The following is a 56,053-nucleotide window of genomic DNA, read 5'->3' as shown; positions in this document are numbered from 1 at the left end:
TACGACTTCTTTACACGTTGTCAAACTCCTGAACTAGCAAGTGAAATTACAGTACAACCAATTCGTCGTTACGGAATGGATGCTGCAATTCTATTTTCAGACATTCTTGTCATTCCGCAAGCAATGAACATTGAAGTACAAATGAAGCCTGATTTTGGTCCTTATTTACCAAATCCTGTGCGTACTCAAAAAGATGTAGACAATGTAATCGTTCCCGATCCTGAAGTTTTAGATTATGTATACAAAGCCATCAAAGCAACGAAAGAGTTACTAAACGACGAAATTCCGTTGATTGGTTTTGCAGGTTCACCATGGACAATTCTTTGCTATTGTGTACAAGGTCAAGGAAGTAAAAACTTTGACAAAGCGAAGAAATTCTGCTTTACAAATCCAGTAGCAGCACATCAATTATTGCAAAAAATCACAGATACGACCATTGCGTACTTAAAAGAAAAAGTAAAAGCTGGAGTAAATGCGTTACAAGTATTCGATTCTTGGGGCGGCATGTTATCTCCAACGGATTATCAAGAATTTTCTTGGCAATACATCAACCAAATTATTGAAGCATTGAAAGACGATGCTCCAGTAATTGCCTACGGAAAAGGGTGTTGGTTCGCTTTCCAAGAAATGGCACAATCCAATGCTGCTGCTTTAGGAGTTGACTGGACATGTTCTGCAAGAAACGCACGCTACCTAACAGGTGGAAACATTACGCTTCAAGGAAACTTTGATCCTACTCGTTTATATTCGCCACCAGCGGAAATCAAAAAAATGGTGCATCAAATGATTAATGAATTCGGAAAAGACAAATACATTGTCAACTTAGGTCACGGAATTCTTCCAGACATTCCATTAGACAATGCAAAAGCCTTTATTGATGCTGTAAAAGAATATAAAGGATAATATATAATTTGGGCGTTTCCCCAAAAGTAGACTTCGACTCCGCTCAGTCTACTTTTGTGGTCGGGCTTTCGGCAGTCGCTCTCACAACTCTGAAATAAACGAGTTCACTGAGCGGAGTCGAAGTGAGGAGCTCCAACAAAGCCTCAATCCCTAACGCGAAGTTTCAAAGAAAATAAAGTACAAAAGATAATCCGTTGTTTGCGAAAGTGAACAACGGATTTTTTAATTTTCAAAAAATCATAATAAATCTGGTACTCCGAAAATTAACCATACAACTAATCTTATAAAATTTCGTTAGTATAGTTAACGATGAAAAAGTATATAATTCTCATATTAATAACGCTAATTTCAGTAAATGGATATTGTCAATATAGCAAAGTCACTTTTGAAACCGATTCAACAGAAGTAAAATTGGTCAAAAACTCCGAATATAGAATATGGGAAGAAACTTATAAGAACAAAGACTCTGTATTTTATAGTGTTCGGTATATAAAAGACACTACCAAAATCCATACAGAAGGCTGGTTTAATAAGAAAGAACAATATTTAGGAAAATGGTCTGAACATAAAATAGATGGAACTTGGCTCTACACAATTGACTACACAAATCATAGTTGGAAATATAACAAAGAAGAATTCAAGTATCAACCATTCAAAGATGCAATAAAAACCAAAGCAGATACAATACTGCAAGGTATATTTGGAAAAGAATTCTTTGACAATAATATTGCCTTCAACTTTGATGGACATTCATACATTGGAAAGTGGGAAACGTTCGATACAGGGACGTTTTGGATGCAAGATAAATATTTAGATGATTGGACTAAACCTGTACATCAAAAACCAAATTCATTTGTAATTGCGTATGCTATCAAATTATCAGAACATGAATTATACACCGACCTACTACACCTAGATTTGGATTCCGTTGGGAATTTGAAAGGAAAGTCGCTTGTTTTAGAAAAAATGAATACTTTTAAAAAGAAAAAATTCACTATCACCAAAGAAAAAGCGATTCAAATTTGTAGGCAAGACACATTAAAAGAATCTGACTCCGATTATAAAACATATTTAAAGTTTGGCTATAGAAAAAACACTCCATTTACAGGAAAATTCTATTATGAAGTTGTGCAACAATATGATGAACTGGTTGATAAAAATTGCAAAGACGATTGTAAAATAATCAAATTCTTTAATGTTTGGCGATTTGACCCTTGGACTTCCAAATTACTATTTAGAAAACACATGAAACGAATATTTAAATTGCATCGAGGATGCTTAACAAGTACTGGTTTTATTGAAGTAAAAGAGTAAAGTTGTATCTAAATTTTTATTTTACAATCAATTTTGCACTACATTTACAAGAATGCAAACACCATTTTCCATAGCACTTTTAGAACAAAAAGACACAACTCCGCTTTTCGAATTAATTCAGGCGAATGCCAAACGATTGCATCAATATTTTCCTATTACAACTAAAGAAATAAGTTCGTTAATTGCTGCTGAAAATTATATCAATAGAAAAATACGCGAAGTTGCCGCAAAGGAAAATTATACGTTTAAGGTTGTTGAAAAGACGACACAATTACTAATTGGTTTGGTAACCATAAAAAAGATTGATTGGCAAACAAAAGAATGCGAACTCGCCTATTTTATTGATGTCGCTTACGAAGGAAAAGGAATTACCTCAGCTGGAATGTCACTACTTATCGCCTATTGCAAAGAAGAATTGCAACTCGAAAAAGCCATTCTTAGAATTGGAGAAGACAACCCTGGAAGTCTTCGCATCGCAGAAAAACACAACTTTATATTAATTAAACGTGTCAAAGATGGACATAAAGATTTTCATGGAAATATCATGGACGTTTTGCATTTTGAACGTATTTTGTAATTTTTACACTTCATACAATCAGAAATCATAAAATAATGAAACTATCAGTAAGAGAATTTAAAGTATCGGACATTGAAAGTATAGTAGACTATTTTTTTTATGCTGAAAAGGATTTTCTTAAAGGAATGGGAGCTGAAAAGAACAAATTACCGAAACGGGAAAAGTGGATACAAAGTCTTCAAACGGAATTAGCGAAACCGTACAACGAAAAAGGGTATTATTATATCATTTGGTTATTGGACAATACGCCTATTGGACATTCAAATGTGAATCATATATCGTTTGGAGAATCTGCCACTATGCATTTACATTTGTGGAAAAGTGAAAAACGAAAAAGTGGATTGGGACTCAAGTTCTTAAAAATGACAATTCCTCTTTATTTTGAAAAATTCGAATTAAAAAAGTTGATATGTGAACCATATTCCGAGAATATTGCTCCAAATAAGACTATGAAAAAAATTGGTTTTAACTTTATTCGAACGTACGAAACAATTCCTGGTATGATTAATTTTCAACAAAAAGTCAATCGTTATGAACTGACAAGAGAACAATTGAATAACATATAAAATATACAAACTAACATTATTATAGATGCTGCATGCAAATTGATACCATTAAAAATATAAAATTTGATAAGAGAATCATCAACTATTTGTCGGTTATAAAACCTGCTGCTACATCTATACTATTATCACCAACAAAGACGAATCTTAAAGATATCATACGATACACTATGATGGATTTAGCATTCAAAGAAGTACTTTCAATAAAACACAAAAACATCAAGCTCAACCCAAATGATGCTTACTCAAGAAAACGTGCTATTGTTGAAACTGGGGGAAAATTTTCCAACTATCAAAAAAGTGATTATGAAAAACTCTTTTTGTCAATTATTGATACAGAAAGTTATTTTCAACTTCACTCCTATTTGTCTGTAATTTATAAAGAGACACCTTTAGATAATCGTATGAAAAGAAAGGTTCTCAAAGAAAATAAAATTTTAAACTTATACTCTATAGCATTTGCATTTGATTCTTTTGGTGTATTCAAATTAAACAGAAACGGTAAAAAAATCCGAAATGAAATACAACGTTATTTTGTAACAATTGAACAAAATTTGGAACAAATCATTGAAGATTCGCCAGAACAAGCATTACATTTAGTATCTTTTTTGAAAGGAAATTTTTTCTTGTTAAAAAATATTTCTGTCGAAGTATTAGAAAAATTAAACACACTAATTCGACTTCATAAAACGGAAATAAAAGACGAATACTTTAATTTGTTTGATATCTTTGAGTTTTCTGAGATATTTATTAACGACATTTCAGAAGAAATCATTGCCCTTTTAAAAGGTATTGAGAGAAAACACAATAGAGGAAAAGGAAGTACGGACAATGTGTACGATCCTATAGATGTTTTCTGATTAATTGTACATTTAAACCATGATAAAAGAAGTTTTCAACGGAATTCAAGACTACTTTACAGCATACAGATTGCTGAACGAACTCAACCTATGGAAATATTTTAAAATTCCTATTGTCATTAGTTTTCTATTAGGAATTACAGTGATTTTCTCTTCTTGGAGTTTTTCAGATGATGTAGGTAATTATATTTCTAGTATTTGGGGATTTTCCTGGGGAAAACAAACGGTAATTGCCATTAGTAATTTTATTGGTGGTTTAATTGTTTTTGCCTTTGGAGTTGTAATTTTTAAACATGCACTCATGATTATTGCTGCGCCATTTATGAGTCCGATTTCAGAAAAAATAGAGCATCATATATACGGAATTGTCAAAAGACCAAAATCTGGTTTAAAAGCAAAAGCATCTGCATTTTCGAGAAGTATTCAACTCAGTTTACGCAACTTTGTTGTAGAAATACTGTGGATTATTCCGTTTTTCATCTTTAGTTTCATTCCTGTTATTGGTTTTATTTTCTTAATTCTTATCTTCTTAGTACAAGCTTATTATGCAGGGTTTGGGAACATGGATTACACCTTAGAACGCTATTTTCCATACAAAAGAAGCCTTCAATATGTCCGAAATCATCGCGGAATTGCTATTGGTAACGGTATTGTATTCATGGTTATCTTACTCATTCCTATTGTTGGAATTTTAATTGTACTGCCATTATCTGCTGTAGCGGGAACTATTACTACTTTAAGAGAATTGCACACAAAAAAGTAAAAAGTCATTTTCTCCTTTTTTATAATGCAACAAGAATTTTTCTTTACGAATTCTTGAAATTTTGAAGGTTTCAAATTCATGAAACCATTCATTTAAAAAACTCATTTTCTATACTTTAGTGTAACGCATCGCCTATTGCTTTTAGTTACTTTTCACACTTAACTAAAACATAGATACTATGAAAAAAAGTAGAGCAAAATTAGCAATCAGTAAAAAAACGGTTGCTTCACTAGAGAACATCTTTGGCGGACGTGGTTCTGTAACTTCGTACAGTTGTCCAGGCGATCAATGTCCAACAGATGCAAAAACTTGTGCCGAAAACGGTCCGTGTGAAGTCAGTATTGGACATCAGTAAAACTCAACCTTAGAAGTCAACAAGATATTCTAAAGATTGTGCCAATTTAAAATTGGTATCTGTTTAAACTTCACCGGAAACGGATTTTACAAAAAAGAAGAAGTCAGCAATGGCTTCTTTTTTTACTTCAAACAAAGAATCAAATCATTAAAAACAAAACAATGAAAAAAAGCAAAACAAGATTAAGTCTAGGAAAAAACACAATCGTTTCTTTAGAAGAAAAAGTTCAAAAAATGATTATTGGTGGTTTTGAATCTCCACAAGCACCAACTGACAGCTGTCCTGGCGCTGCTTGTCCAAGTGAAAGAAATAGCTGCAACTTATCATGTAATGGGTATCCAAAATGTCACAACTAAGAACATGTTAAAAATGTAGTTTACGAAAAAGGAGTCAGCAATGACTTCTTTTTTGTTTTCAGCAATTTGTACTATTTCTAATATAAAAAGTACCTTTGTAATGCATAAAAGCAATCGATTATAAATCAAAAATAATGAAAGACCTTTTTCTAAACTATATTCATCAATTACAAGATACGATTACCTCAACAATAGAAGAAATTGATGGAGAAGCAACATTTCAAGAAGACTTATGGAAACGCCCAGAAGGTGGCGGCGGACGTACACGTGTAATTGAAAATGGAGCTATTTTTGAAAAAGGCGGTGTAAATATTTCAGCAGTTCATGGCGAGCTTCCAGAAGCATTGCGTAAAAACTTCAATGTAGAACAAGGTGATTTTTTTGCTTGCGGATTGAGTTTGGTATTACACCCAAAAAATCCATTCATTCCAACAGTTCATGCCAATTGGCGCTATTTTGAAATGTATGATGCAGATGGAAATATTGTCACACAATGGTTTGGCGGTGGACAAGATTTGACGCCTTATTATTTGTTTGAAGAAGATGCAACACATTTTCACAGCATTTGTAAAGAAGCCTGCGACAAACACCATCCAGAATTTTACCCAAAACACAAAAAAACTTGCGATAACTATTTTTGGAATGCACACCGAAATGAAGCACGTGGCGTTGGCGGATTGTTCTTTGACTATTTAAAAGAAACGGACGAATTCTCGATGCAAGATCGTTTTAACTTTGTGACGGAAGTCGGAAATAGTTTTCTAAATAGTTATGTACCAATTGTAGAGCGTCGCAAACATATTGAATACACACAAACACATAAAGATTGGCAAGAAGTACGCCGCGGACGTTATGTAGAATTCAACTTAGTACACGATCGCGGAACATTGTTTGGACTCAAAACCAACGGACGTATTGAAAGTATTTTAATGAGTTTGCCTCCAACAGTACAATGGAAATACAATCACCATCCAGAAGAAGGAAGCGAAGAAGCAAAGTTAATTGAGGTATTAAAAAATCCGAAAGCATGGATTTAAATACAGCCGCTATATATTTCGGAATTTCTGCAGTAATTGCAATGTTTTTATTTAACATATTTCATTGCGCCCTAGCAAATGTTTTTGGTGTTCGTATTGAAAAATTTAGCTTATTAACGACTTTTGGAAATACATATCTTATAAAATTTAAACGTAATCATACACAATATAATTTAGGTTGGATTCCAACGGGTAGCTATATAAAAATATCAGGAATGATTGATGAAAGGTTTGATACCAGCGAACCTTTAAAAATTGAAGATTACATGTTACTTTCTAAGCCACCTATAGTTCGTATTATTTGTACGTTTTGTGCACCAGCACTATTAGTAGTTCCATTTTTAATTAGTGCTTTTTTTATTGTTTCTGACGGTTCGATAAATGAAGGTTTTCAAATACTCATTGAAGTAATTAATAATATTTATCAATACATTTCTGGTACAATTGATAGTGTACAAACAGAAACCAATTGGAATACAATTACGAATACAGCCAACATATTCCCTATTATTTTATGCCTATTAACGCTTTTCATGGCAATTAGCTCTACCATCTCAGCAATCATTAGTAACATTGCTATACAAACTGTAAATGCATTAATGCTTCTAAATGTAGTTTTCCTGTTGTGTTACGTCTATATCTTATACAAATTAGGAGCACTGTATTTTTCAAAATATGATTTTACTGATGGATTGATTGATTTCTTAAAATTTTTAGTACCTGTTTATATATTCAGTTTAGCAATCATCCTTTTAATCAAAGTTTTGCCAAAGAATAAGTATATTTAACGAACTATGAAATCGTTTCTTTTAATTTGTATAAGCTTATGTATGGTATTCAGCATGAATGCACAAACTTCTGATGCTGCTGAAACAAAAGATACAATTGTTTCCAAAAACAAATACTTCGATACACTAAAGGGGAAAATTAGCGTTCGCGCCAACTTTAGCAGTGATGTAAAATCGTATAGGATACAAGACACTGAATCTTCATTAATTCTCACTCAAAATAATAGCTACAGGACATCGTTTACTTTTGATTATCGCTTTTTTGGAGTTACACTTGGATTCAGTCCAAAATTTTTACCCGGAAATGATGACGAAAATCTAAAAGGAGAAACAGAACTCAGCGGAATTGGATTTCAATTTTACTTCAACAAATGGTTGCAACGCGTGAGTTACGAACGCATTAAAGGTTTTTATGTGGAAAATACGGGCGATTTTGTAGAAGATTGGCGCGAAGGTATTGATCCATATTTACAACTTTCAGGATTGCGAACTACAACCTATGCAGGAAACACAGCGTATAAATTCAATGATAACTTCTCCTATCCTGCAATTAGTGGTTACATTCACTGGCAGCAAAAATCTGTTGGAAGTTTTATTCCTTCGTTAGATTATAATTACATCAACATAGAATTAAAAGATACAGGCGATTTTACCGAAATTAAATCGAATGAGTTCAATATAACGCTTACACCTTCCTATTTCTATACGTTTGTGTATAAAAAAAATTGGTTTCTATCTTTAGAAGCTTCCCCAGGAATTGGAATCAATTTTGCCAAAGAAACTGATGTTGATTTGGTTCAGAATACGAGTACAACTGAGAATAATAGTTTTCTATATTACACCTACGATTCTGCTGCAATTTTAGGGTACAACTCCAGTTCATTTTATGGTGGTGCGCGTTATAATGTAAAGAATCTATCTAATTTTGATAAATCAGAAGAAAACCTTTTACAAACAGATAACTTCTTTGAGTTCTTTATTGGATATCGTTTTGATGCACCAAAATTTATAAAAAAATCATTCGATTGGGTTGAAGAAAAAACTGGGTTATAACTATAACAACTGCTTCAAAAAATTCACTAATTTTAAACCATGGAACACTACCGAAAGTTAGAACGTATGTATTTGTCTGCAAATATGAATACGCAGATATATCAAACCACTGAAATGACTGTTGACGACGAAACTGCAACGATTTCAATGACAATCGATTCCAAGTATTTTCATGCGCTTGGCGCGATTCACGGTTCGGTATATTTCAAACTTTTGGACGATGCAGCTTTTTTCGCAGTAAACTCTATTGTAAAAGATGCGTTTGTTTTGACCACTTCTTTCAATATCAACATTACACGACCTATAAGCGAAGGAAAAATTACAGCGACAGGAAAGCTTAAATTCAAATCGCGTAGTCTTTTTGTTGCCGAAAGTAGTTTGGTTGATGAAAAAGGCAGAGAAATTGCCTTTGGAACTGGAAATTTTGCCAAAAGTAGAATTCCGTTAACGGAAGATATTGGGTACATATAAACAACAGTAACACTTTTTGAAAAAAATAATTTTCATACTCATCTTTAGCCTATTGGCAAATGTTGTCGTTTCACAAGAAATTCACAAAAAATATCAATACAAAAGTAAAAAAACCAGGAACTCAACTGGTTGGAACATTACAGATCTAGACAGCTTAGTACTTTACAAAAATGGTACTTTTCATCGTACTCGACTTTTTAAATTTGTCAAAACATTCTACTTAGAATTAAAAGGAGAATGGAAAGTTAAAAACGATACAATTTATTTAAATATTCGGCATAAGAAAGAAAACAAATCCGATACAAAATGGACAAAAATGAATTCGTATCTATATTATGTAACAAAAAAGCGAAAACTAAAACCAATAAACGGATTGGAGTTTCGCGCAACACATTACTTGAAACTTCTCAAAAATAAATAAATCAAGTTTTACTAATTCAATGACTTTTCTTAAAAACTATCGTATTTTTAAATACCTTTAAAGTTGAATACTGAAGAAGTTGATTTTGAACTCGTTTAAACTTTTTGAGTTTAAGCGAAAATTAGCAGTTTTAAGTACTGTTGAAAGCTTTTCTGAGTTTCATAGCAGCGTTACGGAACGAAAAAAAGATAAATACAGGGCAGAAAACAGCAATTTTTTAGCAAATAAAAAAGTTTAAATGAGCTCATTATCTAAAGAAAAATTAAACGAATGTTAGAAAGTTTATTAGAAGCCTTACAATTTTCCCCTAATAATATTCCGCTCAAACTACAAATTGCAAAACTATACATGCAACAAGGAAGTTTTGAAGAAGCAGAGCAGCAACTCATCCAAGTAATCAATTTGGATGGAAACCATTTAGAAGCCAAATACGAATTGGCAAGTTGTTTTTATAAGCAGCAAAAAATTACGGCTGCGGAAGTATTGCTCGAAGAAATTATTAAGGTACATGCAGAAAAGAAATATCTAGAGTTATTGTGTTACTGTCAAATTAATCAAGAAAATTACAGTGATGCGCAAGAAACCTATAAAGAATTAATTGAGATTGATCCAAGTTATCAGAATGAAGATTTTGACAATGTTTTAAAAGTAAATACGACTCGCGAGCCCGATTTTATCGACGAAGATGGTTTGTCATTTCTAAAAAAACCAACAACCAATTTTGCAAGTATTGGTGGTATGGACGATATTAAAAAGGAGATTGATTTAAAAATCATCAAGCCTTTAGAACATAGAGATTTATACAAAGCCTATGGCAAAAAAATTGGTGGTGGAATTCTATTATACGGTCCGCCAGGATGTGGAAAAACACATATTGCACGGGCAACGGCAGGAGAAATCAACGCGAATTTTATCAGTGTTGGAATCAATGATATTTTAGACATGTGGATTGGGAATTCGGAGAAAAACTTGCACGAAATCTTTGAAATTGCTCGAAAAAATACGCCTTGTGTCATTTTTATAGATGAAATTGATGCGCTTGGCGCGAATAGAAACGACGTCAATAAAACTTCGGGAAGAACCGTAATTAATCAATTTTTGGCAGAATTGGACGGAATTGACGCAGATAACGATGGAATTCTAGTACTTGGCGCTACAAACGCACCGTGGCATTTAGACCCTGCATTTCGTCGCCCAGGACGTTTTGATCGTATCATATTTGTCTCGCCACCAGATGTAGAAGCAAAAGCGGCTATTTATAACATTCATCTCAAAGAAAAACCAACGGAAACTATTGATTATATGGCGTTGGCAAGAGCTTCAAAAGAATTTTCGGGTGCCGATATTCAAGCAGCAATCGATGTTGCTATTGAACGCAAATTAGAAGCTTCTTTCAAAGATGGCATTCCAAAACCATTGAGTACAAAAGATATTTTAAAAGCTATAAAAAAGATAAAACCAAGTACCAAAGAATGGTTTGTATCTTCTAAAAATTATGCTTTGTATGCAAACGACAGCGGATTGTACGATGATATTTTAGCCTATTTAAACATAAAGAAATAATGCAGTCAAAAAACCATTTAAGAGGCGTACAACTGTTCGAATTAGGTCGTTTTCAAGAGGCAATCACCTATTTGAGTGATGCTGTTTCAGAAAGTGTGTACAATTATGCGAGCAAATACTATTTGGCACTGTGTTTCTTTAATGTAAGTGATTATGGAAAATCATCTCAAATGATTGATGAATTGCTCCAAGAAACACCAAACGAAGGCAATTTATTCTTTTTAAAAGCGCAAATTGCATCGCGTTTAGATAAACTACAAGATGCGATTAGTTTGGTGAATCAAAGTATTGAACTCGATCCGTATCAAGCAGATTATTTTGGTTTTAAAGGCGCGTTATTAATGGACAAAAAGAAGTTTGAAGAAGCCTTACATTTTGTCAACGAAGGTTTGCAACTCGATCCTAAAAATTCAGCCTGTTTAAATATTCGTGCGCGTTTATTAACCAAGCTCAATCGCAAAGAAGAAGCCAATCAAACTGTAGAGCATATTTTATATGACAATGCCGAAGACGATTATGCGCATGCCAATGTTGGCTGGGTTTCACTAGAAAGTGGCGATACTAAAAAAGCATTGCATCATTTCAAACAAGCTTTGCAACTCAATCCAAACATGCAATACGCACGCGAAGGCATGGCAACTGCTATAAAATCAAAGAACTTATTGTACAAATGGTATTTAAAATATGCCTTTTGGATGAGCAAACAATCGTCTCGAAATCAATGGTTTTTTATTATTGGACTCTATTTTGCATATCGATTAGGCGTGAAAGTGTTGGAAGCATCAGACTTAACCTTTTTAATCATTCCGTTAGTCATAGTGTATTTAGTTTTTGTCCTTGGCGGATGGATTATGGAATCCTTATCCAACACCATTTTACTAGGCGATTCGTATGGAAAATATCTGCTTACAGACAATGAAAAATACAGTGGTTACGCTTTTGGCGGATTGACCTTAGCAGGAATTTTGGGCGTTATTGCATTTTTTACATTTAACGATCCGTTGTATATGTTATGGGGATTTACCTGTTTCTGCGCCATATTACCATTACCAGGGTCTTTTTTACGAAGTTCTAAAAGAACACGCATGATCGGACTTTGCTACGGAATTGCCATGCTTTGTGTTGGATTTTTAGGAATGTTATTCACTAATGATATCATGCTCGTAGGCGGAATTGTCTTAGGAATGATGGTCGTATATACATGGTTGTTTAATTTTATTTCTTAAAGAATAGAACAATCAAATTTCTAACAATTAACTCTTTTACACCTGTTGTCACATTGCTGTCGCATCCATGTCATGTCAGTGTCTAGTTGGTTTCAAACAAAAGAAAAGGTAACATGTATCTTTGTTCAACAAATAGAATTAAAAGCAACATAATGAACACAATTAACGTAAGAGAGATTAAAAAAATGAGGTTGGAACGTCATTGGTCGCAAGAGCAACTTGCAGAAATGAGCGGATTAAGTATTCGAACAATTCAACGAATTGAAAATGGAGGAAATGCAGGTTTGGAATCATTAAAATCTTTGGCTGCCGTTTTTGAAATCAATATTATAGATTCTGACAAGAAAGAAGAAATAGAACAAATTAGAAAAGAAGAAGAATATATTCAAAACTTAAAAGGATTTTATAAACTTCTTGCTATTGCCGCTTTAAGTTTGGTGGTTCCTGTTTTTGTTGCAATTAATGATTCCAATTGGAGCTTTTTCTTATGGATGTTATTTTCTTGGGCAGTACTATTAGGTATTTATTCCTTAAACGTTTTTGACTTCTTTGGGGAAGCATGGAAAAAGAAAATGATTGCTAAGAAATTCAAAAAGAAATAGTTTTAAATAACAATCTTCTTCACCACCTTAGAAGTGGCTGTTTCAATACTTAAAAAATACACGCCATTGCTGGAAGAAGAAAAATTCAACTCGTGATCATTAACCGTATTTTCTATCTTTTTTGTTTGAATCAATTTGCCTGAAACATCAAATACACGAATATTTTTAATAGAAATACTATTTTCAGTGTGAACTGTTACCGTATTTGAAGTTGCATCTTGAAATACTTTTATTTGTTTATCAATAGCCGTAGCTTCTTCAATACTCATGGTCGTACTCGCCACAGCTTTAATTGCAAAAGAATATGTACGTGATATGTTATAAATAAAAGTATCTATTTCTATAACTGCTTCATATGTGCGTTCGTTATCTGGTGTAAAGGTAATTTCAAAAGAACTCTGACTAGAACCTCCGTAGGCAACCATCGTAGTACTATCAGGAGATAATGTTACTGAGAAATGAGCCGAATCGGCACCCACAATACGAATAACAGGAGTACCTGTTAATACCACATCATCCATTCCTTCATTTCCAATTAAATATGTTTTTGTAATTGAATTTGACAGTGTTGTCGTTCCAAAATCTGTATTGTCTGCGGCTTGCGGATCCATATCGCCTGAAAAAATTCGCACACCATTTCCACTCATCTCCAATGATCCTAATGGTGGTGGAATACGATCTGGATTTGTAGTTTCTTGACTAAATGCAAATGTGAAATTTATAAGTATACAAAAAATGAAGAGTGACTTTTTTAACATTGGTGGTTGGTTGGTTTTAATGTTTGGTAAGTAGCAAAAGTACTGCTTTTTGAACATAAAAAATAATACTTTTACACTCTTACTAAGATTTTTTTATCAATTGATTTTCTCAATACTTCTTAACTAAAACATAGCCATTCAGCGTCAGTGCATTTTCTAAAAACAATTTAATTTCAGCAAACAGGTTTCGTAGTTCTTCTGTTTTTCCATGTAGTTGTTGAATTTTATAGACACCTTCATCAAGCATATTTTCATAATCATATAATTTATACAGGTTTTCAAAAGAAACTGAATCAAAAAGATCTTTCTTCTTATGCAAAATAGCTACATCCCAATATAGTAAATCAAACCCTTGTCCAGATTGGCAAGTCGCATGTTTAATTCCATCGTAAAAAAAAGGAGTTGCATCTTTAAAATGCCTTACTGAATTTTCTCTTTTAGCAAATAAATAATCAAAGACTTGAAATGTTCTATTGGTATCAAGATAAAATTTAGCATCAAACGTACTTTCAGGATAATACTTCAGTACATCTTGTGCATCATTTTTAAATTCAATCCAATCTGGATGTCCAAAATCTGTAAAATTATTTTTTAGAGCATTTGAAAGTGAAAAAACGGCATCACAATATTCAGAATCTCGGTTTTGCGCAGCTTTTTTTAAAATATATTCTACTTCTTTTGGTACTGCTAACAAACACAAGTCAATTGCCATTATTGATACATTTTAAGAGTACTAAAACTATTTTTTAGTCTTATCCACTAAGATGAACAAACCAGCTTCAGCTTCTTTTCCATAAATAGCTACAGCTGCCTTTTCTTCAAAATATAAGAAATCCTTGTTTTCTAAATTGCAACTATTTTTCTCTCCACGTTGTGCATTTACAAAGTCCTTATAACTAACTCTTTCATTGTTTTGAATCACTACTGGATTTTTTTTAGTGTAATGACCAATTCCACCAAGAATATAAACCATTGCTTCTGCTTTTATGATATAATCAGAAGTAACTTCTTTTTTGGATAAAATATAATCTTCTGTACTATATAAACGTAGATTTCTTTTACCATCTTCAGTCGTAACTGGATCATACGAAACTCTAATCACATTATCATCATCAATCAGTTCTGCTGGAATTTCCATAGAAAATGTGCCGTCTTCTAAACTATGCGCCGTAAACATTTTTTGAACCGTTACTAACGTAATTTTAGCATTTGCTATTAGTATTCCGTTTTCTTCAGATTTGACTATTCCTTTAAAAGTGACAAAACTTGCTGGCGCCGTTGCTTTTGGTCTTGATATTTTCTCTTTACTGTTTAATTTTGAATTTGAATTTGTGGTTTTTACAAATTCAGTAGGTGCTTTTTCATTTTGTGCACACGAAGTCGTACTAACTGCCATTGTAGAAGCTAATACTATACTTGCAGCAATATTGGAATATGGTAACTTATATTTTTTCTGAATTTCCAAATCAATTAATGGCGTTTCTAATTGCTGTTTGGTCAATCGCGCACAAATTTCTCCTTTTGTATTTTTGATTTTTTCTGAAATTTCTAACTGAGATAACTGCGTGAAATCAATGACGTTTTTGGAACATGTATCACAGAAACTCCCTTTTTCATTCGGTTTCATGTTGTCCCATTGTTCGCTACATGCTTTGTTTAGTTTTAGAAATTTACTTTTCATGATCGGTTTGGTTTTAATGTTAGAAATAAAAGTTTTCACTTTTATAAACTTAAAAATGTGGTATTAATTGTAATGAATCACCTCAAAAACAATACCATCATTTCCAAATCACTTCTTCTTTGGTTGTATTTTTAAAAACATTGGTCACATGAAACAAACGTGCTTTTATCAACAATTTTCTTCCTGTAACCGTTCTTGTAAAGTGTAAATGTGCACCAGTTACATACCTTCTCCAATTCCCAAGAAAAATTTCAGCATCTTCTTTTTTACCTCCAAAAATTGCAGGTACAGCATAATAGTTTTGTAATTCCGTTACTTCTCTAAATAAGCTTGATTTTTCAAGCAAATAACGTGGGTTTTCAATTGGGTTTAAAATTTCTTCCATCGCTTTTACAAATAATGCACTTTCTACACGCGTAGCACCGTGAATATTACAAATTGATGCTCCATCAGGTAATTCTTCTGCTGTTATAGCAACCTCTGAAAGATCTGTTGAGAAATATCCTAATGCATCTAGCGAATGTAAAACTGCTTTCCCAATGTTGTCAATATATTTATATACAAATCGCGATTGCGAATAAATACTGATTTTCTTAAAAATCTTATACCCTAAAACCATTCCTAAAATTCCTATGAGACTATATAAAGAGTATAAGAAACCAGAAGAAAGTGTGGCCAAAACTTTGTGTATATAGATCTCCGATACAGCCACCAAAGCCACCATTGAAACTTCTGCAGAAATGTAACGTGTCATTTCACGATGATACATTTGTTTTCTTTTAGTTTCTAATTTCGGTTGCTCGGTAAAATACTGAATTTCGGTAGTTAATGAGTTTCCTTTTTCAATCGCAGTTTCCCAGTTACTTTTAATAACTTTTCTGTTTGCTGCACGTTCAAAAGTGCGCATATTTACATTTTGAATGATTTCTTCATCATAAGTCATTGGCAATGCCAAACGACCAATTCCAGTGGTTATGTAAAGTGGATCTGTGTTTGAAACACCTACAAAAGCATGAAAACGTCTTTGCAGTTTTGCAAAATCATCTCCACCATCATCTGTTGTTGGATCGATACAAGCTAAATGCCAAATGTTACTAATCTTGTTTGGATTTCCTTGTTGTGAACGAATTGCTCTTCCACGCATTTGATTGGAAGAAACATACGAACCTACAAACGAAGCTAATACCAAACTATTGATGGCTGGCGAATCCCAACCTTCACCCAATAATGATTTAGTACCAATCAATACATTGATATGTCCCAGTTCAAAAAGTTTTGTAATATCGGCTACTAAACCAGATTTTACTTTTGTATTAATCTTAATATTTACATACTTATCATCGCAATGTAACGATGAATATGAATAGCTTTTATCAGGATGAAATCTATCTAAAATTGGCAAGCAATCTTTTGGAATAATTACCATAGTTCCTGAAAGTACTCCGATAGCATCCACGCGCTTTAAAGAAGTTCGTAAGTGTTGAAAAATTGGCAATACACCTAACTGATTTACCGCATCAATATCTGTAAATTTTAAAAACTCTTTCCGAATATAATCGGTTAAAATCACCGCGCGCAATTCTGTATCTAAATTTCGATATTCTTGTTGAATGATCTCTACGATACTTTGTAATTTACTCGGACTGTTTGCCAAAGTTTTGTACAATTGTTCATCACCAAAAATACGCACACGTTTCTTTTGAAGCATTCCATTACGTCTCAAACGGTTTTCTAATTTTTGCAGATATGCTTCATGTTGAACTAATTGTTCTCGATCGGCAAACAATATATTTTGCAATAGAATTTCTACCCAATCGTAATTCAATTTTGGCAAACTTACCTTTTGATTCTTTTTAAAACCTAAGACTTCAAATATATACGGGTTTATTTCGCTGTCAATAGATTTTAAAAAGATTAAAATACTCGAAAGGTACCTTGGTTCTTTGTAAATTTCTTCCAGATTTTCATCCGTACTCGATAAAAAACGATGCGTTTCTAGTAAAAAAAGAAACTGTTCATCATCTTCCAATTTTTCTACAAAATCAGCTACTTTCTCACGATATTCCACAATCGATTCTACTTGTTCTTCCGTTGGTGAAGAAAAGTGAATATAATCTTGATGCGGACATAAATCGCCTTCTTTTACCAAATCGGGCACAGCAATTTCTTCATCAATTGGACCGCATAATTCAAAATAACGTGACAATTCTTGATCTGTACTATCAATTGGCGGTGTGGCTGTCAACGCAATTGTTGTCAACTTTCGATCTTCTTTCAAGGCGAACAAACATTTCCACCATTCATTTTTTAAATGATGTGCTTCATCCAGCACAATAGCTTCAATTCCGTAGTTTTCAAAATGTGCTAAAAATTCCGCTTTCGTTTCAAACGATTTGTAAAACGCATGCAATGATTGATAGGTTGTAAAGGTAAGTAAAGCTGGTTTTTTTAAATCAAAAGAAAATTCCGCAAAAGCGTTATCATCCGTAAAAAAAGACAACAAACGATCTTTCCATTGATTCCGAATCGTCAACGTTGGTGCAAATACAATCGTTTTCTTTTGCACTCTGCGTAGCATTTCCAAACCAAGAATCGTTTTTCCAGAACCTGGCGGCGCAACCACATGCAAATGATTGTCATTTAAATGCGTATTAAAATGATCTAGGAACTTCTCTTGATAATTTCGCCAAGTCAACTGAAATCGTAATAATTCAAATGGCGTGTTTGATATGACTTTCGGTGTTTTATTCATTATATTTGCAGGGAATTCATTCTCTAAAATAGAAAAGATATTTTAGATGTTATCATTTATCTTTAAATAAGCATATATGTTTCCACTTCGACGCAATAGACGTTTACGCACCAATGCTGCCATTCGCGGTTTGGTACGAGAAAATATAATTACTCCCAACGATTTTTTAGTGCCACTTTTTGTGGTAGAAGGCAAAGGTGTTAAGGAAGAGATTCCTTCGATGCCAAATTATTACCGCCATAGTTTAGATACGTTGGTTGGCGAATTGAAACTGCTTTGGAGTTTAGGCTTGAAATCCGTTTTACTGTTTGTAAAAGTTCCTGATAATTTGAAAGATAATAAAGGAACTGAAGCGTTAAATCCGGATGGTTTGATGCAACGTGCCATAAAAGTGATAAAAGACACTTGTCCGCACATGATTGTGATGACTGATGTTGCACTAGATCCGTATTCGTCATTTGGGCATGATGGAATTGTGGAAGAAGGAAAAATTGTAAACGATGATACCATTGAAGTATTGGCAGAAATGAGCATTTCGCATGCAGAAGCTGGAGCCGATTTTGTAGCGCCAAGCGATATGATGGACGGACGAATTTTAAGCATTCGTGAAGCGTTGGAAGATGAAAATTTTACCGATGTCGGAATTATGAGTTATAGTGCAAAATACGCGTCTGCTTTTTACGGACCTTTCCGTGATGCACTCGATTCTGCTCCTGGGTTTGGCGATAAGAAAACCTATCAAATGGATCCTGCAAATCGTTATGAAGCCATGCGTGAAACTGAAATGGATATTGACGAAGGCGCTGATATTGTGATGGTAAAACCTGGAATGGCGTATTTAGATATTGTTCGCGAAGTAAAAAATGAATTTGATGTGCCTGTTGCGGTGTATCAAGTAAGTGGCGAATATGCAATGATTAAAGCTGCGGCTGAAAAAGGTTGGTTAGATCACGATCAAGTAATGATGGAATCAATGATGGCATTTAAACGCGCTGGCGCAGATATGATTGCGAGTTATTTTGCCAAAGACGTCATTAAATTATTATCTTAATCTATAGATGAAAGCTGCGATTTCCATATTTGTATTTTTAATTTCTGCGGGAATCGCTGTGTTGTATCTTGTGAATGTGAAAGAACTAGAGAAAACGAATGCTTCGCAACAAACTTTTGGTGTTTGTGGTGGACCTGTTTATTCTGATTCATATTTTCATGAAGAAATCACTGAAGAAATAAAAAAAGGGAAAGCTTTATTTAACGCTAATTGTGCTGCTTGTCATAAACTTGATCAACGTTCTACAGGTCCAGGGTTGCGTGGTGTTTCTATTCGTTATGAAGAAGAAAAGGAAATGTCAATTGATTCTTTCTTTTACATGAGAAGATTCCATAGAGAGAAAAACACTAGGAACTCTTGTTTTATTTCACCAGAAATTACCGGTGAAGACATTAAAAATATCCTAATTTATACTAACTAGAAATTTATGAAAAAATATATTTTACTACTTACTTTGTTTGCGTCCATCATCGCGAAAGCACAAGACACGCCAATTTCCGCTTTTTTAGAAAAATGGGAAAACTCTAAAGACTATCTCGTAGAAATGGCAGAATTAATGCCAGAAGATAAGTATACTTATAAACCTACGGAGCGTCAAAAGACTTTTCAAGAGCAATTGCTACATATCAAACAAAATATGGATTGGTTGAGTTCTACGTATTTTTCAAAGGAAAAGAAAGAGGCTAAAAAAGCAACCTACACAACAAAAACAGAAGTTATTGCAGCCATTACAGAAGCTTTTGATAATACAGCTGCTATCATCAAAAAAGCATCTCCAGAAGAATTAAAAGAAATTGTAGAATTTTTTGCAGGCCCAAAAACCAAATTACAGATTTTGAATTTATTACAAGATCACGTTACGCATCACAGAGGTCAACTCATTGTGTATTTAAACTTAAATGATATAAAACCACCGAGATTTCGTGGTTGGTAGTAACTTCTAGACGCAAAACGAGTCAGATATCGAAGAAAACTATCGAAAAAACAGAAACTTAGCAGATTCAGAGACATATCTCAAAACATTGAGTAAAATATTAGCTAAATTCGCTACATACAATTCTTGAAATACCATGACACTATTAATAATTTACGGAGTAATTTCTATCTTTTTTTCATTCTTATGTTCAATTCTAGAAGCTGTTTTATTGAGCGTTACACCAACGTTTATAAACATTCAGAAAAAAGATGGAAAAGCCTATGCTGACAATTTGAAAGCCTTAAAACAAGATGTTGACAAACCTTTGATCGCCATTCTTACGTTAAATACCATTGCGCATACCGTTGGTGCAATTATGGTAGGTACAGAAGCTAAAAAACTTTATGGTGACGAAGATAGTTACGGCGTGTTTATTATCTCTGTAATTATGACTATTTTGATCTTAGTCGCTTCAGAAATTATTCCAAAAACAATTGGTGCTCAATATTGGAAACAATTGGCAAGTTTTACTACAAGAACGCTAGATATTATGGTTCTTATCTTAAAGTACACAGGGATTTTATGGGTTTTACAGTTGTTTACCAAAATTATTGGAAGCAAAGGTCATGGCGAAAGTGTATTGAGTCGTGAAGATTTTAGCGCAATGACTGAGATTGCTACTGATAAAGGCGTTTTTCAAGAGTCGGAAAGCAAAGTGATTCGTAATTTACTTGGTTTTAAAGATATTTTGGTAAAAGATGTTATGACACCTCGATCGGTCTTAAAGATTGATGTTGGTACAAAAACTATTCAACAGTTTTTTGATGAAAATCCTGATTTGAAATTTTCACGAATTCCGATTCATGGAGAAAATACAGATGATATTACAGGATATATTTTAAAAGATAAGCTGATGGAAGCCATTATTCATGGAAAAGGTGCCGAACCTTTATCTTCTATCAAAAGAGAATTGTTGGTTACCGATCGTAATTTGCCAATTCCGGAGTTATTTGAAAAACTTATTGAGCATCGTGAGCATATTGCCTTAGTGGTAGATGAATACGGTTCTGTAAGCGGATTAGTGAGTCAGGAAGATGTTATTGAAACACTGCTTGGCTTAGAAATTATGGATGAAAGTGATAATGTTGCCGATTTGCAACAACTTGCTCGTAAGAGCTGGGAAAAAAGAGCAAAGAAGTTAGGATTGATAGAAAAAAATAACCCAGAAGAATAAATCTACTGGGCATTTTTGTCATTGGTAAATTTTACACAAATCACCAACTACTAACAACTTTCTTTTTTGTGTGTTATTACTTTATAAATCTACGATTTTTTTTTTACATTATTGTAAATATATTAATTATTCACGCATAGCAAATCTATGAAAAAAATGCGCTTTAACTTTATTTTCATGCGTTTTATCGATGAATCATGCGTTTTAGTACGATGAACACACATACCGCACATATTCAAACTCCTTTAGGGATTGCCAGAGTCGTTTCTGACGATGTAGGTATTCTTGAAATTTCTGTTTTAGATGAAAAGTTTGATTTCGTAAATTCAGAAAACGTTCCTGCAGTTCTTACAGATTGTATTATTCAATTAGAAGAATATTTTGAAGGAAAACGTACAGAGTTCAATCTCACTTTAGCGCCAAAAGGAACTGATTTTCAACAAAGAGTATGGAGCGAACTGAATAAAATTCCACACGGAAAAACCCATTCGTATTTAGAGCTTTCAAAAAAGTTAGGCGATGTAAAAGCAATTCGCGCTGTAGCTTCTGCAAATGGTAAAAATCCGTTATGGATTGTAACGCCTTGTCATAGAGTTATAGGAAGTGATGGTTCGCTCACAGGATATGCTGGCGGATTGTGGCGCAAAAAATGGTTGTTAGCACACGAAAGTCCTGTAAAGCAGCAATCGTTATTTTAATCGATAATTACATCTTTCAGAAAAAGCTATCGCTTAAATATGTCTAAAAATAGCAGAATAAGTGCTATCTTTTGTGGTATGCTGATTACGATTTATAAAAGCTCTTGAATTTTAAAAACTTACCATTATGAAACCATCAATTACATTCGTATTACTGCTTCTTTTTTTAGTATGTTCTTGCAATAAGGAACATAAAAATTCACTGAATGCTACGGAATCTACGCAACAAGAAACGCTAAAAACGGAAATCATTGATCTTTCGCATTCCTATTCTGACGAAACTGTTTATTGGGTTACGGCAAAAGAGTTTGATTTAGATACTGTTTTTAAAGGACAAACTGATAAAGGATATTTCTATTCTGCCAATAACTTTAGCACAGCAGAACACGGTGGAACACATATTGATGCGCCTATTCATTTTGCAGAAAAAGGGCAATCTGTTGATGAAATACCTCTTGAAAAACTTATTGGATCAGCCATAAAAATTGATGTTTCTGTAAATGCACTTCAAAATGCGGATTACTTAATTACGGTTGATGATTTGAAAGCTTGGGAACAAAAAGAAAACACAAAAATACCAGATGGAAGTATTGTTTTGTTACAAACTGGTTTTTCCAAATACTATCCGAACAAGGTAAAATATATGGGAACTGACGAACGAGGAGAAATCGCCGTCGAAAAACTTCATTTCCCTGGATTGTCTGGAGAAGCTGCCAAATGGTTGGTAGAAAAACGAAATATCAATGCTATAGGGATTGATACACCAAGTATTGATTACGGACAATCTCAATACTTTAAAAGTCACGTAATTTTATTAACGAAAAACATTCCTGCTTTTGAAAACCTTACCAATTTAGATAAATTACCGAGTCGTGGATTTGAAATTATTGCATTGCCCATGAAAATTAAAGGAGGAAGTGGCGCACCTTTAAGAATTGTAGCGATGGTTAAAAAAACTCAGTAAGTATCAAATTATTAAAATTCGTAAATTATGTACAAAACAGCGACCAACTTCTTAAAGAAATTCATGTCTACTGCGGCAATTTTTAAATATGGTTTTAATTTGTCGCCTATGTATCGTCGCACTACAGCTCGCGTTATTGAGATTAGTGATGACATGAAGTATGCAAAAATAAAAGTTCCGCTAAGCTATAAAAACAAGAATTATGTCGGTGCTATTTTTGGCGGAAGTATGTTTGCAGCTACCGATCCGATTTACATGATTCAACTCATGCAAATTTTGGGAGAAGATTTTGTGGTTTGGGACAAAGCAGCAACCATAAATTATAAACGTCCTGCGAAAGAGCATTTATTTTGTGATTTTATCTTTACAGCAGATGAAATTGAAACAATTAAAAAGCAAGTTGCGGAAACCCATGAAATGACAATCGAAAAAACAACACATCTTAAAAGTGCTTCCGATCAAGTTTTTGCAGAAGTCATTAAAACCCTTTATATTGCTGAAAAGTCTTTTTATAAAGAAAAGCTTAAAAAACGAAAACTGGCAAAATCTTCTTAGTACACAATTTTTCCTCACGAACGTACTAAATAAAGACGTATGTTACAGAAAATAAATTTAGAAAATGTATTGTTTCTAGACATAGAAACGGTTCCTGAATATCCTAATTTTAATGATTTGGATGCTGAAGAGAAAACTCTTTGGGAACAGAAAACAACGTATCAACGCAAAGACGAATTTACCGCAGAAGAATTCTATGATCGCGCAGGAATTTGGGCAGAGTTTGGTAAAATTATCTGTATTTCGGTTGGTTATTTTGCTAATAAAGGTGATATCAGGCAGTTTCGCACGACTTCATTTCACGGAGAAGAAGAGCAATTGCTATTAGAATTTAAAGGATTGTTAGAATCGCATTTTAATAGACCTCATCATTTGCTTTGTGCACACAATGGTAAAGAGTTTGACTTTCCTTATATAGCGCGCCGTATGATTATTAATAATGTTACGTTGCCTTTTAAACTGAATTTATTTGGTAAGAAACCTTGGGAAATTGCGCATTTAGATACGATGGAATTGTGGAAGTTTGGCGATTATAAACATTATACTTCTTTACGCTTGATGACGAAAATATTGGGAATTCCTTCACCGAAAGATGATATTGACGGCAGTCAAGTTCGCAATGTTTTTTATGAAGAAGGCGATATTGATCGGATTATCGTGTATTGTGAAAAAGATGTCATCGCTGTCGCGCAGATTTTACTCAGATTGCGAAATGAACCGTTGTTAACTGATGATGAGATGTTGCATGTTTAGTGTTAGATCGCTATCGCTCTTAGACTTGCTTTGCTCTTAGATTTTTAGACTCGCTTTGCTTTTAGATCGGCTTCGCCTCTTAGATCGCTTCGCTCTTGGTATTTTGATAAATAGACTTTTGTATGAAACTTCTTTTTCAAATTAACCAATTGACAAATTGACAAATTAATTTTTATCTATATTAGTCTTTCTAAAATCCATTTCTCATGAAACTAAAAACTTCTATCATCTGTTTGATACTTGTAGTTGTTGCTGCTTGTTCTGTACAACAATCATTGTATAAGAACGAAACTACGATCAAAGAATTACGTCAAAATGCAAGCGCTACAGTTACCAATTGGGAAAGCATTTTAGCGTCTGTCAATTTGTATGATGAGGAATATAAAACTGGGATTCCTGAAAGTGGAATTCGCGGAAGATATGCTTTGTATAAAAAGTATTTTAGTATCTCCATTATAGAAAAAGTTGTTGGAGAATCTATTTATTTGAAAGGACCGCATTCTGATAGATTGGACTATGATAGTCAAACTTCATTCGGACATTACAATCCATTATTTGTCAAAAAGCTTGGTGATAATCTTATGTTTTTATTCAAAAACGAAACGTTTGTCAAAAATATGCAAGCTCATTATGATCAAAAGTTAAAGCAATATTTGCGTGTATATTATCTTTCTTATAAAGTAGCTGCGAACAATCAAGAAATTATGGATGGCTATAAAGATGCCATTGTAAATGCTAAAAAATATGAATATATGGATGGGCGCATCAAAGGACCATCCTTTTATTTACAAGAATCGTTCAGAGATTTTGCAGAATCACTTGAAAAAGATGGTTATGATGTTTATGAAGGATTTACCTGTCCAGGTTTTTGGATTCGAAGATCTATTGATGGTACTGCAGATGAGTTTTATGAAGTATTGAAACTTACATTACAAACGTTTGATTCAGCGTTTATCAATGCTCAGGAATAAACTTGAGTTGCTATTGTTGTTGTGCTTAGACATGCTTTGCTCTTAGATTTTTAGACGCGCTTTGCTTTTGGATCGCTGTCGCTTTTAGATTGGCTTCGCCTCTTAGATCGCTTCGCTCTTGGTATTTTGATCATTACTTTTAAACGTCTTTGCGAACGAAATGAAGCAATCTGTTTCTAAAAAACTAGATTCTTATTTGATTTTTTTACCATGAATGCACCAATGTTTTTAGTTTGTTTGTTGGTACGAGTTAGAAACTCGCACTGCGACGTTTATTTGAAGGTAATCCTTTGATACGTCTTTGCGAACGAAGTGAAGCAATCTGTTTCTAAAAACTAGATTCTTGTTTGATTTTTTTATCATGAATTCATCAATGTTTTCAGCTTGTTTGTGAGCACTAGATAATTTCAAATTTTTAAAATATAATATGAATAAAGCCTTTTAAAAAGTGCTTTATTCATATTGAACGTACTTTTATACTGCCAATTCTGGCTTGTGTAAACTAACTACAGTAAGCACTGCAGCTCCATTAATCCAGTAGTAATAAGCGTCTATTCCTTCGAAAGAAAAAACAAAAGGCGCTGCAATGAAAACTATTGCAACTGCAAAATCTACAACTAAATGCATTTTATATGAAATGACGCGAAATACGCCTAAGTGATGATTTGTCAATAATGTTAAGATAAATGCTGCAATACCTGTTGCTATCGAAAGATAGAATGCGATTTCATTAGAACTTCCTAAGTTCAATAAAAATGGTAATACTATTAGAGCAATTGCCACTGGGTAATCTAAGAACGCGTGAATTCTTTTTGTTATAAATTTCATACTATTTATTTTATGCGATTATTAGATTACAAAGATCTGAGAGGATGCAGCTTTTTATGCTACAAAAAAAGGACTAAGAATTGTACTTTTTTAAGTTGAACTCTGCAAAAATGATTTCTGAATAGTATTTAAAAAACTTCAACTAATACTAGAATTCAGTCAAAAATCAGTAAATAAAGGCTCGTAAACCTTCTTCTGATTCTTTTATTTTCAATACATCTGTGAAGCTTCTACTTGGTGTAGAATTTGTTTTAGATTTCCTATAAATTTCAATGACCTATCATACTATTAATGATACATAAAGTACAATCATTATAATAGTATATGCGAGTGGAAACGCATACCTAAAATGCTTTAGTAATGGAATTTTATGTTCCTGGTTTTCTTCTCCATTAATTCTATGATTTAGAATGACGGCTAATATCCCTAAGAAGATAAAAATATAGCCCACAATAATTACGTATTCGATAAAGGTATTGTAAGGAAGTTTTGGTAAGATAGATGCAGAATAGAAGTTAAACGCTACCACAGTCAACATTAAAGTAAATCCAACACCAATTTGCGATCCAAATTCCTTTATCCAAAAAATAGAGAACGATGCCAAAATAATAATTAGCAATGGAAATAGTACCTGCCACTCATAATATCCTGATAATCTTTTTGCTTTTACTTCAAAAATTACTCTGGAGTATAAATTCTTTTTAGAATTTATATTGTCATCCATATATTTATATTTTTTTGTAACAATTCGAGCATCACTATGTACAAATTTCCAATCTTCTCCAAGGTAGTCTTTGTGGTCACGTTCTAAAAACAACTTAGGGTTTTTAAAAACAATTTTACTACTCTCATAAGAAAACGGCTCAATCATTACTTTATACGTTTGCGAGTCGAAAGGGAACTTCTTAAAATTCATGTCCGAACTACATGTGGCAAAGAAACGTTCTTCAAATTCGATGGTACCATCTGAATAGATTTCAATGCGAATGTTAGGTCTTTCTCTACTGCCTTGTACATTTACAAGTTCAAATGCAGGAACCCATAGTTCACTGTTTATGAGTTCTCGTGCTTTATCGTTTTCAAAAATTATTGAATTAGCAGTAGTATCTTTAAGAAAAGAAATTGCGTCTTCGTTTTTCCATGAAGACATAAAATAACCATCAATTTGATACGTTTCATTCACCGAATTGATATTGTAAATTTTATTTATACGCAGATTAACTGAAACTTCTAATGGTTCTTTTTTTGTTGAAGTATCAAGATTTTGCTCCTGATTTGCAAATAAATGTACCGATAGTAATAAAGTAAAGATGTATAGAATATTATTTGGTAATTTCATTATATGATAGTTGTGTGTTTTAAATACTAAGTTCAGTAAATATAAACATAAAAAAAGCCCAAACACATTACATGTTTGGGCTTTTAAGCACTCTAAAGTTTATTTACTAGTTATTCTGGGTTATTATTGTTTGATAAATTTCTTAGTTAATGTTTGTGATCCAGCATTAATTTGAATCATATACACACCAGCTTGTAATTTTGAAACATTTACATTTCCAGAAACGATGTTTCCTTTTGCTACTTGTTGTCCAACCATATTCATGATTGTATAACTTGCATTGTCTTGCGTAGTTATTACGTTTAATGTTCCTCCTTTTACAGGGTTTGGATAAATTCGAACTTCAAAAGAAGAACTACTTAATGGATCTTCACTCGTCGTTGTTACATAATTGTTTGTAGACGTTGTTGAAGTAGCTGTTAAACAGAAATTTGTAGTATCTGACGTAGTAAATGATCCTCCAGAAGCTAATGTTGCTCCAGTATCATTATTGGTAAGTGTAAACGAACCATTTCCATAAGAACAGCAGATTCCGTCACCATAACTATCAGTAATTGTGAAATCATAACATCCATCATCTAAACATCCAACATCAATATTTAATGTTGATCCGTCTGCTTGAGAAGCATACGTTCCGCCTGAAGCTACTACAGCTCCACCACTATTTGTAATTTGCCAGCTTGTTTCTTCTGGATAATTATCAAAAGTAATTGATAATGAAACATTAGAACAAGAAGGTCCGCTTCCGTCACTTGCAGTAACGTTTAAATCATCTATAGCAATATCACTAGACCATCCGTTTCCTGTAGTTCCAACAATTCTTAATCGTACTGTTGCTTGTCCAGCATACGCATTTAAGTCAACTGATACATCATTCCATTGGTTTCCTTTATTTCCTAAATCTGTCCATAAGTTTGTCCATGTACTTCCATCTGTTGATCCTTGTACTGTTAATGAACCTACATTATTACCATACATATGGTTTTGGAAACTAAATGTAGCCGTAGACATTCCAGAAAGATCAAAACAGTTACTTTCTAAAATTGCAGTAGCATTTCCTCCAATTTGACCTGGACTATTGTTTGTAGAAGCTTCTAAGAATAAGTAGCTTGATCCCTGAGTTGCTGAACTTGGTCCAGTTCCAGAAGATGGTGTACTTCCACTAGTTCGTACCCAGTTTCCGTCATCACCTGTAACTTGTGTCCAACCATCATTTGATTCAAATCCTTCACTATAAGGGAAAGAGCTTACTGTTGCAGAACAGTTTCCTGTACTAGCTGCTTCAACATTTACAGTTCTTGAAACTTGTGTTGCTGCATTTCCTGCTGCATCACTTACATTATAATTTAATGTATATGTTCCTTCCACAGCTGTGTTTACAGAACCTGTTACTACAATACTTGACGTTAAGTTACCATCAACATTATCTGTTGCTGTTGCTCCTGGATCTGTAAAAGAATCTCCAACTGTTAACGTAATTGTAGCTGCTCCAGTTAATGTAATTACTGGTGCTTCTGTATCTGCTGATGCATCTACTGCCGTTACTGATAAATCGTCTACAGCAATATCACTAGACCATCCACTTCCTGTAACTCCAACAATTCTTAATTTTACACTTTGTCCTAAATACGAACTAAGGTTTACAGAAATAGTATTCCATTGGTTTCCTTTATTTCCTGAATCTGTCCATAAGTTTGTCCATGTAGTTCCATCTATAGATCCTTGTACTGTTAATGATCCTACATTAGTACCGTACATATGATTTTTAAAGCTAAATGTCGCTTCAGATTTTCCTGTTAAATCAAAACAATCACTTTCTAAGATCGCAGTAGCATTTGCACCTATTTGTCCTGTACTTCCATTTGTTGAAGCTTCTAAGAATAAATAGTTTGATCCTTGAGCCGCAGAAGTTGGTCCTGTGTTTGAAGATGGTGTACTTCCACTAGTTCGTACCCAGTTTCCATCGTCTCCTGTAACTTGTGCCCAACCGTCGTTTGTTTCAAATCCTTCACTATAAGGAAAAGCACTAACAGTTGTTGTACAAATTGGTGGCACATCGGCTGTAGTAAAGTTTACTGAAGCGCTGTATGATGAGTTTCCACTAGAACACTTACTTCTTACCTGTACTTCGTACGATGTAGAAGCTGCTAATCCGCTTAATGTTGTAGCGTTTGTAGCTACTGCATTTGTAGTCCAAGAAGAAGTTCCTGTTGCTCTGTAACGTACATCATACGTTGCAGCAGTTACTGCATCCCAATTTACATCTGCTCCAGTTACTGTTACTCCAGAAGTAGAAACTCCTGTTGGAGTTGTTGCATTACAAACTACTGGCGTTCCTGTTAATCCAGTTACAATTAGTGAGAAGTCTTGGCTTCCACCAACTAAAGAACCTTTATTCGTTACTGTAATTGTATATGTTCCAGAAGCTCCAGATACATCTACTCTTTCATACGGATCTACTGTATTATCTCCTAATCCGTTTGTAGTTACTCCTGTCAATCTCCATGGAGAGTATGTTGTTCCTCCTTTGCTTACGCGTATATCTAAATCATTTACTAAAACTGCTGTTGAAGAGTTTACTGCTGTATTTGCAGTTCCTGCACGATCTGTCCAAGAAATAGAAGCTAGTAATGGACTAGTTCCATCAGAATCTACTGTAATTGAATATGTTTGACCTGAAGTCAACGTCAATTCTTCAATTTTTGCTTCGTTTCCGTTATTTGTAATAGCTTCTGCTGCTGCTTTTGTATTCATTAATCCCCATCCAAAAATAGCATCAGGTCCATTTGATCCTGCATCATCTGCAGTATGCAATGCCAATCCTTTTAAGGTTGCCGCTTTCATAAATGAACCATTTGTATTATTGGCATGTTGTTGTAATAATAGTAATGATCCTGCTACGTTAGGCGAAGCCATAGAAGTTCCTGAAATAGAGTTATATGCAGTATCACTATTATCGTATGTAGAATATACTCCTGTTCCGTTTCCAGTAATATCTGGTTTGATACGGAAATCATCTGTTGGTCCTTCACTACTACTACTGTTGATAGACACAGAAACTAAGTTTCCACTTCCATCAATATTAGCATCTTGAGCATTGGCAACCACTAAATTATTCTTTGATGTAGAATGTCCTGTTAACTTATCATACGAACTATTTCCGCCTAAAGGACTTCCATTATATCCGTTTTGATTTCCATCATTTCCAGCTGCAACTACCATTAAATAGTTAGGTGCATTAAACATAACTTCATCCCAATCACGGGATTCTGTGATATATCCTCCAAAATAATGATCAGGAACTAAATCACCTCTAAAACCATACGAATGGTTAGAAATTAACATTCCGCTTGAAGCAGCGCTTGTTGCTTCTGCTATATCACTATTCCAATCATACCCTACGGCACTCGCATGTGGTGCCATTCCTTTTGCGTTGGCTACAACTCCAGAAGCCATAATGGTTCCTGTAACGTGTGCAGAGTGATAATTTAATGAACCAGAATCTCCCGTAGAGAAACGGTTATTTCCTCCTGCTCCATCATATTCTTGGTGTGTTGCCCTTGCAACTCCTCCATCCCATACATGGGCAGTCATGTTTTGTCCCATAAGGTTTAATCCTAAAGAACCTCCATTATTTAAATGATCTGTTCTTGTAGATCGCGCCGCAGCTACATTAAATGTTGTATAGTATACAGGTCTTCCATCTGGAGTTACTTTTTGCAGTTCGATAAGTGTTCCGTCTGCTAATGTTTTTCTAACGTCCCAGCCATTTTGTAGTGCAAGTTGAATTGCTCGTTGCTTTTCTCGTACTTGATTGGTGGTAAACTTGTTTTCTAGTGTTTCAAGCGCTTGTGTATCATATTGACTTACAATTTTCTGCTTTTCAGCAGCTGTTTGTCCATAAGAATTTTGCGCGAAAAACATACCAAAGGCTAGTAAGCCTAAAGAAAGGTACTTGTTTTTCATTGGTTTAATTTTGGTTGTTATTAGGTTTATTTACTTTAACGAAGTAACTCTATAGATTGAATGTAGTATTGGATGCATTGTATATAATATGCATTGTTAACGGTTAATCTTTGGGTTATTTTCATTAAAACGGGTCAAAAGTGTTAATTTTTTATTAAATACTCAATAATTAATAGATCTTTTCGATGAATTACCTAATTTTTTAAGAAATTTCTAGTGTTTTTATTTTATAAATGCAGAAATTATTACAAATCGGTACTTAATTTTTGGATTTCAAAGAGTTATAAAAAGCTTCAAAAATTGAGATTGATTAAATTCATTTCGTTTGCGTACTTTTGAATAATGAGTCAATTATTAGACATACAGAACCTAAGTATCTCTTTTAAAGAGAACGAAGTGATTCACGGAATTTCATATACCGTTTCTTCAAACGAAATTTTAGGTATCGTTGGAGAGTCTGGTAGCGGAAAATCGGTTTCTTCTTTGGCCGTTTTAGGTTTGTTACCTAAAAAAAATGTCACGATTTCAGGTGAAATTTTATATGGAGATCAAAATTTAGTTTCGCTTTCTAATAAAGGGTTTCAACGCTTACGCGGGAATGAAATTTCGATGATTTTTCAGGAACCAATGAGCTCTTTGAATCCATCAATGACCTGCGGAAAGCAAGTGGAAGAAGTATTGATACAACATAAGTTTTGCTCAAAAAAGGAGGTGAAAGCAACTGTTTTGTCTTTGTTTGAAAAGGTAAAATTGCCCAGAATTGATCAAATGTACCGATCATATCCACATCAACTGAGTGGCGGACAGAAGCAACGCGTTATGATTGCTATGGCAATTGCTTGCAAACCAAAGTTACTCATTGCTGATGAACCAACGACTGCTCTTGATGTAACGGTTCAGAAAGAGATTATTTTGCTGTTGAAAGAGTTGCAGCAGGAAACTGAAATGGGCATTATTTTTATTTCACACGATTTGTCTTTGGTGAGTGAAATTGCCGATCAGATTGTGGTAATGTATCAAGGTGATATTGTAGAACGCGGCAAAACTTCCACATTATTTTCAAACCCTACACACGAGTATACAAAAGCATTATTACAGTCAAAACCTTCTTTAGATGTTCGATTGAAAAAGTTGCCAACGATTCAAGATGTCCTTGCGGGAACAGTTTCAGATACGATTGTTTCTACCGAAGCACGAAAACGTCACCACGAGAACATTTACGCGAAAGCGCCAATTTTAGAGGTAAAAAATGTATCGAAATCTTTCTTTAGCAATGCAGGTATTTTTGGCAAATCTGCGGAAGTGAAAGCCGTAGACGACGTTAGTTTTTCATTATACGAAGGTGAAACACTTGGTTTGGTGGGCGAATCTGGTTGCGGAAAATCGACCTTAGGAAATACCATTTTACAACTACATAAAGCCACAGCTGGCGAAATTTTATATAAAGGACAAGACATTACGAAGTTGTCTAGCAGTGAAATTCGGAGTTTACGCAAAGAGATTCAGATTATTTTTCAAGATCCGTTTGCCTCGTTAAATCCGAGGATTCCAGTTGGAACTGCTATTTTGGAACCAATGAAAGTTCATGGATTGTACGCAAATGACACTGAACGAAAAGAGAAAGTACTTGAATTATTGGAACGTGTTGGGCTAGATGCTTCTTATTATGGAAGATATCCGCATGAGTTTTCGGGCGGACAACGACAGCGTATTGGAATTGCACGTACGATTGCTTTGCAGCCAAAGTTGATTGTTTGTGACGAATCGGTTTCTGCGTTGGATATTTCGGTTCAGGCGCAAGTATTGAATCTTCTGAATGAGTTGAAAGACAATTTTGGTTTTACTTATATTTTTATTTCGCACGATTTGGCAGTTGTCAAGTATATTTCCGATCAGTTATTGGTTATGAATGCTGGACAAATAGAAGAATTGGGGGAAGCAGATGCTATTTATGCCAATCCGAAGTCTTCTTACACGCAAAAGTTAATTGACGCGATTCCAAAGGGAATTTAAACCCGTCTTTTTCCTGTTATTAATTCCGTTATTTCACGCTACCTCACATTTTTCTATTGATGAATCTTTGCATCGAACAAAAAATAGAAATATCATGAAAAAACAAACATTAAAAAACTTAGCATTAAACAAAAAAACAGTTTCAAAACTAGATAGAGAAGCAAAAATTATGGGAGGAGCACCAAATTCCTTTCTTTGTTTTACTATAGCTGGATGCGAGACTAAATCAAACATATTTGTTTGTTGTCCACAAGAACCTGAGCCAGTTCCTTTCAGTGTATTTCCACGTTGCAATAGTAATCACGGAGCTTGCCCAATGTAAAAAGTATTTTATCTAAGCATTAAGAGGAAACCATTTTTCTCCTAATGCTTTTTCTTCTTTTATATAAGGTATTTAACTCCTTTAATTTTGAAAAAAACTATTATAATTCAAGACAATTTCCTAAGTAAGTTTAGTGTTTTCACCCTTTAGTTCATCTTTCTATTTTTTCAATTTTGTAGCGAACAAAAAATAGAAATATCATGAAGAAACAAGCTTTAAAAAATTTAGCATTACGCAAAAAAACAATTTCTAATTTAGACCGCCTTAATGAAGTAAAAGGTGGCGCCGTAGATTCAACAAGTTGCCCATTGGATATTCTTGTATCTATTGTATTTGATTGTCCAGGACCAAAACCAAAGCCACAAGAACCACTACCAGCTTCAGATCCTGAAATTTGTTCAGGTCCTTATGGAGGTTGTCCTATTAACGTTTAGAAACTTAAACGACATTTTTAAAAAGTCAATACTGCATTATAGAAACAGGCTACTATTTACTAAGTCACTTATTTTTAGCTTAGGTTCTTTATTAAGTATTAAAAACTACTAAACATGAAAAAAAAGAATTTAAAAAACTTACGATTAAAGAAAAGTGTGGTTTCTAATTTTCACACTATTTATGGTGGCGCACAAGATGCTCAAAACGCTCCTGCCGCTTCCGATGGTCCAACTACATGTCAAGTATGTAAACCAGAACCATTGACAGCAGCAGATGGCTGTGATCTTTTTACAATTGGTTGGGACGATGCTTGGTATTGCTTAAGTTGGCAAAGTCCAGATGCATGGTGCGGTGGTCGTTAGTATCTTTTTAGATATATATTAAAAGTGAGTTAAAGCTCACTTTTTCTTTTTTTCTACGTATTAAAAATATGTATCTTTAAAAGATATGACTTTAACCAGAGAACAGAAACGCACTTTTAGATCACTTTTATTTAAACACCAAGATGGAATTGCCATTACTGCTACAATTGCAGTTTTAGAACGCCATGCAGTTTTTGATTTTTTGGCAAATGAACGAATTACTTCCGTAGAAAATATCGTTGAAAAGTTTCCGCAGTTTCATGCAGGTTATTTGAATGTTTCGTTGCGCAGTTTAGCTTCACAAGGAATTTTAAAGTATTCTGTAACAGTAGATGAAGTTCAGATTGAAGTTACTTCGAAGTTTACAGACTTTCAACGTCATATACCTCATTATGTACATTTTAATGCGCTTTTCGCCTATTATTATGACTTGTTTAAGCTTCCACTGAAGTTTCCTTTGCCAAATATTGATACACTTATTTCCTTTGCCACATATTGGTCGGATAGTAAAAAAGCATTGCAATCTGACACGTATTTTCAAGAGGAAGTAGCATTGCATTTGGAAGGTGTTTTGTTAGCACCAATGCTTGTTTATTTGGGTTATAATGCTGATTTGGAATCTGTAGAAACCTCAACTTTTTTGAAAGATACTTCGCTTCTAGAAGTGTTACAATTGTTGGAATTGCATGATGGAAATACACTTACTACAAAAGGTTCTTTTTTGTTTGATCGAAGTTACGCCTATGGAGTTACGACTTCATATATGCCAATTATGCGCCATAAGGAAACGTATTTGACAGGTGATTTTCTTCCGTTTTTTGAACAAGATCATTTAGGGAATGAACAGCATGTGTTTAGAGGAATTAATGTTTGGGGAAGTGGCGGAAGTCATGCGACGTATTTTAATAAGTTTGATGCCGTTTTGGTTGATATTTTTAATAAACCATTGGACGAGCAACCAAAAGGAATTATTGATGTAGGCTGCGGAAATGGTGCTTTGTTGGAACATATTTTTGATTTGATTTGGAATAAAACCCAACGCAAAGACGATTTGAGCACTACTAAACTTATTTTGATTGGTGCTGATTATAATAAAGAAGCTTTGTTGAGTACCAAACGAAATTTGGAGAAAGCCAATGTTTGGGCAGAAGTGGTTTGGGGAGATATTGGAAATCCTGCAGAGATTGATGCAAAATTACAAGAGTTGTATGATGTAAAATTGGAGGAATTACTTAATGTCCGTTCTTTTTTAGATCACAATCGTCCGTTTAATGTACCTAAAGGGTCGTATGCGGGCACTTTATTGTCTACGGGTGCATTTGCGCATCGCGGGAAGCAATTACACAATAGCGACGTTGCACAGAGTTTGATAGAACATTTTGAGAAGTGGAAACCTTATATTCAGTATCACGGTTTACTGTTTATTGAATTGCATACCGTTGCACCAAATACTGTTGCGTTAAATTTAGGCAAAACACCGTGTACAGCGTATGATGTGACACATGGGTTTTCCGATCAGTATATTGTGGAATTAGATGTATTTTTGGATGCAATCGCTAAAGCGGGAATTACTATTGACCCGACACATTCGTATCATTTTCCAAGTGATGAAATTTCTACTATTAGTATTAATTTGATACAGTAGTTTCACTTACTAATTGGTAAAAAAAGAGCAACCTATTCATGGATGAATGATTGCTCTTCTTCTTAAACTCAAGCTACTGTATTTAGAGCTTAGTTACTTGCGCTTGCAGAAACAACCGCATAAGGAACACAATGATACATGTGACTGCTGGCATCTTCTGGAGAGTACTCTAAAACCCCATCTGATCCCCAGCATAAGTAATCTGCTGCTCCTACAACTAATAGTTGTTCTGCTTTTGTTAACTCTTTTCCGATTTTCGCTAAATTCTTTAAGCTTTTCATAATTATATTAAGTTTTATGGTTTATACAACCAAGTGCATGAATTTGAAAGCTGTTACCCTTTTTAATTAAAAAAAGTCTTGTCAATGTATTTTTTCTAGTAATATTTTTTCAAATTTGAATGAAAAGCTTCTATGGTAAAAAGTAAAATGTATTATCATAAAAAAAGCCCTGAGAAATTCTCAGGGCTTTCGCTTTATTAAAAATAATATTTATTCTCTAATGATTTTTTTAGTAACTGTATTTTGACCGTTATTTATTTCAATCAGGTACATTCCTTTAGGCAAGTTTGCAACGTTTATTGATTTGTTTTCAATAACTCCTTCTTTTACATTTCTACCTACAATGTCACGTATTACATATGTAGCTTTTTGTACACCTTCATCTTTTAGAAGTAATTTAATTTCATTTCCTCTTACTGGATTTGGATACATTGTTACATTGAATACAATTGGTTCATCGTTTTGTGCAATGCTAATTGGTTCGTCTCCTCTACTAGCAGATGCTCCACCAACACAGAAACTATTAGTATCTGAACTTGCAAATGAAGCTCCCGAAGCTAACACGGTTGATCCTTCAGTTAGTGAGTAAGAACCATTCCCCCAAGCGCAGCACATTCCGTCTCCGTAGGTATCTCTTACAATTAAGCTATAGCATCCTGCAGGCAAGTTTTGATTAATTACTAAAGTAGAACCATCTGCTTGCGATCCGTATGTTCCGCCTGAAGCAACTATTTGATTGCTACTATTTCGTATTTCCCAGCTTGTTTCTTCTGGATAATTATCAAAATTAAGCGTTAGTGTTACTCCTGTAGCTGCAGATAGTGTAGTTACATTTAAGGCTGCGCTTGAAGCAGAAGTATTTCCAGCTGCATCTTGTGCTTGTACTGTAAATGCATATGTTGTAGCTTCCGTAAGTCCAGTTACATTTAATGAAGTTCCAGAAGTAGTTCCGATACTTGTTCCGTCTTGGAATACTTCATATCCTGTAACACCAACATTATCGTTTGAAGCTGTCCAACTTAATGTTGTTTCAGTTTGTGTAGTTCCAGAAGCTGTTAAACTTGTTGGTACACTTGGTGCTTGCGTATCTGGTCCTGCAGCTCCTATTACAACTGTATAATCTTCTACTTCTCCATAAGTAAATGTTTCACAAGGTTGTGGAATAGCATTGTATTTCATAGATACTCTCATTCTTGTAGCGCCATCAGTTGCTGAAGATGGAATTGTAAATGTTCCACTTACAGGTGTATCTGTCGATCTAGCTTTAGACCAAACTTGCTCTCCTGAATCTGTAAAATCTCCATCTTGGTTGTAATCGATCCAAACTGAATATCCTTCGTTATAAACAGTTCCTGTCCATGTTGGTGTAACTGTAATTGTGTATGCTTGTGATTTTGATAGATCGGTAGAAATTGATGTAAAATCAGTATAGAACTGACCTCCAGATGAATTATCAATAGTATTCAGCTGTACGCGACCAATATATTCATCATTGATATTAGTACTTGCTGAATCACAATAGTTTAATTGAACGTCTGTAGTTGTAAATGTTGCTGAGCCAGCGTATGCTGAGTTTCCGCTTGTACATTTACTACGCACTTGTACTTCATATTCTGTTGTTGTTGCCAATCCTGAGAGTGTCGTTGAAGTTCCAGTTACAGCGTTTGTTGTCCAAGAAGTTGTTCCTGTTGCGCGGTAGCGCACATCATAACTTGCACCTGTTACTTCATTCCAACTTACAGAAGCTCCTGAAGATGTAATTCCGGAAACGGAAACACCTGTTGGCACTGTAGCGTTACATGCAACTTGCCCGGCAATTGTAAAATTCGCATTAGATATATCAAAAAAGATATGGTTAGCTCCTTTTACCATAATTCTATTTTGACTTCCTTGATTATCTGGTACAACAATATCGTGTGATCCATCATTTGTAACATTTGAAGCTAAGCTTATTGGGTATGTATCTCCACCATCTGTAGATAATAAGATGTCAACATTTGCAGCGTTTACTCCATTTCCAGTAGTTCCAGCTACATTCCAAGTTACTGTTTGTGTAGTTCCTGCATTCCAAGTTACCGCAGTATTTGGAGCGTTTACGACAAATGGTCCGGCAGTTCCATTTACTGTAACTCTCATATCATCACTATTGTTTGTTGCTCCTCCAGCTCTGTTATCTCTTACAGTAAGTCTAAAGTTTAGTGTTCTTGCCACGTTTGGAACTGCTTCCCATTGCCAAGAAGTTCCTCCTGATTTTATCGTAGATAATCTTGGGAAGTATCTACTTGGTGACGCACTAGGATTGTACGAACGAAACGAAACTCCTGTAGTTGCCGTTACACTCGGATAAGTGGTTGCTGCATTGTTTTCATCTGCTTGTTCCCAGCAGTAAGTTAAGGCATCTCCATCAGCATCTGTTGCGCTTCCTGTAAGCACAAAAGGTGTTCCCTTAGGAATTGTATAATCTGATCCAGCATTGGTTGTTGGCACTGCATTTCCTGTAGCAGTATCAGTTTGGCAAGATGTACCTTTTACATAATTTGTTACTTGTTGAATAGAAAACCAGTGAAAAAATGGATCACTATTAGATTGTACATCTGTAGCACCCGTAATTCCTGCATATCCCATGATCGTTGTACCACTTCCTGGTTCAAAGTGTGCATTTGTTCCTTCATTTCTAATACTAAATGTATGGTTAGCTCCAAATTGATGTCCCAATTCGTGTGCAACAAAGTCAATATCGAAAGGATCTCCTACAGGGTTGTTTCTAGAAGTCCATCCACTTCCTTTTTGTCCATTTACACATACACATCCAATACATCCTGCATTTCCATTATTATCTGCTCTTGCAAATAAATGTCCAACATCATAATTAGCTTCACCAATTACACTTGTTAGCGTACTTTGTAATTGATTGTTAAATCCGCCATTTGTATATGGATCGCTTCCACTATTTGTGTATATAACATCGTCTGTATTAGAAATTAATACCATTGTTACGTTAAAATCATTTTCAAATACACCATTTACACGTGTCATTGTTGTATTGATTGCCGCTAATGCTCCGGCTTTAGTACCACCATGAAAAGCAGTATATTCACCAGTAGTAGATACTGCCAATCTGTAGGTTCTTAAGATACCATCATCTGCATTTGGTCTTGCTGCAATAGAAGACTCAAAATTAATAGAAGCATTGTCTATCACTTGGCATTCAAAACTTGATAAAGAAACTGATCTATCAGCTCTTTCATAGACTGTGTACGTTGCTCTATCATTAGTGACTGGCTCTATAAATACAGCTTCATTTGTTCCAGATAATCGCATACTTTGTATTCCTAATGGAGATACACTAAATCGGATCACTGCGGCAGGATCATCAATTCCCTGTCCTGCATACGATTTTATATTAGGATACCTTGCAGCTAAATCGGGACTTAAAACTGGTGCTTCAAAAATTTGGTAGCGTTCCATTACTCCTTCAGCATTTGGAAATGAAAGTACAATATTAGATGTGCTGTTGATTTCATTTCTCTGTGGAGCATTGTGTAAAGCATTTTTAAAACCATCAAGGTTTAGATCATACACTTGTGTTTTGGGCAACTCACGATTGTGTTCAACAACATCGTTGCTTAGTGACTTTTGGGAAGTAGACCAAAAGTTTTGTCGTTCTTGAGCTTGTGCTAAAGAAACGTTTAACATTGTCAATAGGACAATGTAGAGTAGATAGTTTTTCATAATAAAAAGATTTAGGTTGGTCGTTCTAAATACTACAAGAATCAAAGGAGTCAAAATTAAAATGACTAGTAGGTACCGATTCGTGTAGTATTTATTTTACGTGTAAATTTGTTAATTTTTTAACAAATCAACGATTAAAAGCATATTTTTTCGATGAAATGCTTAAAAAATTAAGAATTTGCTTAATTAATATTCAACAAAATCTTTTTGTGATTTATCAATATTTTAGGCATAAAAAAACTCCTAAAGAGCGCTTGGGAGTTTTGATTTATAAACGGTTAGGTCTAAAATTTACCTTTTGTTATTTTACTGGTTTTGCTATTAATGTGTGTTATTTGATTGATTGATTTTCTTTATAAAATAGGAAGGATAGATTCCTGCTTTATTATAAAAAGCATTTGAAAAAGATTGTGAATTACTAAAGCCGACATCATGAGCAATTGCTTTTATGGTATATTTTCTAAACGTATCATCCCTTTTTAACCTTGATATTGCATGATTGATTCTCAGGTCACTTAAATAATTAGAAAAGTTTTTATTTTTATATTCATTCACAACAAGAGATAAATATTTAGGATTTGTCTCAATATTTTTTGCAAGTGTTGATAGCGTTATTTTACGTGTAATAAAATCTTTTCTTTCTTCAAAGTTATTCAATCCATCTAGAATTTTTTTTAGAATTACTTCATCTATATTGACGGTTTTCTTTTCTTTTTTTTTATTGTCAATCTCTACTGACTTATCTGTATTGATTAGTTTTTCAAAACGCTTTTTGTACAATTGTTGTTTTCTATAATAAAACCAAATTAGTATCCCAGAAAATAATAAGAGAATGCTTAGTACAATTAATCCAGTATACGATTGCTTATTGGCTTTATTGAGCTTGGAAATGATTTTCTCTTTTTCTTTGATAAGATTGGGCACATCATATTTTTTATTTATCGATGCGCTCAAAACCTTATAATCATCTTGAAGCAAGCTATCTATCAGTAGCAATTTGTTTATATAAAATAATTGTTTTTCAGTATTGTTTTGTTCTTTGTAGTTTTCTATGAGTATTTCATAGGCTCTTTTGACTTCTATGCTTGGTAATTTGTTTGCTTCAAAAGATGAGTCTACTTTTTTGGCGTAATAAATAGCGTTTTCTTTATTATTGATTTTTTTAAGAGAATCAGGAATCGAAAAACCACTTTCTTGGGAAAAAGAAAGAAGAGAGAAAAGGAATATGAATAATGTTGAAAGGAATTTCATGTATTTGCGTTTTTCATTGAATGGAAATGATTTACGTTCAAATAACGTGAATATCCTAAGGTCAAAAAACAATAGTTAGTCCATATTCTTGAATTTACACCTATACTTTTTGCAAATAAGCGTTTTATGAAAATTATATTAGTTGTGTTTTTTCTTCTTTTTCGAGACTTCTTCTGCCATGAGTAATGCATTGTATGCGTTTACTATTTTACCTGATTTTGATAGGGAACTGAAGGGAACGAGTTCTTTACCATTTCTACTAGGCGGCATGTTTACTTCCCAGTTAATAGCAACGCCAGAATCAAGAATAATGGTTTTTATTTCTGCTGCTGACAAATTAGGGTAATGAGATAAAACTAAAGCTGCTACTCCAGATACTATTGGTGCTGAATATGATGTTCCGCTACTAAAACCATAATTATTGTTAGGGTATGTAGTATAAATTTCTTTCCCTGGCGCAAAAATATCCACACTTTCTTTAGCATAGTTAGAGGTGTAATGAATTATGTCTTCATTTAATAAATAGTTTGAAGCTCCTACTTTTAGGAAATTTTGCAAAATCTCAGAATTATTTTCATCTGTATCATTAGGGTAATTTTGTTGAATGTCCAAATCTTTGGCTTCATTACCAGCAGAGGTTATGACTAAAACATCCTTTTCTTCGGCAAATTGTAAAGCTTCCGTAACCCAATCTTGATGTAAAGAAAAATATTTACTCGAACTAATGTTAATTATTTTTGCTCCATTATTTACAGCATACCGAATTGCCAATGCCATATCTTTATCTTGTTCATCTCCATAAGGTGAAATAGCAATTGGCATTATTTTTACTTGATTAATAACTCCTTTGAGCCCTTTATTATTAGTCCTGTTAGCAGCAATAACTCCCGCTACCTTTATGGCATGAGTATGTGTACCTGCAGAATTATCAGAAGTTATTTTATTATTACCATAAGAAACATCTTTAATATCATTAACATCATCACCTATAATTGCTCTTTCTTTAAAATCTTCATTTAGATAAATATCAATATAGCGTTTCTCAGAGACAAAACTAGATGCATTTCTCGCACTGTCTTTTTTAAGTTGTATAAGATCTGTTAAGTTTTGAGAAACTTTTTTATCAGTAGATTCTAAGCTCTGTAATATCTTTAAAGTCAAATTTGTATTTGGATATACTTTTTCCAATTCTTTCTCAAGAAAGTTTTTTCTAATTTTTTTATAATTTAATGACCTCAATCTCCTTCTTACATACCTTAATTCTTCAGAATATTCTTTTTTTGCTTTTAAATATAATTTGAAATTAGTGGTATCTTTTACCTCATCAATACGTTTATTTTTGAATTGTTTATCAAACTTTCGGATAATTCTAACATATTCAAAATTTGCTCTGTAGGCTTGTTCTCCATTTGTATTTCCTAAAAAATTCCAACCATTTATATCATCTACATATCCATTTTTATCATCATCAATCCCATTATTTGCTATTTCTTTGGTGTTCTCCCAAATAAACTCTTTGATATCTTCATGATCTTTATGAATACGCATATCAATAATTGCAACTATAACCGTATCTCCTTTTTTATTTGTTAATAGTTCTTTATACGCCCTGTCAAGACTAATTCCAGCTATAGTATCTTCAATAATGTCTTTATGAAACCAGTTCTGTTTTTCTTCTTCAGTTAATAGTTGTTTTTTAGCAAATGTAGCTGTAATCATTTGTGGTTTTTGCAACGTTGACTTTGAAGAAGTACAAGCTACAATAATACAACAGACTAAAATGATCAATAGTTTTAAAGGCTTCAATTGTGTATGGTTTTTTGAAGTTACAATATAGTTTATTTTACTTTTTTCTTTTCTTCTTTTTAGAGACTTCTTCAGCCATTAGGAGTGCGTTGTAGGCGTTTACTATTTTTCCTGATTTGGATAGGGAGCAGAAAGGAGCGAGTTCTTTTTCTTTACTTGTAGATGGTTTATTGACCATGATATTCAAAGATACTCCTGACTTCATGATAATTTGTTTTATTTCTGCTGCAGTAAGGTTTGGGTAGTAAGAACGAATAAGAGCAACTATTCCTGAAACTATTGGTGTCGCAAAGGACGTTCCATCAATAAATGCATACTTATTCCCTGTGTTTGAAGTATAAATATCTTCTCCTGGAGCAAAAATATCCACATTGTGTTTACCATAATTAGAAAAATCACTTACTAAATTGCTTTTGTATGATGACGCTCCAACAACAATAAAGTTATTTGTAAAACTCTTTTCATTTTCAATTTGATCATTCGGGTAATTAAAACAAACATCGCTATTTGTACTTTCATTACCAGCCGCTATAACTAGCACTACATCTTTGGAAGCAGCATATTTAATTGCATCATCTACCCATTCTCTATGAGATGAAAAATCATTTCTAAAACTCATATTGATTACTTTTGCTCCATTATCAACCGCATATCGAATTGCTAAAGCAATATCTTTATCGCGTTCAGAACCTAATGCAGCCAAACGAACTGGCATAATTTTTACTGAGTTAGTGATGCCTTTTATACCTGTTTCATCGTTTCTGTTTCCAGCTAGAACACCCGTAACCTGTGTGCTATGATAACGAGTAAGTTTTTCTCCATCAACATTACTGTTTCCATAACCTTTATCTGTAATAGTATTTGGATCATCTCCGATGATATCACTTTCATTATAACCACTAGCTCCTAAATGTTTTTCATAACGAACAGCAGCCCATTTTTTTTTATATTCAAACCAATCTCTAGTGATATTATATGTCACGCATTTCTTAGCTTCTTCAATAAAATAATTTAATGAATCATCATCAGTATTTATAGCGTTTAATTTTTGTATTGTAAATTTTTCATTAGGAAAATATGGCTTAAGTACCTGAATTAATCTTTCATAGTCATTATATGCTCTTGTGTAGTCATCTAAAGTTTTTTTAGCTTTTTCTAATTTACTAATGTGATCCTTTAATACAAGTTGATATTGTTTATAAAGTAATGTATCTTTTCCTGTAAAAAAACTTTTGTCTTTATTTTTAAATACTGAATCATAAAGTCTTATGAATCTGGTAGACTCATAGTTTGAAATCAAGACGTTTTTGCTTTTATTACCTAAAAAATTCCACCCATTAATATCATCGATATAGCCATTATTATCGTCATCAATACCATTGTTTGGAATTTCATTTTCGTTTTTCCAAAAAATACCTTTAAACTCATTATGCTCAATTTCAATACCTGTATCTAGAACTGCAACAACAATTGTATCTGTTTTTTTGTGAGATAAAATTTCGTTGTATGCTTTATCTAAACTAATTCCAGCTATTGAATCTTCTATAATATCTTTATGCTGCCAGTTTTGTTTTTCTGTTTCGGTTAGTGCTTTCTTTTTAGTATAAGCAATTGTAATTATTTGTGGTTTTTGTAACGCTGATTTTGAAGAAGTACAAGCTACAATAATACAACAGAATAAAATGACAAGTAGTTTTAAAGACTTCAATTATGTGCTATTTTTTTGAAGTTACAATATAGTTTATTTTACTTTTTTCGCCTCTTCTTTTTAGAAACTTCTTCTGCCATTAGAAGTGCGTTGTAGGCGTTTACTATTTTTCCTGATTTGGATAGGGAGCTGAATGGAATTTTATTAGGAGGTTGTTTTTCTCCATATGGATATGGTTGTACCACATCTACATCAAAAGAAATTCCTGATTCTAGTATAATCTCTTTTACTTCAATAGCCGATAAATTTGGATAGTGTGAACGAATTAAGGCCGCAATACCAGATACTACAGCAGAAGCTAATGATGTACCAGAAGAATTACGAGCTCTGCTCCTTGATAGACAATAAATTTTGTGTCCCGGCGCAAAAATATCTACATTTTTAACACTATAATTAGAGGATAACCATACCATTGTAGAATCTGCTTTGTATGAACTAGCTCCTACTTTGATAAAGTTTTTGACATATTCTCCATTTTCATTATAATCATCGGGATAATCAAACTCTGAATTTAAGTCATAACTTTTATTTCCAGCAGAGGAAACAATGAGAACATCTTTACTTTCTGCATATTTAAATGCTTCTTCAAGCCATTCAGGATGCATTGAAAACTCTTTCCCTATACTCATATTGATAATTTTTGCACCATTATCTACCGCATATCGAATGGCTAAAGCAATATCTTTATCATGTTCATTTCCAAGTGGAGCAACACCCAAGAACATGACTTTTAGTGAATTACTTATTCCGTTTATCCCTATATCATTATTACGGGTAGCGGCAAGAACAGACATTACTTTTGTACCATGACTTCCTCTTTTAGAGCCTTGTATATTATTGTTACCATAAGAGATGTCTGAGATGTCATCAATATTATCTCCTTGTACTTTTCTATCGTTATATGAGAAATCTAACCAAGTATCTAGTTTTATTTTCTCATTTTTAATATTTTCATCTGCCCATTTAGGATTAATATTATTTTTTAAATAATATTTCATGAACCTTAGCTGGGGCTTAAGAAGGGAATCATTTGTTATTTTTGATATGGAATCTATTTCAGAAATAGTATAATTTTTTCTAGGAAAATATTTTGTTAGTAAAGAATCTACCTCAATAAATTTATTCTTTATTCTTTTGTAAGCTGCAATATCTTCCAATATATATTTTTTTTCTTTCTGGAATATTTTAATGGCTCTTTGATATTCTTTAAATTGTTTTATTTTATTAGATGGAATATTTTGTAGTGTTTTATTTTCGAAAATAGGTTTATATTTTTCTATGATTCTTGTACAACCAAATCTAGAGTATTGAATATTTCCTCCTTGTACTGTTTGTAAATAATTCCAACCATGAATATCATCTAAATAACCATTGTTATCATCATCAATATTATTGTTAGGAATTTCGTCTGAATTGATCCAGATTTGATTTTTTAAGTCTTTATGTTCAATATCTAATTCAGTGTCTAGGACAGCAACTATGATCGTACTTCCTTTTTTATTTTTTAACAGTTCTCTGTATGCTTTGTCAAGACTGATTCCAGGAATAGAATCTTCGTAGATATCTTTAAAGTGCCAATTTTGTTTTTCTGTTTTGGTTAAGGTTTTCTTTTTAGCAAAAGATGCTGTGAGTATTTGTGATTTTTGTAACGTTGATTTTGAAGAAGTACAAGCTGCAACGATGCAAAAGCACATAATAATCAATAGTTTTAAAGACTTCAATTGTATATTGTTTTTATGAAGTTACAATATAGTTTATTTTACTTTTTTCGCTTCTTCTTTTTAGAAACTTCTTCTGCCATTAGAAGTGCGTTGTAGGCGTTTACTATTTTTCCTGATTTGGAAAGAGAGCTGAAGGGAACAAGTTCTTTTTCTTCGCTTGTAGATGGTTTATTAACCATAATATCCAAAGAAATACCCGATTCCATGATAATTTGTTTTACTTCTGCTGCTGTTAAATTTGGATAATAGGAGCGAATTAATGTAGCAATGCCTGCAACAATTGGAGCAGAAACAGAAGTTCCACTTTCAAATCCGTATGAATTATTTCTTTTTGTTGTATATATCTTCTCAGATGGAGCAAAAATATCCACACTTTCCTTTCCGTAATTTGAAAAATCAGCTACTAGTTTTTCATTTAATAAATTTGTAACACCGCCAACAACTATTACATTATTAACGTATTCTTTTTTATCGAGAAAATAATCATTGGGAAATGTTTTTTCAATATCTGAATTAGAAGATGAGTTTCCTGCTGACAAAACTATCAATACATCATTTTTTGCAGCATATTTGATAGCGTCAACTAACCAATCTTCACGTTGAACTAGAAATTTTGTAAATGTCATGATAATTATTGAGGCTCCATTATCAACTGCGTATTTAATTCCCAGAGTAATATCCTTATCTTGTTCGTCTCCCGAAGGAGAAGTACATACAGGCATAATTTTTAAAGCATTTGAAACCCCTTTGATTCCTAAATTATTTTTTCTATTTGCTCCTAAAACTCCTGCTACCTTTATAGCATGGTTGTGAGTAGATGATTTACTGGCGTTAATGTTTCCGTTACCATAATCTGTATCTTCAATACTATCTGCATTATCTCCTATTTTAGAACGTTCTTCATAATTTAGTCCTAAATAAATAGTAAAATATCTGTCTATTTGTTTACGAGTTCTTGAAGTCCAATCGGAGTATTTTAGATAATAACTATAATTCGAAATCATGCGATTCGTAATACTATCCTTTGAACTTAATTTTATTATGTTTTTTCCTGATAATAGAGAATCGGGATATATTCCAGAAAGATATGTGTATGCATCGTTCGTTCTTTTTTCTAGTGATTCAATCATATCCAGTCTTTCCTTTATAAGATTTATATTGTCATTATAAAGTTGTTCTGCTTTCATGAAAAGGATAAACTCTTTTTTTAAGCTATCCGGAATATCCTTAAGTTCTTTTGCTTTAAAAACATCTTTGTATTTACGTACAATTCTAGTAGTTTCAAAGGTAGCTCTATCTACATTTTCTCCTTTTGTATTCCCTAAAAAATTCCAACCGTTTATGTCGTCTATATAACCATTAGCATCGTCATCAATATTATTATTTGGAATTTCATTTTTATTGATCCAAATAGACTCTTTAATATCTTCATGCGAACGATCTATTCTATTATCTAATAAGGCTACTATAATGGTATCTCCTTTTTTGTTTTTTAAAAATTCATTATATGCTTTGTCTAGACTGATTCCTGGAATAGAATCTTCAATAATATCTTTAAAATGCCAATTTTGCTTTTCTATTTCAGTTAATGGCTGGTTTTTAGCAAAAGTAGTTGTGATTATTTGTGGTTTTTGTATCATTGACTTTGAAGAAGTACATGCAACAATAACACAACATAGTAGAATGATAAGTGGCTTTAAAGACTTCAATTGTGTATTGTTTTTATGAAGTTACAAAATCGTTTATTTTACTTCTTTCTTTTCTTCTTTTTGGAGACTTCTTCTGCCATTAGGAGTGCGTTGTAAGCGTTTACTATTTTTCCTGATTTTGATAGAGAGCTGAAGGGAACAAGTTCTTTTTCTTCACTTGTAGATGGTTTATTAACCATAATATCCAAAGATACTCCTGACTTGATGATAATTTGTTTTACTTCTGCTTGAATTTTTGGGTATCACCTACAATATAATGTCAAAATTTGCTACTCACTAATCATTGAGTTTAAAAGTTCCCGTTAGTTCTTTTTCTTGTGTATATAATTTTATACCGAAAAGATTCCAATTAATTATTCCTACAACTGTGTAGGTGTATGTATTAACATCCAATTTATCAATATCTGCATACTTATAATTCCATACTAGACCACTCATAAATCCAGTTGTATTACTTCGACTAAAACTTGGAATTAGTTCACCTGAAGTATCTTTTCTAAAGCGAACTGTTAAATGTATGTCGAGTGTGAGATTGTCTTCTAGAACTACATGATGCGATTTCACAGATCTTCCCGTTAATTCTTCATTAGCAGGAAACATATATTCGTTTTTAGGATTGTATGCATCCTTATTTAAAAGTCCAAGGATACCTATGGTTAGAAAGATGATAATTAAATTTCCATAATTATTATTAAATAATTCTTTTCCTTTGAAGACTAGCGTTAAAATTAACGCGACAAATAGAATAATGAAAGCAGTATTTATAATTGCCCAAATAAGATACATATTGAGTTACGTTTTTTTTAGCTATTGATAATACATTTTAAAGTTTTATCACTGAATTTTAAAATTACCTATAAATTCTTTAGTCTGTGAGTAAAAAGGTATTCCAGTTCAATATTCCTGTAGCAGTATATGCTATAGTTTTATCTTGATTTTTTTGTGTATTAATACTCTTTACTTTTTAGATTTTTTCTTTTTTTTAGAAACTTTTTCTGCCATCAATAATGCATTATAAGCGTTTACTATTTTTCCTGACTTGGATAAAGAACTAAATGGAACGAGTTCTTTCTCTTTGCTAGTAGATGGTTTATTGACCATGATATTCAAAGATACTCCTGACTTCATGATAATTTGTTTTACTTCTGCTGCAGTTAGGTTTGGGTAGTATGAACGAATTAATGCGGCAACACCAGACACCATTGGTGCTGAGATTGAAGTACCATCAGTGTGCTTATATTTATTATTTGATAATGTTGTATATATATTTTTACCAGGCGCAAATATATCAACTTCTCTCTTTCCATAATTTGAGAAATGTGTGACCATGCGCTCATTAAGTTTAAACCAAGAAGCACCTACTTTTATAAAATTATCTACATATTCTGATTCCCCGTTTTTAGAATCATTAGGGTAAGAATCTTGAGTATCCAAATCCGTATAGTCATTTCCAGATGAACTTACTACCAAAACATCATTTTTAGCGGCATGTTTTAAAGCACTAATTACCCAGTCATTGTGAAGAGGATAATCTTTTGTGAAAGTTATATTTATTATGGAAGCACCATTATCAACTGCATATCGAATACCTAGTGCTATATCTTTATCACGTTCATTTCCTGAAGGTGATATACAAACAGGCATTATTTTCGCAGTATTAGTAATTCCTTTGATCCCAATAGAATTATTCCGATCTGCTACAATAATTCCTGTAACTTGTGTTGAATGGTTAAAAATATCTATATCAGAAGACACTTTATTGTTTCCATAATTAGTATCTCTAATATTATTAAAATTATCTTTAAATAGTTTTACATCATCATATTCTTCATTCAAATATACATTTAGATATTTATGTTCACTTTCTAACCTTTCATCTATAGGTTCACGTATATTTAGATAATAACTATATTTTTTTATATAATTAACAACAGTAGTATCTTTTGATTGTAAACTATCGAGAGAATCTTGATTCAAGCTTTTATTAGGAAATATTTTTTTCAATTTATTAAAGACTAGTATTCCATCATTTTTTAGAGAATCTAAATATGATATATTGCTTTTTCTTAAATTCAATTCAGATTGAATTTTCTTTTTAGCACTCACAAACAATCTATAATCATATATATCTTGTTTATGAATTTCACTTTCTAATTTCCCATTAAATTTTACTTTATACTCTCTGTAAAACCTGACATAAGAATAATTTAAATCAAATAAGTTTTTCCCATTTTTATCAGCAAGAAAATTCCACCCATGTATATCATCAATATAACCATTACCATCATCATCAATCTTATTTTCAGGAATCTCATTCTTATTAGTCCAAATATAATTTTTGATTTCTTCGTGATTAATATCCAATCGAGTGTCAATTACTGCTATAATAATGGTATCTCCTTTTTTAGTATCCAATAATTCTCTATATGCTTTATCAAGACTAATTCCAGGAATAGAGTCTTCTATTATATCTTTGTGTTGCCATACATTTACATCATCTAATGTAAGCTTGTTAGACTTTGGAACTATAACAGTCATTGAAAAGTTATTACTACTTTTATATGTATGCGTTTTACAACCATTAAGAATCCACACTAGAATGATAAAAAGGAAAAATTTTTTTGTCATTATATAATTAATTAATCACTTCTCAACCTTTTTTATTTAGATTGAGAAGTGATGATGAGTATTATTTTAACAGTCGTCTGTCAACAGGCACTTTCCATCTTTCGAATCAAGGACTGGAGGGCAATCTTTACAAGTATAGGTTATTGTACATATTTTTACATCTTTAGATCCTGTAAAAGTATTTGTTGGCTCCCCGTCATCACCACCTTTAAGCATACTTATCTCATTCAGAGATGCTACTCTACATTTACCCAACGTTAAATTATAAGTTTTTCTGTTTTTCATTTTAAGAATGTTTTTTATTAATTTTTATCAAAACTAATTAACAAACTTCTTTTTTGCTAATTTTTAGTCGGTTTCACATGGAAAATTCACGGAATTTTCCATTACACATACACGTGATAAACACCTGAAAAACAACTACTTATCGTTCTTATTAAGTTCAGTAATAAAATATGAAGGAGAAATTCCTGTTTTCTTTTGAAAAACTCCAAAAAATGATCTGTTGCTACTAAAACCTACTTCTTCAGCAATGGCTTGCATACTGTATTTTCGGAACTTTTTATCTGAATGTAGTTTACTAATTACATATTCAATTCTTAAATCATTTAGATAATTACTAAAACTTTTTTGCTTGTGTAAATTAATAATTTTAGATAGATATTTAGAATTAGTACCTACTTTTTTTGAAAGTGTTTGTAATGTTATTCTATTATTAGTAAAACCTAACTCTTTTTCAAATTTTTCAAGTTTTAATAAAGTGTTTTTAACAACTATCTCATCTATATCTTTTGTTTCACTTTTTAAAATGATATTATTTTCAGCATCAATTATTGATTTTTGATGCTCAACCTTAGTGTTTAATTCAGAAATTATATCTGTGAATTTTCTTAAATCTTTTTTTCGTTTGAAAAAATTAAATATTAGGCCAGTAGTAATACTGAGTGTGGTAAAAAGTAAAATGTAAAAATAATTCCAAAACGAAGAATTATCTTCATTTAAAGAATCTATCAATTGTTCTTTTTCGGCAATCAAATTAGGTGTTTCAAATTTTTGATAAATATTTGTACTTAAATATTCATAATTACTATCTAAAATACTATCAAGTTTTAATAATCTTGAAGTATACAAAAGCTGACGTTTAGTGTTTCCATTTTTTTTGTAATAATTGATTAGTGTTTTATACCCATCTCTACAAAATGGAATTAAAGAATTAGTTTTAAGAAAAATAGAATCCATTTTTTTTAAATAAAACAAGGACTTTTTATAGTCCTTTGTATTCCAATAAGATTTTCCTATGTAGTAATAGGATTCGGCAACGTTGTCTAAGTCATTGTCTACCTTTAATTGAATTATAGATTTTTCAATACTATCAATACAGACTTTATAATTATTTTTTTTGAATTGATTAACTCCTTCTAAAAATGAAAATCTTGAGTAGTGAGTATCACTTTCTATATATACAGCCTTTTTTATTCCTATACTATTAAATATTGATGCTGAATCTAATTTATTATTATTTATGTAAGCTGAAGAGATAAGAAATAAAGAGTTCAAATAGGTTTCAGAAATAGGTTTACTTTTCATAAAGCTCCATGATTCTCTTGCATATTTTAAACCGTCATCATACATTCCAACATTATTCTTTAATACGCCTAAAGTTAATTTCATAGTATTTGCAAAATCCACATTTCCTACTTCGACAGCACTATCATGTGCTAATAAATAATAATCTAAGGCAGTTTTAAAATCTTTTCTTTCATTGTACAAGCTAGCTTTGAAAGAATAAAGCATACAGGGGAATTGATAAGATGGATTGTTTTTTGTTAAAAGAATAGCTTTATTAACATACTCTTCTCTTAAATCTAAGTTATCAGTTGTCGGCATTAAAAAACTATATCCGATTGCAGAATTGATAGTATCATTTTTTATGAGAGCTTTTTTTAAGTAAGTATTCGCTATAATACTATCTGTTTCTGAAGTGGATTCACTCATATAATAAAGACCTTGTAATTCTTCAAATGATTTAGCCTTTAATGAATCAGGGATATGAAATTGGTTTTGCTGCCCAAAAAGGTTAACAGTAAAAATTAAAAAGAGTAATAATAAGTATCTGTGTAAAAAACTCATCTAAATTCTATTATTAAAACTGGAAAATGAAATTTTTAGTTATTAGTTTTCACTAATGCAAAATAATTTTTAAAATTCTGTTTTTCAAATAATTAACACTTGTTTAAACATGGAAAATTCATGGAATTTTCCTATTAACAACTTGGTTTGTCTATACTTTTGTCAATACATTTACAACATCAAAAAAATCTGATAGCTAAAATAACAGTTTTAATTTTAACAAGCTAAATCTTAATAAATAAAAAACTGCTCTATACTACAACTCAGGTTTAGAAAATAAAGTATAACCCTAAACAAAAAAAGTATGGCATTAGAAAATTTAATCAGTATTGAATTCTCTCCCGAAGAACTTACGGAGCTTGACACACATTTACAAGGTATCCAACAAGTATTGACGGGAAAAACCGTAAACCTTACTCCAGAACAAAGACAACAATACGGTCGTATTGCCAATCAAAACAAATTGATTGTAGATAAAGCAAAAAATCACATGGAACAACATCCTAATTGGGTTCCTAGTTTTATTGATAAAGCTGAATTTGACAAAGATTACAATGCACGTATGCAAATAGAAGGACGTGTACAGCTATTGGAAAATCTTACACAGCAACTTATAGATACCAAAACCTTATTAGATCATGATAATTATACAAATACCTTAAGCTTTTACAGAACTATGCGTTACCTAGCAGGTGAAAACGAAGCAGGTGCTAAAACCGTATATGAAGATATGAAGACATTGTTTAAAAAAGCTGCAAGAACGAATACAAGTAATGAAGTTAATAGTCCAAGTAATTAAAAATCTTTTTGAAGTGTCTATTTAATTCTTGGATGCATTAAAACGATCTTTATAAATGATGGGTAAATATTTAAAAGCCAAAAATTAAATTTTATAAGTATTAAAACAATGACTGTAAATTATAAAGTACTACTTATAAATACTAAAATGAAATTTCAAAAGAGTTCAGTAATGGTAAAAACCTCCAAGGAAAGGGGTCATCCCATACAACCATAGGGTAAAAACATAAAAAACTCCCGTAAAACGGGAGTCTAGTAAACAAATAAACATTTGCCTACGATCTGCAAATCAAAGATAGGTATTTTTTTAATACACATCGCGGCAAATGTTTAAAAAAGGGATGCTTTCCCTACAGTAGTAGTATTAACTAGTTGGATGAAGAAAATCTCAATTCTAATATCTCAGTACTTACTACTATCAAACAACAGTCGTGGAAACCGAAAAACGTATGAGTAGGTGTATTAAAAATCAATAACTATAATGAATAATGTAAAAAAACTGTGTCAAGTTTTATGTATCTTGATAATGATGTTATCATTCACAAATTGTCAGAATGATACCGTAACCGAAATTCAACAAGAAGAAGCTACAGAGAAAGAGTTTCCTTTTAAAACTACTTTGCTAACAAAGCAAGATATTGAAGCAAATAGTAAATTAAGTAACCAAATGAGAAGTTTAACAAATATACAATCTAGTAATATTGGTAAAAGCATATACAACGATACGTATGGTTTTACTGTAGATACTGATATTGTTAAATTTATAGAACATACCGAAAACAACTCACATTCATATACATTTCCAATTGAACGTGAAAACAATACAGGAAACGAACTTGAAAACTTAGTATTTACCTATGATGCAACTTTAGATGATTACGCAGCAAGTTTAGTAACGTATCATTTTTCAGCTTCTCAAAGACAAGAGCTATTAATAAATGGTCATATAAGTTCTTCGAGTTATGATATGAGTTATGAGCCTATCTCTGTAAACATTGATGATGTAATGAATAAGAGTTCAATTGCATTACCCTGTACAACTAATTTTACAGTATATCATTTAACACCTGATACGAACGAGATTTTCCTGTATTCATCAACTATTGGTAATGTGCATAATGAATGTCAACATGAAGATGCTAATGGAGATACAACTTGTACCACATATACTACAGTTTCTATTGATTGTCCAGATGGAGGAAGTGCAGGTGCTCAAACAGGTAACACTAGTGATCCAACAAGTGGCGGAGGTGGAAATTCTAACAATGAAAATACATCACCAGATGATACTGAAGAGCAACCAAACATTGTAACTTCTCCATTAACAAGAAATGAGGTAGAGGAATTATCTATTCAACTAACGACCTTATTTAATGGTAATGATTCATGGGAGTTTGATAGTGAAATTAACTCTTTGAATGGTATCAGTTATACTAATATAGAAGAAATTGAAGAAATGCTTGAGAGTGAGTCTTTCGAATCGGAAAATGCAATAACTTACGAAGATCAAAATGGCTTAGCACACTCAGTAATTAATGTTAAAATAAATTATTGGGCAAATCTTAAAATAGATATAATACAGAATTTAAGAAATTCATCAACTAATCAAGAATATGAGATTGATGCTATCGATACTGATTATACAGGAATAACTTTTGGAAGCGAATGGGTGCCAAAAGATTTTAACCCTAATCACCACCTTTCAATTAATGGAAATCTGGCAACTATAGATGTAAAAGGCACTTTAGAATTTTCTATCTTTTTTAAACGCATGGGAACCGTTGCTAGAGACTATAAGCATTATAGATTTGTAATAAACATAGATACTGGTGAAATAGTGTCCTCAGAAATTATAGATTAAAACAATAAAACTATGGAAACCGAAATTTATGACAATAATATTTTACTAGTAATCTGGCAGTTTATTTTAGTAGTTGTACTAATTCTAATTGTCTATTATTTAGTAAAAGCTTTTAAAATGATTAAGCATATCAAAGAGCGTATAGACAACGAATAAAACTTTCAATTTTTTCATAATTATCAAAAAAGCCATGCTTTCATTAGCATAGCCTGCTATACGCATGGCTTTTTTAAACAGCCCAATTGCCTATGAATAGCCATTAAAAAATAAAGGCAACATGAATATGAACACAAAATACTAATAGGTGTTTCCGCAATAGTAGTAATTATTGTT

General features: G+C 32.8%; 49 protein-coding genes and 1 pseudogene. 33 read left to right on the top strand and 17 right to left on the bottom strand.

The window, feature by feature from the left end; translation table 11 throughout:
- The 16 genes from hemE to ACRBBL_RS07205 all read left to right on the top strand — a co-directional run.
- On the top strand, nt 1-903 hold a 903-nt coding region (gene hemE, locus ACRBBL_RS07280; RefSeq protein WP_431368366.1), incomplete at its 5' end, for a uroporphyrinogen decarboxylase.
- A gap of 309 nt (nt 904-1,212) precedes the next feature.
- On the top strand, nt 1,213-2,217 hold the full coding sequence (locus ACRBBL_RS07275) for a hypothetical protein (RefSeq protein ID WP_431368365.1): 1,005 nt from the start codon (nt 1,213-1,215) through the stop codon (nt 2,215-2,217).
- Between the two features lie 52 nt (nt 2,218-2,269).
- Nucleotides 2,270-2,794, top strand: a complete 525-nt coding sequence (locus ACRBBL_RS07270) for a GNAT family N-acetyltransferase (RefSeq protein ID WP_431368364.1) — start codon at nt 2,270-2,272, stop codon at nt 2,792-2,794.
- Nucleotides 2,795-2,829: 35 nt separating this feature from the next.
- Nucleotides 2,830-3,360: a GNAT family N-acetyltransferase gene (locus ACRBBL_RS07265; RefSeq protein WP_431368363.1), complete on the top strand. Its 531-nt coding sequence runs from the start codon at nt 2,830-2,832 to the stop codon at nt 3,358-3,360.
- A 32-nt stretch (nt 3,361-3,392) separates the two neighbouring features.
- Nucleotides 3,393-4,217, top strand: a complete 825-nt coding sequence (locus ACRBBL_RS07260) for a hypothetical protein (protein ID WP_431368362.1) — start codon at nt 3,393-3,395, stop codon at nt 4,215-4,217.
- Between the two features lie 19 nt (nt 4,218-4,236).
- Entirely contained in the window at nt 4,237-4,980 is a 744-nt protein-coding gene (locus ACRBBL_RS07255; RefSeq protein WP_431368361.1) for an EI24 domain-containing protein, read from the top strand.
- A gap of 178 nt (nt 4,981-5,158) precedes the next feature.
- Nucleotides 5,159-5,335, top strand: a complete 177-nt coding sequence (locus tag ACRBBL_RS07250; protein WP_431368360.1) for a hypothetical protein — start codon at nt 5,159-5,161, stop codon at nt 5,333-5,335.
- Between the two features lie 161 nt (nt 5,336-5,496).
- A complete protein-coding gene (locus ACRBBL_RS07245; protein WP_431368359.1) occupies nt 5,497-5,691 on the top strand; it encodes a hypothetical protein in 195 nt (64 codons plus the stop codon).
- Nucleotides 5,692-5,825: 134 nt separating this feature from the next.
- Complete coding sequence (gene hemF, locus ACRBBL_RS07240) at nt 5,826-6,728, top strand: oxygen-dependent coproporphyrinogen oxidase (RefSeq protein WP_431368358.1); 903 nt, start codon at nt 5,826-5,828, stop codon at nt 6,726-6,728.
- Complete coding sequence (locus tag ACRBBL_RS07235) at nt 6,719-7,516, top strand: site-2 protease family protein (RefSeq protein WP_431368357.1); 798 nt, start codon at nt 6,719-6,721, stop codon at nt 7,514-7,516. Before hemF ends, ACRBBL_RS07235 begins: the two co-directional genes overlap by 10 nt.
- Nucleotides 7,517-7,522: 6 nt before the next feature.
- The gene (locus tag ACRBBL_RS07230; RefSeq protein ID WP_431368356.1) at nt 7,523-8,569 is read left to right on the top strand and encodes a DUF4421 family protein; all 1,047 of its coding nucleotides are present in this window, start codon (nt 7,523-7,525) and stop codon (nt 8,567-8,569) included.
- Between the two features lie 39 nt (nt 8,570-8,608).
- A complete protein-coding gene (locus ACRBBL_RS07225; RefSeq protein WP_431368355.1) occupies nt 8,609-9,040 on the top strand; it encodes a PaaI family thioesterase in 432 nt (143 codons plus the stop codon).
- Nucleotides 9,041-9,056: 16 nt separating this feature from the next.
- Nucleotides 9,057-9,461, top strand: a complete 405-nt coding sequence (locus ACRBBL_RS07220) for a hypothetical protein (RefSeq protein WP_431368354.1) — start codon at nt 9,057-9,059, stop codon at nt 9,459-9,461.
- A gap of 270 nt (nt 9,462-9,731) precedes the next feature.
- Entirely contained in the window at nt 9,732-11,024 is a 1,293-nt protein-coding gene (locus ACRBBL_RS07215; RefSeq protein ID WP_431368353.1) for an AAA family ATPase, read from the top strand.
- Complete coding sequence (locus ACRBBL_RS07210) at nt 11,024-12,250, top strand: tetratricopeptide repeat protein (protein ID WP_431368352.1); 1,227 nt, start codon at nt 11,024-11,026, stop codon at nt 12,248-12,250. Before ACRBBL_RS07215 ends, ACRBBL_RS07210 begins: the two co-directional genes overlap by 1 nt.
- 152 nt (nt 12,251-12,402) lie before the next feature.
- Nucleotides 12,403-12,852, top strand: a complete 450-nt coding sequence (locus tag ACRBBL_RS07205) for a helix-turn-helix domain-containing protein (RefSeq protein WP_431368351.1) — start codon at nt 12,403-12,405, stop codon at nt 12,850-12,852.
- Nucleotides 12,853-12,854: 2 nt separating this feature from the next.
- Here the strand turns inward: ACRBBL_RS07205 and ACRBBL_RS07200 are convergent, their stop codons facing one another.
- From ACRBBL_RS07200 to ACRBBL_RS07185, 4 genes are all read right to left on the bottom strand, one after another.
- Nucleotides 12,855-13,610, bottom strand: a complete 756-nt coding sequence (locus ACRBBL_RS07200; protein ID WP_431368350.1) for a choice-of-anchor D domain-containing protein — start codon at nt 13,608-13,610, stop codon at nt 12,855-12,857.
- A gap of 109 nt (nt 13,611-13,719) precedes the next feature.
- Entirely contained in the window at nt 13,720-14,322 is a 603-nt protein-coding gene (locus ACRBBL_RS07195; RefSeq protein WP_431368349.1) for a hypothetical protein, read from the bottom strand.
- A 27-nt stretch (nt 14,323-14,349) separates the two neighbouring features.
- The gene (locus ACRBBL_RS07190) at nt 14,350-15,291 is read right to left on the bottom strand and encodes a hypothetical protein (protein ID WP_431368348.1); all 942 of its coding nucleotides are present in this window, start codon (nt 15,289-15,291) and stop codon (nt 14,350-14,352) included.
- A gap of 97 nt (nt 15,292-15,388) precedes the next feature.
- The gene (locus tag ACRBBL_RS07185) at nt 15,389-18,043 is read right to left on the bottom strand and encodes a DEAD/DEAH box helicase family protein (RefSeq protein WP_431368347.1); all 2,655 of its coding nucleotides are present in this window, start codon (nt 18,041-18,043) and stop codon (nt 15,389-15,391) included.
- 76 nt (nt 18,044-18,119) lie between these two features.
- Here ACRBBL_RS07185 and hemB point away from each other — a divergent pair, with 76 nt between their 5' ends.
- From hemB to ACRBBL_RS07140, 9 genes and pseudogenes are all read left to right on the top strand, one after another.
- The gene (gene hemB, locus ACRBBL_RS07180; protein WP_431368346.1) at nt 18,120-19,094 is read left to right on the top strand and encodes a porphobilinogen synthase; all 975 of its coding nucleotides are present in this window, start codon (nt 18,120-18,122) and stop codon (nt 19,092-19,094) included.
- A gap of 184 nt (nt 19,095-19,278) precedes the next feature.
- Nucleotides 19,279-19,515 (top strand): annotated as a pseudogene (locus ACRBBL_RS07175) (c-type cytochrome); the annotation flags it as partial.
- 6 nt (nt 19,516-19,521) lie between these two features.
- The gene (locus ACRBBL_RS07170; protein ID WP_431368345.1) at nt 19,522-20,028 is read left to right on the top strand and encodes a DinB family protein; all 507 of its coding nucleotides are present in this window, start codon (nt 19,522-19,524) and stop codon (nt 20,026-20,028) included.
- A gap of 136 nt (nt 20,029-20,164) precedes the next feature.
- Nucleotides 20,165-21,244: a CNNM domain-containing protein gene (locus tag ACRBBL_RS07165; RefSeq protein WP_431368344.1), complete on the top strand. Its 1,080-nt coding sequence runs from the start codon at nt 20,165-20,167 to the stop codon at nt 21,242-21,244.
- Nucleotides 21,245-21,456: 212 nt separating this feature from the next.
- A complete protein-coding gene (locus tag ACRBBL_RS07160; RefSeq protein ID WP_431368343.1) occupies nt 21,457-21,942 on the top strand; it encodes a methylated-DNA--[protein]-cysteine S-methyltransferase in 486 nt (161 codons plus the stop codon).
- A gap of 127 nt (nt 21,943-22,069) precedes the next feature.
- On the top strand, nt 22,070-22,906 hold the full coding sequence (locus ACRBBL_RS07155) for a cyclase family protein (RefSeq protein ID WP_431368342.1): 837 nt from the start codon (nt 22,070-22,072) through the stop codon (nt 22,904-22,906).
- A 27-nt stretch (nt 22,907-22,933) separates the two neighbouring features.
- Entirely contained in the window at nt 22,934-23,461 is a 528-nt protein-coding gene (locus tag ACRBBL_RS07150) for a PaaI family thioesterase (protein WP_431368341.1), read from the top strand.
- 39 nt (nt 23,462-23,500) lie between these two features.
- Complete coding sequence (locus tag ACRBBL_RS07145) at nt 23,501-24,214, top strand: 3'-5' exonuclease (protein WP_431368340.1); 714 nt, start codon at nt 23,501-23,503, stop codon at nt 24,212-24,214.
- 206 nt (nt 24,215-24,420) lie between these two features.
- The gene (locus ACRBBL_RS07140; RefSeq protein ID WP_431368339.1) at nt 24,421-25,185 is read left to right on the top strand and encodes a hypothetical protein; all 765 of its coding nucleotides are present in this window, start codon (nt 24,421-24,423) and stop codon (nt 25,183-25,185) included.
- 474 nt (nt 25,186-25,659) lie between these two features.
- Here ACRBBL_RS07140 and ACRBBL_RS07135 read toward each other — a convergent pair whose 3' ends face one another.
- From ACRBBL_RS07135 to ACRBBL_RS07125, 3 genes are all read right to left on the bottom strand, one after another.
- On the bottom strand, nt 25,660-26,013 hold the full coding sequence (locus tag ACRBBL_RS07135) for a hypothetical protein (protein ID WP_431368338.1): 354 nt from the start codon (nt 26,011-26,013) through the stop codon (nt 25,660-25,662).
- Nucleotides 26,014-26,293: 280 nt separating this feature from the next.
- Complete coding sequence (locus tag ACRBBL_RS07130) at nt 26,294-27,352, bottom strand: hypothetical protein (RefSeq protein ID WP_431368337.1); 1,059 nt, start codon at nt 27,350-27,352, stop codon at nt 26,294-26,296.
- A 123-nt stretch (nt 27,353-27,475) separates the two neighbouring features.
- The gene (locus ACRBBL_RS07125) at nt 27,476-31,318 is read right to left on the bottom strand and encodes a S8 family serine peptidase (protein WP_431368336.1); all 3,843 of its coding nucleotides are present in this window, start codon (nt 31,316-31,318) and stop codon (nt 27,476-27,478) included.
- Nucleotides 31,319-31,660: 342 nt separating this feature from the next.
- Between ACRBBL_RS07125 and ACRBBL_RS07120 the strand changes: the two genes are divergently transcribed.
- The 5 genes from ACRBBL_RS07120 to ACRBBL_RS07100 all read left to right on the top strand — a co-directional run bounded on the left by ACRBBL_RS07120 (nt 31,661) and on the right by ACRBBL_RS07100 (nt 36,095).
- Nucleotides 31,661-33,331 carry an ABC transporter ATP-binding protein gene (locus ACRBBL_RS07120; RefSeq protein WP_431368335.1) on the top strand — a complete coding sequence of 557 codons (1,671 nt, stop codon included), beginning with the start codon at nt 31,661-31,663 and terminating at the stop codon, nt 33,329-33,331.
- Between the two features lie 94 nt (nt 33,332-33,425).
- Nucleotides 33,426-33,653, top strand: coding sequence for a hypothetical protein (locus tag ACRBBL_RS07115; RefSeq protein ID WP_431368334.1), 228 nt, complete (start codon nt 33,426-33,428; stop codon nt 33,651-33,653).
- A 200-nt stretch (nt 33,654-33,853) separates the two neighbouring features.
- Nucleotides 33,854-34,087 carry a hypothetical protein gene (locus ACRBBL_RS07110; RefSeq protein ID WP_431368333.1) on the top strand — a complete coding sequence of 78 codons (234 nt, stop codon included), beginning with the start codon at nt 33,854-33,856 and terminating at the stop codon, nt 34,085-34,087.
- A gap of 114 nt (nt 34,088-34,201) precedes the next feature.
- A complete protein-coding gene (locus ACRBBL_RS07105) occupies nt 34,202-34,450 on the top strand; it encodes a hypothetical protein (protein WP_431368332.1) in 249 nt (82 codons plus the stop codon).
- 85 nt (nt 34,451-34,535) lie between these two features.
- Complete coding sequence (locus ACRBBL_RS07100) at nt 34,536-36,095, top strand: class I SAM-dependent methyltransferase (protein ID WP_431368331.1); 1,560 nt, start codon at nt 34,536-34,538, stop codon at nt 36,093-36,095.
- A gap of 89 nt (nt 36,096-36,184) precedes the next feature.
- Here the strand turns inward: ACRBBL_RS07100 and ACRBBL_RS07095 are convergent, their stop codons facing one another.
- The 10 genes from ACRBBL_RS07095 to ACRBBL_RS07050 form a co-directional block, all read right to left on the bottom strand.
- Entirely contained in the window at nt 36,185-36,376 is a 192-nt protein-coding gene (locus ACRBBL_RS07095) for a hypothetical protein (RefSeq protein ID WP_431368330.1), read from the bottom strand.
- A gap of 210 nt (nt 36,377-36,586) precedes the next feature.
- Nucleotides 36,587-40,108, bottom strand: coding sequence for a reprolysin-like metallopeptidase (locus ACRBBL_RS07090; protein ID WP_431368329.1), 3,522 nt, complete (start codon nt 40,106-40,108; stop codon nt 36,587-36,589).
- A gap of 321 nt (nt 40,109-40,429) precedes the next feature.
- The gene (locus tag ACRBBL_RS07085; protein ID WP_431368328.1) at nt 40,430-41,359 is read right to left on the bottom strand and encodes a helix-turn-helix domain-containing protein; all 930 of its coding nucleotides are present in this window, start codon (nt 41,357-41,359) and stop codon (nt 40,430-40,432) included.
- A 138-nt stretch (nt 41,360-41,497) separates the two neighbouring features.
- Nucleotides 41,498-43,165, bottom strand: coding sequence for a S8 family serine peptidase (locus ACRBBL_RS07080; protein ID WP_431368327.1), 1,668 nt, complete (start codon nt 43,163-43,165; stop codon nt 41,498-41,500).
- Nucleotides 43,166-43,202: 37 nt separating this feature from the next.
- The gene (locus ACRBBL_RS07075) at nt 43,203-44,873 is read right to left on the bottom strand and encodes a S8 family serine peptidase (protein ID WP_431368326.1); all 1,671 of its coding nucleotides are present in this window, start codon (nt 44,871-44,873) and stop codon (nt 43,203-43,205) included.
- 38 nt (nt 44,874-44,911) lie between these two features.
- Nucleotides 44,912-46,567 carry a S8 family serine peptidase gene (locus ACRBBL_RS07070; protein ID WP_431368325.1) on the bottom strand — a complete coding sequence of 552 codons (1,656 nt, stop codon included), beginning with the start codon at nt 46,565-46,567 and terminating at the stop codon, nt 44,912-44,914.
- A gap of 65 nt (nt 46,568-46,632) precedes the next feature.
- Nucleotides 46,633-48,303 carry a S8 family serine peptidase gene (locus ACRBBL_RS07065; protein ID WP_431368324.1) on the bottom strand — a complete coding sequence of 557 codons (1,671 nt, stop codon included), beginning with the start codon at nt 48,301-48,303 and terminating at the stop codon, nt 46,633-46,635.
- Nucleotides 48,304-48,579: 276 nt separating this feature from the next.
- A complete protein-coding gene (locus ACRBBL_RS07060; protein WP_431368323.1) occupies nt 48,580-49,089 on the bottom strand; it encodes a hypothetical protein in 510 nt (169 codons plus the stop codon).
- A gap of 171 nt (nt 49,090-49,260) precedes the next feature.
- Nucleotides 49,261-50,841 (bottom strand): S8 family serine peptidase, encoded by a 1,581-nt coding sequence (locus ACRBBL_RS07055; protein WP_431368322.1) that lies wholly within the window; start codon nt 50,839-50,841, stop codon nt 49,261-49,263.
- A gap of 510 nt (nt 50,842-51,351) precedes the next feature.
- Nucleotides 51,352-53,061 (bottom strand): helix-turn-helix domain-containing protein, encoded by a 1,710-nt coding sequence (locus ACRBBL_RS07050; protein ID WP_431368321.1) that lies wholly within the window; start codon nt 53,059-53,061, stop codon nt 51,352-51,354.
- A gap of 304 nt (nt 53,062-53,365) precedes the next feature.
- Here ACRBBL_RS07050 and ACRBBL_RS07045 point away from each other — a divergent pair, with 304 nt between their 5' ends.
- From ACRBBL_RS07045 to ACRBBL_RS07035, 3 genes are all read left to right on the top strand, one after another.
- Nucleotides 53,366-53,860 (top strand): hypothetical protein, encoded by a 495-nt coding sequence (locus tag ACRBBL_RS07045; RefSeq protein ID WP_431368320.1) that lies wholly within the window; start codon nt 53,366-53,368, stop codon nt 53,858-53,860.
- 525 nt (nt 53,861-54,385) lie between these two features.
- A complete protein-coding gene (locus ACRBBL_RS07040) occupies nt 54,386-55,720 on the top strand; it encodes a hypothetical protein (protein WP_431368319.1) in 1,335 nt (444 codons plus the stop codon).
- Between the two features lie 12 nt (nt 55,721-55,732).
- Entirely contained in the window at nt 55,733-55,876 is a 144-nt protein-coding gene (locus ACRBBL_RS07035; protein WP_431368318.1) for a hypothetical protein, read from the top strand.
- The last annotated feature ends 177 nt before the right edge of the window (nt 55,877-56,053 follow it).

It is taken from the genome of Kordia sp. (assembly GCF_050633145.1).
Taxonomy (GTDB): Bacteria; Bacteroidota; Bacteroidia; order Flavobacteriales; family Flavobacteriaceae; genus Kordia.
Note: the sequence above shows the minus strand (reverse complement) of the source record. Positions and strands in the feature narration are given on the sequence as shown.

Excerpts from the sequence above, each read along its gene's own strand:
- ACRBBL_RS07210 (WP_431368352.1), top strand. The coding sequence starts at position 11,024 with ATGCAGTCAAAAAACCATTTAAGAGGCGTACAACTGTTCGAATTAGGT.
- ACRBBL_RS07190 (WP_431368348.1), bottom strand. The coding sequence starts at position 15,291 with ATGAAAAGTAAATTTCTAAAACTAAACAAAGCATGTAGCGAACAATGG.
- ACRBBL_RS07160 (WP_431368343.1), top strand. The coding sequence starts at position 21,457 with ATGAACACACATACCGCACATATTCAAACTCCTTTAGGGATTGCCAGA.
- ACRBBL_RS07060 (WP_431368323.1), bottom strand. The coding sequence starts at position 49,089 with ATGTATCTTATTTGGGCAATTATAAATACTGCTTTCATTATTCTATTT.
- ACRBBL_RS07205 (WP_431368351.1), top strand. The coding sequence starts at position 12,403 with ATGAACACAATTAACGTAAGAGAGATTAAAAAAATGAGGTTGGAACGT.
- ACRBBL_RS07120 (WP_431368335.1), top strand. The coding sequence starts at position 31,661 with ATGAGTCAATTATTAGACATACAGAACCTAAGTATCTCTTTTAAAGAG.
- ACRBBL_RS07270 (WP_431368364.1), top strand. The coding sequence starts at position 2,270 with ATGCAAACACCATTTTCCATAGCACTTTTAGAACAAAAAGACACAACT.
- ACRBBL_RS07275 (WP_431368365.1), top strand. The coding sequence starts at position 1,213 with ATGAAAAAGTATATAATTCTCATATTAATAACGCTAATTTCAGTAAAT.
- ACRBBL_RS07035 (WP_431368318.1), top strand. The coding sequence starts at position 55,733 with ATGGAAACCGAAATTTATGACAATAATATTTTACTAGTAATCTGGCAG.
- ACRBBL_RS07095 (WP_431368330.1), bottom strand. The coding sequence starts at position 36,376 with ATGAAAAGCTTAAAGAATTTAGCGAAAATCGGAAAAGAGTTAACAAAA.
- ACRBBL_RS07125 (WP_431368336.1), bottom strand. The coding sequence starts at position 31,318 with ATGAAAAACAAGTACCTTTCTTTAGGCTTACTAGCCTTTGGTATGTTT.
- ACRBBL_RS07045 (WP_431368320.1), top strand. The coding sequence starts at position 53,366 with ATGGCATTAGAAAATTTAATCAGTATTGAATTCTCTCCCGAAGAACTT.
- ACRBBL_RS07105 (WP_431368332.1), top strand. The coding sequence starts at position 34,202 with ATGAAAAAAAAGAATTTAAAAAACTTACGATTAAAGAAAAGTGTGGTT.
- ACRBBL_RS07215 (WP_431368353.1), top strand. The coding sequence starts at position 9,732 with ATGTTAGAAAGTTTATTAGAAGCCTTACAATTTTCCCCTAATAATATT.
- ACRBBL_RS07165 (WP_431368344.1), top strand. The coding sequence starts at position 20,165 with ATGACACTATTAATAATTTACGGAGTAATTTCTATCTTTTTTTCATTC.
- ACRBBL_RS07055 (WP_431368322.1), bottom strand. The coding sequence starts at position 50,841 with ATGACTGTTATAGTTCCAAAGTCTAACAAGCTTACATTAGATGATGTA.
- ACRBBL_RS07100 (WP_431368331.1), top strand. The coding sequence starts at position 34,536 with ATGACTTTAACCAGAGAACAGAAACGCACTTTTAGATCACTTTTATTT.
- ACRBBL_RS07090 (WP_431368329.1), bottom strand. The coding sequence starts at position 40,108 with ATGAAAAACTATCTACTCTACATTGTCCTATTGACAATGTTAAACGTT.
- ACRBBL_RS07050 (WP_431368321.1), bottom strand. The coding sequence starts at position 53,061 with ATGAGTTTTTTACACAGATACTTATTATTACTCTTTTTAATTTTTACT.
- ACRBBL_RS07235 (WP_431368357.1), top strand. The coding sequence starts at position 6,719 with ATGGATTTAAATACAGCCGCTATATATTTCGGAATTTCTGCAGTAATT.
- hemF (WP_431368358.1), top strand. The coding sequence starts at position 5,826 with ATGAAAGACCTTTTTCTAAACTATATTCATCAATTACAAGATACGATT.
- hemB (WP_431368346.1), top strand. The coding sequence starts at position 18,120 with ATGTTTCCACTTCGACGCAATAGACGTTTACGCACCAATGCTGCCATT.
- ACRBBL_RS07245 (WP_431368359.1), top strand. The coding sequence starts at position 5,497 with ATGAAAAAAAGCAAAACAAGATTAAGTCTAGGAAAAAACACAATCGTT.
- ACRBBL_RS07140 (WP_431368339.1), top strand. The coding sequence starts at position 24,421 with ATGAAACTAAAAACTTCTATCATCTGTTTGATACTTGTAGTTGTTGCT.
- ACRBBL_RS07110 (WP_431368333.1), top strand. The coding sequence starts at position 33,854 with ATGAAGAAACAAGCTTTAAAAAATTTAGCATTACGCAAAAAAACAATT.
- ACRBBL_RS07130 (WP_431368337.1), bottom strand. The coding sequence starts at position 27,352 with ATGAAATTACCAAATAATATTCTATACATCTTTACTTTATTACTATCG.
- ACRBBL_RS07260 (WP_431368362.1), top strand. The coding sequence starts at position 3,393 with ATGCAAATTGATACCATTAAAAATATAAAATTTGATAAGAGAATCATC.
- ACRBBL_RS07150 (WP_431368341.1), top strand. The coding sequence starts at position 22,934 with ATGTACAAAACAGCGACCAACTTCTTAAAGAAATTCATGTCTACTGCG.
- ACRBBL_RS07155 (WP_431368342.1), top strand. The coding sequence starts at position 22,070 with ATGAAACCATCAATTACATTCGTATTACTGCTTCTTTTTTTAGTATGT.
- ACRBBL_RS07115 (WP_431368334.1), top strand. The coding sequence starts at position 33,426 with ATGAAAAAACAAACATTAAAAAACTTAGCATTAAACAAAAAAACAGTT.
- ACRBBL_RS07170 (WP_431368345.1), top strand. The coding sequence starts at position 19,522 with ATGAAAAAATATATTTTACTACTTACTTTGTTTGCGTCCATCATCGCG.
- ACRBBL_RS07195 (WP_431368349.1), bottom strand. The coding sequence starts at position 14,322 with ATGGCAATTGACTTGTGTTTGTTAGCAGTACCAAAAGAAGTAGAATAT.
- ACRBBL_RS07265 (WP_431368363.1), top strand. The coding sequence starts at position 2,830 with ATGAAACTATCAGTAAGAGAATTTAAAGTATCGGACATTGAAAGTATA.
- ACRBBL_RS07085 (WP_431368328.1), bottom strand. The coding sequence starts at position 41,359 with ATGAAATTCCTTTCAACATTATTCATATTCCTTTTCTCTCTTCTTTCT.
- ACRBBL_RS07145 (WP_431368340.1), top strand. The coding sequence starts at position 23,501 with ATGTTACAGAAAATAAATTTAGAAAATGTATTGTTTCTAGACATAGAA.
- ACRBBL_RS07040 (WP_431368319.1), top strand. The coding sequence starts at position 54,386 with ATGATGTTATCATTCACAAATTGTCAGAATGATACCGTAACCGAAATT.
- ACRBBL_RS07230 (WP_431368356.1), top strand. The coding sequence starts at position 7,523 with ATGAAATCGTTTCTTTTAATTTGTATAAGCTTATGTATGGTATTCAGC.
- ACRBBL_RS07135 (WP_431368338.1), bottom strand. The coding sequence starts at position 26,013 with ATGAAATTTATAACAAAAAGAATTCACGCGTTCTTAGATTACCCAGTG.
- ACRBBL_RS07225 (WP_431368355.1), top strand. The coding sequence starts at position 8,609 with ATGGAACACTACCGAAAGTTAGAACGTATGTATTTGTCTGCAAATATG.
- ACRBBL_RS07185 (WP_431368347.1), bottom strand. The coding sequence starts at position 18,043 with ATGAATAAAACACCGAAAGTCATATCAAACACGCCATTTGAATTATTA.
- ACRBBL_RS07200 (WP_431368350.1), bottom strand. The coding sequence starts at position 13,610 with ATGTTAAAAAAGTCACTCTTCATTTTTTGTATACTTATAAATTTCACA.
- ACRBBL_RS07250 (WP_431368360.1), top strand. The coding sequence starts at position 5,159 with ATGAAAAAAAGTAGAGCAAAATTAGCAATCAGTAAAAAAACGGTTGCT.
- ACRBBL_RS07070 (WP_431368325.1), bottom strand. The coding sequence starts at position 46,567 with ATGTGCTTTTGCATCGTTGCAGCTTGTACTTCTTCAAAATCAACGTTA.
- ACRBBL_RS07255 (WP_431368361.1), top strand. The coding sequence starts at position 4,237 with ATGATAAAAGAAGTTTTCAACGGAATTCAAGACTACTTTACAGCATAC.